Here is a 56,917-nt window from a genome sequence, read left to right on the forward strand (position 1 = left end):
CCAGGTCGAACGCGGGCGTGACCAGAACCAGGCCTGCAGTCACCAGGCCCAGCAGCAACCATTCGGTCGGGCGGATGCGTTCCCGGAAGAGCAACCCCTCGAACAAGGTGATGAAAGCGGGGAAGCTGGCGAAACCCAGCGTGGCGATGGCGATGCCGCCGACTTTCACGGCGATGAAGAAGGTGACCCAGTGACCCGCCAGCAGGGCGCCGGATACCACCAGCACGAACAGCTGCGCGGGCGTCAGGGCGCCCAGCAGCGGCTTGCGGCGCATGCGCGCGAACAGCCCCAGCGCGAGCACCGCGAAGACGGCCCGGCCCAGCGTGATCACGGCGGCGCTGGCCTGGATCAATTCGCCGAACACGCCGGTCAGGCCGAAAAGCACGGCGGCAACGTGGATGTAGGTGAGGGCGCGGTGTCGGGTCATGCGTGAGGCAGGCGTATGGCGAAGAAAGCGTGGGTAAAGGCGTGCGGCGTTTTGGCGCTGAATCTAAAATCATCGCATGAATCGCCTTGCCAAGCTTTCGCCGCCCTTCCGCCTTTCCAACCGCGCTGCCGGCTTTTTCCTGGCAACCCTGGGCGCAGTCCTGTTCTCGGCCAAGGCCATCGTGGTGAAGTTCACCTACCGCTATGGCATCGACGCGGTCACCCTCATTGCTTTCCGCATGCTGTTCGCCATGCCGTTCTTCGCGGCGGTGGCCTGGTATCAGTCGCGCCGCGCGGCGCGCGGCGAAATCCCCGTGATGACCTGGAGGGAGCGCGCGCAGGTCTGCGTGCTGGGCCTGCTGGGCTATTACCTGTCCAGCTTCCTGGACTTTCTGGGGCTGCGCTACATCACCGCCAGCCTGGAGCGCCTGATCCTGTTCCTGTCGCCCTCGCTGGTGGTGCTGTTGTCGGCGTTCTGGTTCAAACGCCCGGTCGAGCGCCGCCAGTGGATGGCCATGGCGCTGTCCTATGCCGGGGTGGTGCTGGTGTTCGCCCACGACCTGTCCTTCGGCGGTAGCGAGGTGCTGTTAGGGTCTTTGTTCGTTTTCGGGTCGGCCGCAAGCTATTCTGTGTACCTGATCTGTTCGGGGGAACTGGTCAAGCGCTTGGGCGCGACGCGCCTGGTGGCGTATGCCATGCTGGTGTCCTGCGTGGCCTGCATCATCCAGTTCTTTGCCGTGCATCCCCCGTCCATGCTGATCCAGCCTGCCGGGGTCTACGGGTATTCGGTGATCCACGCCACGCTGAATACCGTGGTGCCGGTGTTCATGCTGATGTGGGCGGTGGCGCTGATCGGCGCGCCCACCGCGTCGCTGCTGGGCATGATCGGGCCGGTATCGGTGCTGTTTCTGGCGTCGTGGTTCCTGCAAGAGCCCATCACGGTGTGGCAGATGGCGGGGACCGCGTTGGTGCTGGCAGGGGTATTCGTGCTGATGGGGGGCGGGGCCGGCAGGCTGGCGTCCGTCAGGCAGGACGAGGCCCGGCCATCGCGTTGAATCTGGTTTTTCTCGTTCAGGGGCCGCAGACAGGCTCTCGTTAGCATTTTTTCCAATGAAAGGAGGCCAGCATGGCCAGCAATCTCGTCAAGGCAATTCGTATCGAGCAGCACGGTGGTCCTGAAGTCCTGAAGCTGGTCGAGGTGGAAGTGCCTCCGCCCGCCGCCAATGAAGTCACGATCGAGCAGCACGCCGCCGGCCTGAACTTCATCGATATCTATTACCGCACGGGTTTGTATCCCCACGCGCTGCCGCATGGCCTGGGCTTCGAGGGCGCGGGCGTCGTGACCGCCGTCGGCGCCGACGTCACGCATCTGAAAAAGGGCGACCGCGTCGCCTACGGCCAGAGCCCCATCGGCGCCTACGCCAAGGCGCGCAATGTGCCGGCGGCGCAGGTCGTCAAGGTGCCCAAGGGCATCGGCTTTGACGAAGCCGCAGCCCTGATGCTCAAGGGCCTGACGGTGCAATACCTGTTCCGCCAGACCTACCGCCTGCAAGGCGGCGAGACCATCCTGTTCCACGCGGCTGCGGGCGGCGTGGGCCTGATCGCATGCCAATGGGCCAAGGCCCTGGGCGTGAAGCTGATCGGCACCGTCTCCAGCCCCGAGAAGGCCGAGCTGGCCCGCGCCAACGGCGCCTGGGAAACCATCGACTACTCGCGCGAGAACGTGGCCGAACGCGTGCTCGAACTGACCGACGGCAAGAAGGTGCCGGTGGTGTACGACGGCGTCGGCAAGGACACCTGGGAAACCTCGCTGGACTGCATCGAGCCGCGCGGCCTGATGGTGAGCTTCGGCAACGCGTCCGGCCCCGTGTCGGGCGTCAACCTGGCGACGCTGAACCAGAAGGGCTGCCTGTACGTGACGCGCCCGTCGCTGGGCCTGCACGTGAACACGCTGGCCAAGCTGCAGGCCGCCTCCGAGGAGCTGTTCGACCAGGTCCTGAAGAAGAAGATCAAGGTCCGCATCGACCAGCGCTACTCGCTGGAGCAGGCCGGCGAGGCCCAGACCGCGCTGGCCGCGCGCAAGACCACCGGCGCCACGGTGCTGATGCTGGACTGATCCGACGTCCGCGGTGCGCGGGCCCCAAAGGGGCGCCGCGCCAGGCCCGGCACCGCGCGGCGCGCATTGCCGGGCTTTTTTTGCGCCGTGCGCAGAATGACAAATCGCCATGCACGGTCCGACAAGCCTTCCGGGAAGGCCGTTGCTATCCTGGCTTCAACCATTTCGTTGGAGCTTCGAATGTCTTCAGCAAGCGCAAGCGCCGCCGGCCACGCCGGATCTGACCGCCCGGAACTGGCCGCCATCCGGGAAGCCATGCTCATCGATGGCAAGCCGGTGCGCGAAGGACAAGGCGCGCCCATCGCCGTGCATGATCCGGCCACGGGCGCGGTCATCGCCCATCAGCCCGACGCCGGGCCGCGGCAGGTGGACCTGGCGGTGCAGGCCGCCAGGCGCGCCTTCGAATCCGGTCCCTGGCGCGACATGCTGCCCGCCGGGCGCGAACGCCTGTTGCTGAAACTGGCCGATCTGATCGAGCAGCACGGCACCGAACTGGCCCGCCTGGAAACCCTGAACAACGGCAAGCTGCTGGGCGTGGCGCAGGGCCTGGAAGTCGGCTCGGGCGCACAGTGGCTGCGCTACATGGCGGGGTGGGCGACCAAGATCACGGGCGACACCTTGTCGCTGTCCATACCGTTTCCTCCGGGCGTGCGGTACAGCGCCTATACCTTGCCGCAGGCGGTGGGCGTGGTGGCCGCGATCATTCCGTGGAATTTTCCGCTGTTGATGGCGATCTGGAAGATCGCGCCCGCCTTGGCCGCGGGCTGCACCGTCGTGCTCAAGCCCGCCGAGGAAACGCCGCTGACGTCGCTGCGCCTGGCCGAGCTGGTGCTGGAGGCGGGCTTCCCGTCCGGCGTCGTCAACGTCGTGACCGGCCGGGGCGAGACTGCCGGCGCCGCGCTGGTCGCGCATCCTGGCGTGGACAAGATCGCGTTCACCGGTTCGACCGAAGTCGGCAAGCTGATCGGGCGCGCCGCGATGGACGACATGAAGCGGGTCTCGCTGGAGCTGGGCGGCAAGTCCCCCGTGATCGTGCTGGACGACTGCGACGTCGACCGCGCGGTGCAGGGGGCCGCCGCCGCCATTTTCTTCAACCAGGGGCAGGTCTGCACGGCGGGCTCGCGCCTGTATGTGCAGAAGGGCCTGTATCCCAAGGTCGTCCAGGGGCTGGCGGATCTGGCCGCCGGCATGAAGCTGGGTTCCGGATTCGATCCGGCCACGCAGGTCGGCCCGCTGGTGTCGGCCCGCCACCAGAAGCGCGTCATGGATTACATCGGCCTCGGACGCAGCGAAGGCGGACGGGTGCTGGCGGGCGGGGGGAGCGGCAGCGGTTCGGGCTACTTCGTGCAGCCCACCGTTTTTGCGGACGTGCCGCCGGGGGCGCGCATCGTCCGCGAGGAGATCTTCGGACCCGTGGTGGTGGCGCAGCCCTTCGACACATTGGACGATGCGGTGCGGCTGGCCAATGACAGCGCCTACGGCCTGGGCGCCAGCCTCTGGAGCAACGATCTCTCCCGCGTGCAAAGCCTGATCCCGCACATCGACGCCGGCACCGTCTGGGTGAACACGCACAACATGCTGGATCCCAACATGCCTTTCGGCGGATTCAAGCAGTCCGGCATCGGCCGCGAGCACGGCCGCGCCGTGCTGGAAATGTACCTGGAACGGAAGTCCGTTTGCATCGCTTACTAGAACGATGAGCGCTCGGCCCAAGCCGGGAAATACCGGTGGCCGCGCCTTCATGACACCAAGGGGAAGACATGGCAGGGACAGGTAGCCTGGCCCGCAGGCGGGCCGTGCTGTTGCTCGCGTGCGCGGCAGCGTCGCAGACGGCATGGGCGGGAGACCCCAGCGCGCGGGATTGGATACCCGCGCCGGTGGGCACCAATATCATCGCCGGGTATCTGGCGGGACTGCGATCCTCGGGCTTGTACTCCGAGGGGCAGCGGGTGGACGGCGCGTCCGTCGACGTGAATGCGCTGGTGTATCGCCAGATGCACTATCGCGACTTCTACGGCAAGACGATGCAGCTCGAATTCATCGTGCCAATGTATCGGACCTCGCTGGACCTGCCGGGCGCGCCCGGCGACCACCAGACGGGTATCGGCGACCTGACGCTCGGGTCGGCCATCTGGCTGTACAACAATGAGCAGACCAAGACCTGGTTCGCCTGGGAACCCTTTGTGGTGGCGCCGGTGGGCCGATACGACGGTTCGCGTCCCGACGTGTCTCCAGGCAAGAACCGCTGGTCCACCATCCAGGATTTCGCTTTCGTGCAGGGCTTCGGCGAATCCACCTATCTCGAAGCCATCGCCGAAGTGGAGATCTACGGCCGCAATACGGACTGGTATGGGCAGACGCTGAAGAAGGACCCCTCGTTCCGCTTCTTCGCGCTAGCCTCGACCAACCTGACGCCGGACACCTACACCGGCATCCGTTACCGCTACGAGACAGGCGGCAAGGAAACCTCGTCCGGCGAGACCGTCGCCACGCGGGCGCGCAATCATCAGCTGGCCGTCGAACTGACGCATCAGATCAACGACGCCAACCAGATTCAGATGCAGTACATCCACGACCTGAAGGTCGAGAACGGACCGCGGATGCGTGGCGTGCAGTTGCGCTACGTCTATGCGTTCTAGGAGAACCGGACCATGAGACCAGGAGAATATCGATGAACGCGCCTAGCGCCAGATCATGCGCATCGCGGGCCGGACGGTGGGCGCTGTGCGCCGCCCTGGCGGCGTCGGCGGGCCTAGCCCGGGCGGACCTGCCCGTGGAAGAGCTCAAGGGCGGCACCCGCCTGCCGCCGGCCACGCCGCACAGGCTGTACGTGATGGATGCCGTCTTCAACCACCTGGTCGACAGCCGGGTCAACATCTACGACGGCGACTCCATGAAGTTCCTGGGCATGGTGCCCGCGTCGTTCAACGGCCACATGACCGTGTCCGCGGACGGCAAGGACATCTACGTCATGACGACCTACTACGAGCGCTTGAACCGCGGCAAGCGCACCGACGTGGTGGAGGCTTGGGACGCCGAAACGCTCACACCCAAGTACGAGGTGCCGATCCCACAGAAGCGCGCGCAGGCGCTGAACTACCGCAACTATCTGCAGCAGAGCACGGACGGGGCGCTGCTGTTCGTGCAGAACGCCACGCCCGCGTCCTCGGTCACGGTGGTGAACCTGCAGACGCGCCAGTTCGCGGATGAGGTCACCGCGGCCGCAGGCTGCTGGAGCATCATCGTGCTGCCTTCGCGCCCGCGCAGCTTCGCCAGCATCTGCGGCGACGGCGCGCTGCTTACCGTGGACCTGGACCCGGCCGGCAAGCCAGCCGGGCAGCAGCGCAGCCAGCCCATGTTCGACCCCGAGAAGGATCCCATCTTCACGCACACCGAGAACCTGGGCGATACCTACTACTTCGTGTCCTACAACGGCAATGTCTACAGCGCCGATTTCAGCGGCAAGGAAGCCGCGTTCGGCAAGCCCTGGTCCCTGCTGGACGCTGCGGGCAAGGACCAGGGCTGGCGCCCTGGCGGCTACAACCTGCTGGCCATCAACAAGGCCGCCAAGCGGCTGTATGTGGGCATGCATCCCAACGGGGCCGAAGGTTCGCACAAGACGCCGGCCGCCGAGATCTGGGTCTACGACCTGGCCACGCACCAGCGGGTGGCGCGGGTGCCGGGCCAGAATGCCTTGTCGATGTCGGTTTCGCAGGACGACCAGCCGCGTCTGTACACGATCGACGGCGGCAACGTGAACGTCTACGACGCCGCGCCGGCCGCGCCGGTCCTCAAGGGCACGATCCAGGCGGCCGGCGAAACCGCGCTGCAGGTCGAACCGCAACCGCGAGGTGCGCGATGAACGATCCCGTGCTGCTGTATGCCGCGAGCGCGGCGCTGGCTTGCGTGCTGCTCCTGGGGGCGCTGGAAAAGCTGAAGGACATTGCAGGCTTCACCGCCATCGTGTCGGCCTACCGCATCCTGCCGGCGGGGTGGAGCGGCGCGTTCGCGTGGCTCTTCGTGCTGAGCGAAGCGCTGGCCGGCGCCTTGCTGCTGGCCCCGGCGCGACAGGCGGCGGGCGCGCAACTGGCGCTGCTGGTGTTGGCGGCTGCGACGCTGGCGCTGGCCTTCAACCTGCTGCGCGGCCATCGCGACATCGACTGCGGTTGCGGCGGTCCCGCCGCCAGCGGGCCGGGACGCGGCGCGCAACGTGGCGGGCTGTCGTGGTGGCTGGTGCTGCGCAACGCGTTGCTGGCGCTGTGGGCTGCGCCCGCGCTGATCGCCGCGGCGGGCCAATCGCGTGGCCTGCAGTGGGCCGACTCCGCCGCCGTCTTCGGCCTGGCCATGGCTGCCGTGGGCCTGTACTTCACCGCCAATCACCTGTTGGCCTCCCATCTCAAGTTGCGCAATCTCTGAAGGAAACTCACATGGATGCCTTGATCATTTCCAATTTCCTGCTGTGGGGCGTGGTGCTCTGCCTGGTGCTGGTCATCCTGGCGCTGTCGCGGCAGATCGGCGTGCTGTACGAGCGCGTGGCGCCGATGGGGGCGCTGACGATGGACAAGGGCCCTAGCGTGGGCGAGCCTGCGCCGCGCTTCGAGCTGCCGGATCTGCTGGGCCGCCGTATCGTCGTGGGCGAACGCGGCCAGCACAGCCAGCTGCTGTTCTTTCTTTCCCCGACCTGCCCGGTTTGCAAGAAGCTGCTGCCGATCCTCAAGTCGGTGGCCAGCACGGAAAGCGCCTGGCTGCGCATCGTGCTGGCCAGCGACGGCGAAATGCCCGAGCACCTGGCGTTCTACAAGCAGGCGGGCCTGGAGCGTTTCCCGTATTTGCTGTCGACCGAGCTGGGCATGAAGTTCCAGATCAGCAAGCTGCCCTATGCCGTGTTGATCGATGAAACCGGAACCCTGCGCGCCAAGGGCCTGATCAACTCGCGCGAACAGCTCGAAAGCCTGTTCACCGCGAAGGAGCTGGGCGTGGCTTCGGTGCAGGAGTTCCTGGCCGCCGGCACGCTGGAAGAAACCCGGATTTCCCGCAAGGAGAGCGGCAATGCAATGGCTGGATAAACTCGCGGAGCGCGCCGCGCGCTCGGTTGCGCACACCACTTCCCGGCGCAGCGTGCTCAACCGCATCGGCCGGGCGCTGGTCGGAACGGCATTCCTCATGCCGGTGCTGCCGGTGGCGCGGTCCGCGCCCACGGACCCCAAGAAGCCGCAGATGGACGACACGGCGTGCGACTACTGGCGCTATTGCGCGGTGGACGGCTTTCTGTGTTCATGCTGCGGGGGCAGCATGACGTCCTGCCCGCCAGGCACCTCGCCTTCGGCCGTGTCGTGGGTCGGCACCTGCCACAATCCCTTGGACGGCAAGGACTACCTGATCAGCTATAACGATTGCTGCGGCAAGGCTGCTTGCGGCAAATGCATGTGCGCGTCCGCCGAGCGCGAGCGGCCGGGCTATCAGATGTTCCTGCATAACGATGTGAACTGGTGCATGTCCAACGAGTCCTCCATCTTCCACTGCACGACTTCGGTGATCGTGGGCCTGGCCAAGCCGAAGCCAAAATCATGAGGCCGGAAAGGCGACCGCCGCGGCATGGGTGGCGCGGGTTGTGCGCCGCCGTCCTGCTTTGCGTGGGCGGGGCGGCGGCCGCAGAGCAGGCGGCCGCTGACGGCGCCGCGGCCGACAGGCTGCGCGCGGCTGTCCGCGCCGACTACGTGCTGCAATGCGCGGGCTGCCATCGCGTGGACGGCCGCGGCAGCGGCCGCCATGGCATTCCTGATTTCCGCAATTCCGTGGGCGCGTTCGTGCATCTGCCGCAGGGCCGCGACTACCTGGTCCGCGTGCCGGGCGCCGCGCAATCGCAGCTCAGCAACGCCGAGCTCGCGGCCGTGCTGAACTGGGTGGTGCAGGAATTCAGCGCGGCGCAGTTGCCGCCGGATTTCCGGCCGTACACGGAACAGGAAGTCGCGCAGGTCCGGCCGCGCCGCTACGAGGACGTGGTGCCGGTGCGTCATGGCCTGGCTCAGGCGCTGTCGCAACTCGGTTTCCAATTGGCCGACTATTCCTATGGCAGCGACAGAAAACCTTAGAGGAACAGGCACTTAGGGGTTGTCACCGATACTCCCTGGCGCCGACCGATGCTAGAAAGAGGCAGCATTCCATTCAACGCTGTAGCTGTGTCGCCAGGCAGGCCGTCCCAGGCAAACAGGCACGCCGTTTCGAGACGCCGGAGTCGCCATGTCCCCATCCCTTCTGCGCAGCGAGCCCAGGCACTTCCTGGACTGCGCAAGCTGGCAGGAAAATGTCAGCGATACCTTCGTTCCCCTGGAAGTGTCCGCGGTGTTTCCGGCCCGTTTCCGCAACAGCGTGGCGGTGGATTCGCTGGGCTGGATGCAGGTCTGCGAGTTGCGCAGCAGCGCCCAGCGCGTGCGTCGCAGCAAGCTGCTGGCCAACCGTTCCGAGTCGTCCGGCTACAAGGTGACGCTGCAGCTCGCGGGCCGCAGCGAGATCCGCCAGTCGGGGCGCAGCGCCTTGCTGGTGCCGGGCGAATGGAGCATCTACGACACTACCCGGCCGTACGAAGTCGACGTCGACGATGGCGCGCACTTCCTGGTCATGCAGGTGCCCGGCAAGCATTTCGAGGCCTGGCAGTCTTTCATGCAGAATGCCGTGGCGCGCAGCTTCAGCGCGCGCCAGGGTTGCGGGCGCATGGCGATGGACCTGTTGCGCGTGGCGCTGACCGAGCACGCGCATCTGTCTGAAAGCGCCTCGCGCGATGCCGCCAATGCGGTGCTGCAGATGATGGGGCTGGATATCAGCGAGCGGGCAGGGGGGCAGGCCGAACACGACCAGGCCGAACTGCGCCAGGCGCAATTGCGCCGGGTGCAGCAGCACATGCTTGAAAACCTGCATGATCCGGCGCTGTCGCCGGCGACAGCCGCCGCGGCCTTCCGGATGTCGCGCCGCTATCTCTACAACCTGTTCGCGCAGGCTTCCACGACCCCGGCCGACTTCATCCTCAGCGCGCGGCTCGAGCGTTGCTGCGATACGCTGTGCGACCCCGTTCAGGCCGCGCGGCCGATCGGCGACATCGCCTACAGATTCGGGTTCTCAGATGCGGCGCGTTTCAGCCACGCGTTCCGCAAGCGTTTCGGCGTGTCGCCGTCGGAGTACCGGCGCCATGGGCGCCCGTCCTGATCAGAGCTGTTCCTCGTTGATCAGGTCTTCCTTGCCGTAGAACTTCACGCCGATGTGGATGCGTTCGCGGCCCTGCGAGCGGCGATGGCGGTTGGTGTCGCGCAGCGAATAGACGCAGCCGCAATACTCCTGCTGGTAGAAGTTTTCGCGCTTGCTGATTTCGATCATGCGGGCCGAGCCGCCGCCCTTGCGCCAGTTGTAGGTCCAGTAGATCAGATCGTCGTAGCGCGCCGCGGCGCGTTCGCCGCAACCGTTGATCTGGTTCATGTCCTTCCAGCGCGAAATGCCCAGCGAACTGGTGATGGTGTCAAAGCCATGCTCGTGCGCGTAGAGCGCCGTGCGTTCGAAGCGCATGTCGAAGCAGGCCGTGCAGCGTTCGCCGCGTTCGGGCGCGTTTTCCATGCCCTTGACGCGGTCGAACCAGTTGTCCATGTCGTAGTCGGCGTCGATGAATTCAATGCCGTGCTGCTCGGCGAAGCGGATGTTCTCCTGCTTGCGGATTTCGTACTCTTTGACCGGGTGGATGTTCGGGTTGTAGAAGTAGATGGCGTAATCGATGCCTGAGGCGGTCATCGCTTCCATGACTTCGCCGGAACAGGGCGCGCAGCACGAGTGCATCAGCACCTTGCGGCGGCCGGCGGGCAGGTCGAGTTTGGGGCGCACGAGTTCGGACATGGCTTGCAGGAAACAAATAAGGCGGAAAACCCCTTATTTTACGCTGAGTTGCCGCTGAAGGGGGCGCCCCGTCCCCCCATGCCTTCAGCCCAGCACCGCGTCCCAGAGTTCGCGCACGGCAGCGCGCTCCTCCAGCAGCTGGTCCTGCGGCACGCGCGCCTTTTCCACGCCTTGCAGGCGCATCTGGTGCTGGACGCGGCGCAGGGTGCGGTAGGCGTCGCCGGCGCGCGCGGCCAGCTCGGGAGCAATCAGGCCGGCCTCGCCGGACAGGCGCAGCAGGGCGATATTGCCCAGGTTGCGCACCAGCACCGGATGCGTGCCCGAGTGGCAGAGCACCAGGTATTGCGTGACGAACTCCACGTCGACCATGCCGCCGCGATCGTGCTTCAGGTCGAACAGCGGGCTGCTGTTGGGGTGGCCTGCGTTGATTTTTTCGCGCATCGCCAGCACTTCCTCGCGCAGCTTGGCGGCGTCGCGCGGCAGCACCAGGATGTCCTCGCGGATCTGCTCGAAGCGCGCGCCGACGCTGGCGTCGCCCGAGGCGTAGCGCGCGCGGGTCAGCGCCTGGTGCTCCCAGGCCCAGGCGTGCTTGTGCTGGTACTGCTCGAAAGCTTCCACGGACACCGCCAGCAGGCCGGCGTCGCCGTCCGGCCGCAGGCGCAGGTCGACTTCGTACAGGCGGCCGGACGAGGTCATGGTCGAGAGCCACGACGTCATGCGCCGGCCCAGCTTGGCGTAGACCTCGGCGGCGTCGTCGCGCGGGTCGTCGAACAGGAACACCAGGTCCAGGTCCGAGGCATAGCCCAGTTCCTTGCCGCCCAGCTTGCCGTAGGCGATGACGGCGAAGCGTGGTTCGGCGCCCTCGGCCTTGTTGACCAGCGGCCAGGTGCGGCGGATGGTTTCGGTCAGCAGCAGGTCGGCCAGCGCGGACAGCTGGTCGGCCAGCTTTTCCACGGTGAGTTCGCCTTCCAGGTCCTGCGCCAGCAATTGGAAGCTGGCCTGGCGCTGCATGTCGCGCATCAGGTTCATCTGGCGCTCGATGTCCGGGTCGCCGTCGGGCAGCCGGCAGGCGTCCAGGTCGGCGGTCAGCTGGCGCGCGATCTGGCCGAAGTCGAGCGGTTCGAACAGGGTGCGCCAGTCGATCAGGCTGTCCAGCAGCAGGGGGTGCTGGGTCAGGTATTGCGCGGCCCAGGGGCTGGCGGCGACCATGCGCGCCACGCGCGCCAGAGTGTCGGGGTATTCGGCCAGCAGGGCCAGGTAGGCGCTGCGCTGGGCGATTTTCTCGATCAGGTCGAACAGCCGCACCGTGGCTTGCAGCGGCGCAGGGGTCTGCAGGGCCGCTCGCAGGGCGGCCGGCAGCAGCGCGTCCATGCGCTTGCGGCTGCTCTCGGGCAGGCTGCGCACGCGGTGGCTGCCCAGCAGGGTTTCGGTACGGCGCAACAGGTCCTGCGCGTCGTCGCCGAAGGCCTGGCTGATCTGTTCAGCCAGTTCGCAACTGCTGTCTGGCTCGTCCGGGCCGGACCCGGGGTCGGCAACGCCGGGCGCGGGCGCCGGCACTTCGGCGTCGCCCATGCCGACCAGCCGGAATACGTTGCGGAAGGTCTGCGAGACGAATTGGCGGTGCGCGGTGAGCGTGCTTTCGAAGTCCGCGGGACTCATGCCCAGCGCCGCGGCCAGGGCGGCGCGCTGTTCGGGGTCGCCCGGCAGCAGATGGGTCTGGGCGTCCTCGCGGTATTGCAGGGCGTGCTCGGTGCGGCGCAGGTAGCGGTAGGCCTCTTCGAGCCGGCGCGCGTCTTCCTCGGGCACCAGGCCGGCGGCGCTTTCCGCGTGCAGCGCTTCCAGCAGGCCGCGCTTTTGCAGCGCGGGCATGCGGCCGCCGCGGATCAGCTGGGCAAGCTGCACCACGAATTCGATTTCGCGGATGCCGCCGTCGCCCAGCTTGATATTGTTGGCGCTGTCGATGCCGTTGCGCGCGCTGGCGCGCCGCTGCCAGTCCTGGCGGATGCGTTCCCGCAGCGCGCGCAGGGCCGAGAGCGCATCGAAGTCGAAATACTTGCGGTAGACGAAGGGCACGCGCAGGCTTTCCAGCTGGCGAGCCTGGGCGGCGCTGTCGCTGCCTTCGAAGGCCTGGGCCGGGATCAGCCGGGCCTTGAGCCAAGCGTAGCGTTCCCACTCGCGGCCCTGGCCGATCAGGTAGTGCTCCAACGCGTCCAGGCTCCAGGCCAGGGGACCGGCGTCGCCGTCGGGGCGCAGGCGCAGGTCGGTGCGGAACACCTGGCCGTTGGCGTCGACTTCGGACAGTACCGGCATCATGCGCCGCGTCAGGCGGCCGTAGAACTCGTGATGGCTGATGCGGCGCGGGCCGTCGGTTTCGCCTTCTTCGCCGTACAGCATGATCAGGTCGATGTCGGACGAGACATTCAGTTCGCAGCCGCCCAGCTTGCCCATGCCCACGATCAGCATTTCCTGGGGCAGGCCGGTGGCCGGGTCGCGCGGCACGCCATGCACGGCGGCGAGGTCCGCCGCCACACTGCGATAAGCCGAGGCCACCGCGGTGTCGGCCAGCGTGGTCATGGCGCCCACGACTTCTTCCAGATCGGCCTGGCCGGTCAGGTCGCGCACGATGAGCGTGTTGAAGACCCGTTCGCGCAGCTTGCGCAGCACCATGCGGCAGGCGTCCACCGGCAGCGTGTCGCCTGCCTGGGGTCCGGCCAGCTCTGCCTGCCAGCGCGCGATCTGCGCGGGCGTGACGGGTTCGCGCACGGCATCGTTCAGCCAGGCGGCCAGATCCGGGTGGGCATCCAGGCGGCGGCGCAGATGGCCGGACCAGGCAAGGGCGGGGGCAAGCGTAGAGGGCGTGGACATGGCGAAAGGGGCGGCGCAATGGGCGCGTTTCAGGTATAAGTGGGGACGATACTGCAAGACCTCTTCTCCTGCCCACCGATCCGTGTCTGTTTCAAAAAAAGTGCTCTGTTGGGTGTTCTGGGCCGTACTGACCGTCTATGGCGTCGTGGCTCTCGGACTGTTGGGCGTGCGCTATTGGGTCCTGCCCCGCGTGGACCAATGGCGTCCCCAGATCGAAGCCTACGCCAGCAAGGCGTTGGGCTCCCGAGTGACCATCGGCTCCATCCAGGCGAACTGGCACGGCCTGAACCCCAAACTCGATCTCACCTCCGTCCAAGTCTACGACGACGAGGTGGACCCCGTGCTGTCCTTGCCTTCCGTTTCGGCGGTGCTGGCCTGGCGCAGCATCCTGGTCCTGTCACCCAAGCTGCTGCGGCTGCAGCTCGACCGGCCCGAACTCCTTTTGCGGCGCGATCCCGCCAATCACCTGTGGGTCGCGGGCCAGGACATCGATCTCAATAGCGGCGATCAGCGTTCCGACCTGGACCATCCGGCCCTGCGCTGGCTGGGCGCGCAGCGCGAGCTGCGCATCCGCGGCGCAACCATACGCTGGCAGGATGAGTTGCGCCGCGCGCCGGAGCTGACCCTGACGGGCGTCGACTTCCTGGCGCGCAACGGCAGCTTGTCGCATCGCTTCGTGCTCAAGGCCGCAGCGGGCGACGCGTTGGCGCGCAATGTCGAGCTGCGCGGCGAATTCAACCGCAGCCTGTTTTCGGTGAACGCGGCGAATCCCGGTAATTGGGGCGGCCAGCTGTATCTCCAGCTGGACGACGCCGAACCGCTGGCGTGGCAGCCGTGGTTCGAGGTCCCGGCGGTAGCGGGCCGTCTGAGCGGGCGGGCATGGCTGCAGCTGGAGCGTGGCAAGTTCACGGACCTGACCGCGGACACTGCCGTGCGCGGCCTGCAATGGACCGAGACGGCGCAAGGGGCCGCGGCGCCCGGTTTCAAGGCCGGCTATGTCCAGGCCCGCGTCCAGGGCTTGCCGGGCGACTTCATGCAACTGGAGAGCGTGCCGCTGGCGCGCAGCCCCGGCGCCCCGGCGGTGTCGGTCAGCGGCAAGGCCGAGCACTTGACGCTGTCCTTGCCCGGCGTCTTCGAGCAACCCACGCTGGCGGTGCGCGACGTGGCGCTGGATGCCTCCGTCAAGGGGCCGGACGCCAAGCATTGGTTCGTGGACATAGGCCAGCTGCAACTGGTCAACGACGACCTCGACGTGCGCGTGCAGGGACAGTGGCGCCCCGAGGGCAAGACCGCGGCGGGCAGCGTCGACATGCACGGCGTGATGGCGCGCGGCTCCATGTCCGCCATCCATCGCTATCTGCCCCTGGAGGTCAACGCCGATGCGCGCGAATGGCTGGCTATCGGCTTGCCCGCGGGCGAAATGCAATCCGCCTCCATCACGCTCAAGGGCGATCTCGACGAGTTTCCTTTTGGCGCGCCTGGGGCTCAGGGCGAATTCGTGATCGCCGGCGCATTCAGCGGCGCCAAGGTCGATTACGCGCCTGCGCGCGAACGGCGCAAGGGCTGGCCGATGCTGGAGAACCTGTCCGGCAATTTCCGCATCGACAAGGTCAGCCTGGCGCTGGACAGCGCGGGCGGCGCGGTCGCGCATACCGGGCCGGGGCATACCGTAACGCTCGGGGCGGTTTCCGCAACCATTCCCAACATGGAAGAGAACTCCGAACTGCTGCTGACCGGCGAGACGTCCGGCGCCGTGCCGGCCTATCTGGCGCTGGCCGCCAACTCGCCCTTGGGCGAGCTGCTGGATGGCGCGCTGGACGAGGCACGCGGCACCGGCGACTGGCGGGTGGGGCTCAAGCTCAAGGTGCCGCTGTTGAACACCGATGACACCCAGGTCCAGGGGAACATCCTGTTCGCGGGCAACTCCTTCACCTTCATGCCGGAGATGCCGCTGCTCAGCCAGATGCACGGCGACCTGGCGTTCTCTGAGACGGGTGTCGAGGCCAAGGATCTGAGGGCCCAGTTCCTGGGCGGCCCGGCGCGGATATACGGACGCCTGGCGCAGAGCACGGACGCCCTGCGCTTCGAGGGCACGCTGGCCGGGCCGGCGCTGACCCAATTGAGCAACACGCCGTCCATGTCGCGCCTTTCGGGCAAGGCGGCCTACAAGGGCAAGGTGGGCTATCAGCGCGGCGGCGCGGTGGACATCTCCGTCGAATCCGATCTGGTGGGCATGGCGATCGACATGCCCGCTCCGGTGGGCAAGGCCGCCCAGGCCTCGCAGTTGCTCAAAGTGCAATGGTCGCCCGCGCAGGACCGTGGGGCGCAGAACCGGCGCTGGCTCACCGCCAGCCTGGGCGATGGCGTCAACGCGTTGTTCGAACGGGCGCCGTCCGAAGGGGCTCAATCCTATTTCGCGCGCGGCGCGCTGGGCATCAATCGTCCGGCAAGCCTGCCGGAACGCGGATTCAGCCTGAACGCGAGCCTGCCCGAACTGGACATGGACGCCTGGGAAAAAGTGTCCGACGGCTTCAGTGCGCCTGCGGCCAAGGGCCGTGCCGCGCCCAAGCCCATGCTGCCTGCGGCCGAACGCATCAGCCTGGCGGCCGGCGTCTTGCGGACCGGCGGCTTTACCCTGAACGACCTGACGCTGTACGCGACCCGGCCGGGACCCGCGCAATGGCGCGTGGATCTGCAATCCAAACAGGCCACGGGTTCGCTTGAATGGCGCGAGGCTTCGGGCGCCATCGCCGGCCAGATCACCGCGCGCCTGAAGCACCTGTCGCTGGGCGGCGAGGGCGACACCAACAAAGCCGACGAGGCGCTGTCCTCTGGCAACGACCTGTCCGACATCCCGGCGATCGACCTGCAGGCCAAGGAATTCCTGCTGTACGGCAAGAATGTGGGCGAACTCCAGGTGCAGGGCACGAACCTGCAGCGCGGCCGCCAATGGCGCCTGGACAAGCTGTCCATCGTCAACGACGCGGCCTCGCTCAACGCTACCGGCAACTGGAACCTGGAAGGCCAGGGCCGCGGCCTGACCGTGGACGCCTCGGTCAAGTTCGAAGACGTAGGCAAGTTCCTGGATCGCATCGGCCTCGAGAAAGTGGTCTCGGGCGGAAAGGGCACGATGCAGGGCAAGGCCACCTGGCGCAATCTGCCCTGGACCCACAAGGTCGAAGACCTGACGGGCGAGGTCGACGTCAGTCTGGACAAGGGCCGTTTCATGCACGTCAACTCGCGCACCGCGCGACTGTTGGAGCTGCTGTCCCTGCAGTCGCTGCAGCGGCTGGCGCGGCTGGATGTGAACCCCACCAATCTGCTGCGCGACGGCTTCCCCTTTGACACCATCCGCGGCAAGGTCAAGCTGGCCGACGGCACGGCGTCGACCGAGGGCTATAAGATCAACGGGCCGGTGGCGGCCATCGTGCTGGCGGGCGGCGTCAACATCATCCGCGAACGCTGGGACATGAAGGCCGTGGTGATTCCGAACCTGGACGCCAGCGGGGCGGCCATGGTGACGGCGCTGGCGGTCAATCCGCTGATCGGCCTGGGTGCGTTCGTGACGCAGTGGCTGCTGAAGCAGCCGCTGGCGCGGGCCATGACCATGGAATACGCCGTCACCGGCAGCTGGGACGACCCCAAGATCGAGCCGATAGACGCGTCCGGCAAGCCGGCAGGCAACAAGCAGACCCCGCGCCCGGCGCCGCAGCCCGGCACGCTGGAGGAGTTCATGGGCGGGCAGTGAGCCGCGCAGGCAGTCTGTCCGATCCATGAAAGAAAAACGCCCTGGGCGCACAAGCGCTCCAGGGCGTTTTTCATGGCCGGGTCCGCGGCGCAGGCGCCGCGGACCGCGACTGGGCTTACTTCTTCTTCATCATGTCGAAGAATTCGGCGTTGGTCTTGGTGGCGCGCATCTTGTCCAGGATGAATTCCATGGACTGGACTTCGTCCATGTCGTGGATGAACTTGCGCAGCACCCAGACCTTCTGCAGCAGGTCCGGAGCGATCAGCAGCTCTTCGCGGCGAGTGCCGGACTTGTTCAGGTTGATCGACGGGTAGACGCGCTTTTCGGCCAGGCGGCGTTCGAGGTGGACTTCGGAGTTGCCGGTGCCCTTGAATTCTTCATAGATGACTTCATCCATGCGGCTGCCGGTTTCGATCAGCGCCGTACCCAGGATGGTCAGCGAACCGCCTTCTTCCAGGTTGCGGGCCGCGCCGAAGAAGCGCTTGGGGCGTTGCAGGGCGTTGGCGTCCACGCCGCCGGTCAGCACCTTGCCGGAGGCCGGCACCACGGTGTTGTAGGCGCGGGCCAGACGGGTGATCGAGTCCAGCAGGATCACGACGTCCTTCTTCATTTCGACCAGGCGCTTGGCCTTTTCGATGACCATTTCCGCGACCTGCACGTGGCGGGTGGCGGGCTCGTCGAAGGTCGAGGCCACCACTTCGCCGCGCACCGTGCGCTGCATTTCGGTCACTTCCTCGGGGCGTTCGTCCACCAGCAGGACGATCATGACCGCGTCGGGATAGTTGGTGGTGATGGCGTGCGCGATGTGCTGCATCATCACCGTCTTGCCGGACTTGGGGCTGGCGACGATCAGGCCGCGCTGGCCCATGCCGATGGGGGCGAAGACGTCGAGAATGCGGCCGGTGAGGTTTTCCTCGCTCTTGATGTCGCGTTCCAGGCGGATGTTGCGGTTCGGGTGCAGCGGCGTCAGGTTTTCGAACATGATGCGATGCTTGATCGCTTCCGGCGCCACGCCGTTGACCTTGTCCACCTTCACCAGGGCGAAATAGCGCTCGCCGTCCTTGGGCGTACGCACTTCGCCTTCGATCGAGTCGCCGGTGTGCAGGTTGAAGCGGCGGATCTGCGAGGGCGAGATGTAGATGTCGTCCGTGCTGGCCAGATACGAGGTCTCGGGCGAGCGCAGGAAGCCGAAGCCGTCGGGCAGGACTTCCAGGACGCCGTCGCCGAAGATCTGCTCGCCTTGCTTGGCGCGCCGTTTCATGATGGCGAACATCAGTTCCTGCTTGCGCAGGCGGTTGGCGTTCTCGATTTCCAGGCCGGCGGCCATTTCCAGCAGCTGCGAGACGTGCAGCGCCTTCAGTTCGTTGAGGTGCATCGCGGTGGATTTTTGGGGGAAAGTGAAGGAGAGTTCTGGCGGCGCGCCACGGACGGGCACACGCGGTATTGAATGAGCGCCGCCCCGAGGGCGGCGCCTTCGTTCACGGCACGCGGCTTACAGCGCGCCGTCCAGGAATGCGGTCAGTTGCGACTTCGACAGCGCGCCAACTTTGGTGGCGGCGGCTTGGCCGTCTTTAAAGAGCATAAGGGTGGGAATGCCGCGGATGCCGTACTTGGTGGCGGTGCCCTGGTTTTCGTCGACGTTCAGCTTGGCGATCGTCAGGCGGCCAGCGTACTCCGTGGCGACTTCTTCCAGGATCGGGGCAATCATCTTGCAAGGGCCACACCAGGCAGCCCAGTAGTCCACCAGCACCGGCTGGCCGGATTTCAACACATCGGCATCGAAGCTGGCGTCACTGACGTTCTTGATTTGGTCGCTCATGATGGTGATTCTCGGTTCGGCAGCAAAAGGCGCGTAAAAAGGGACGCGCCCCGCCGTTGTTCTTGTTTGTGGATGGACTCAAGCATACCACTGTCAATATCAACAGGCATACCACTGTTAATAACAACAGGAGTTGCTGGATTTGTGTAGGATGTTGCGGCGCAGTTATCGCGATCCGGGGCGTATCGACCCGATGCGCTGGCTGTGACTGTCATCATCCTACCGAATTCGGAGCTGCTCAGGTCGTGCTCATCCCACTGGGAGCCGCGCAGAATCTAGACTTATCCGTAAAATGTCGGTTTTTTTCCACAGATGTTGGGGATAACTTGGCCACTCCACGTTACACCGAGGCGTCCATTCGCGTCCTGAAGGGACTGGAGCCCGTGCGGCAGCGCCCGGGCATGTACACCCGAACCGAAAACCCCCTGCACGTCGTGCAGGAGGTCATTGATAACGCCGCAGACGAGGCATTGGCCGGCTACGGCAAGCAGATCCAGGTCACGCTGCACGTCGACGGCAGCGTTTCCGTCGAGGACGACGGGCGCGGCATTCCCGTCGGCCTGCACCCTGAAGAGAACGCTCCCGTGGTGGAGCTGGTGTTCACGCGCCTGCACGCGGGCGGCAAGTTCGACAAGGCGGGCGGCGGCGCCTACGCCTTCTCCGGCGGCCTGCACGGCGTGGGCGTGTCCGTCACCAATGCCCTGGCCACGCGCCTGGAAGTGGTGGTGTGGCGCGATGGCGCCGTCAACCGCCTGGTCTTCAAGGGCGGCGACGTGGCCGAGCCCCTGGCGCCCTACGACCAGGGCGGCCGCAAGAAGTCCGGCACCCGCGTGCGCGTGTGGCCGGATGCCAAGTATTTCGACAGCCCCAACATTCCGCTGGGCGAGCTGACGCACCTCTTGCGCAGCAAGGCCGTGCTGCTGCCGGGCGTCAAGGTATCCCTGGTCAACGAGAAGACCGGCGACACCAAGACCTGGCAGTACCAGGACGGCCTGCGCGGCTATCTGTCCGAGGCGCTGGCCGGGGCGGAGCTGATGGTGCCGTTCTTTGAAGGCGAACAGTACGCCGGGGCCGACCATGAGAACTTCGCCGAAGGCGAGGGCGCCCAGTGGGTAGTGGCCTGGACCGAGGACGGCAACGCAGTGCGCGAGTCGTACGTGAACCTGATTCCGACGCCGGCCGGCGGCACCCATGAATCGGGCTTGCGCGAAGGCCTGTTCGGGGCGGTCAAGGGTTTCGCCGAACTGCACAGCCTGCTGCCCAAGGGCGTCAAGCTGCTGCCGGAAGACGTGTTCGCCCGCGCCAGCTTCGTGCTGTCGGCCAAGGTGCTGGACCCGCAGTTCCAGGGGCAGATCAAGGAACGCCTGAACAGCCGCGACGCGGTGCGCCTGGTTGGCGGCTTTTCCAAGAGCGCGCTGGACCTGTGGCTGCACAGCAACGTCGAGTACGGCAAGAAGCTGGCCGAACTCGCCATCCGCCAGGCCCAGGCGCGCCAGCGCTCGGCGCAGAAGGTCGAAAAGCGCAAGAGCTCGGGCGTGGCCGTGCTGCCGGGCAAGCTGACCGATTGCGAGTCCAGCGACGCGACCCGCACCGAAGTCTTCCTGGTCGAGGGCGACTCCGCCGGCGGTTCGGCCAAGATGGGCCGCGACAAGGAATTCCAGGCCATCCTGCCGCTGCGCGGCAAGGTGCTCAATTCCTGGGAAGTGGACCGCGACCGGCTCTTTGCCAACAACGAAATCCATGACATTTCCGTCGCCATCGGCGTGGACCCGCACGGCCCCGGCGACACGCCGGACCTGTCGGGCCTGCGCTACGGCCGCATCTGCATCCTGTCCGATGCGGATGTCGACGGCTCGCACATCCAGGTGCTGCTGCTGACGCTGTTCTACAAGCACTTCCCCAAGCTGGTCGAGGCCGGCAACGTGTTCGTGGCCAAGCCGCCGCTGTTCCGCCTGGACGTGCCGGCGCAGGGCAAGCGTCCGGCGCGCAAGATCTACTGCCTGGACGAAGGCGAACTTGAAGCCGCGCAGGACAAGCTGCGCAAGGAAGGCGTGCGTGAAGGCGCCTGGGCCGTCAGCCGCTTCAAGGGCCTGGGCGAAATGAACCCCGAGCAGCTGTGGGAAACCACCATGAATCCGGACACGCGCCGCCTGCTGCCCGTGGGCTACGGCGACCAGACTCCCGAGGACACCACCCGCATGTTCGACATGCTGATGGGCAAGGGCGAGTCCTCGCAGCGCCGCGCCTGGATCGAAGAGAAGGGCAACCTGGCGGAGCTGGACATCTGATGGCCGGGTCCGCGCCCGGCTCGGCCCGCATGGACGTCCAGATGACGGCCGACGACTACGCCGACTTCGCCGCTTACGTGTACAAGCGGCCGGAGCTGCGCCGCCGCCGCTACCGGTCCCATCTGCGTTTCGCGGTCCTGATGATCGTGGCCCTGCTGGCCTACCTGATCTGGCAGACCTGGGACGGCAATACGCCGAACTGGGGGCGGATCCTGCCCGTGTATTTCCAGGGCTTGGCGGTGGGCCTGGGCATACTTGCGCTCCTGGCGCTGGCCTACGAGTACGTCCTGCCCTCGCTGGTCAGGATGAACACGCGCCGCATGTTGAAGCGACAGCCCGACGAATTGTTCCTGGGCCGCCATCAGCTGGATTTCGGCCCCGATGGCATCACGGATACCACTGCCACCGCCTCCGGACGCATGGACTGGTCCGATGTGCGGCGGGTCGAGGAAACTCCGCAACATCTCTATGTCATTCTCGGCACCTTGCAAGGCGTGATCATCCCCAAGCGCGGGCAGGATGCCGCCACGTTGGATGCGGTGCGGACCCAGTTGCGCGCGCATGTCGCCGATACGCAGCTGATGTCGTCCGCGCAGGCGCTTTGACGCCGTTTCGATGAAATTGTCTACCTGAATACATCATGACCGACAGCAATCAACCCGGCTTGTTCGATTCCAACCCGCCCGGCGGCGATGGCGGCGGCGATGGCGATGCCGCCATCACCCTGGCGCGCTACGCCGAGCAAGCCTATCTGGACTACGCGGTGTCCGTGGTGCGGGGCCGCGCCCTGCCGGACGTGGGCGACGGGCAGAAACCCGTGCAGCGGCGCATCCTGTTCGCCATGCAGGCGATGGGGCTGGCGGCTGGCGCCAAGCCCGTCAAATCCGCGCGCGTCGTGGGCGACGTGCTGGGCAAGTATCACCCGCATGGCGACCAGGCCGCCTATGACGCCATGGTGCGCATGGCGCAGGATTTCTCGCTGCGCTATCCGTTGATCGACGGCCAGGGCAACTTCGGTTCGCGCGACGGCGACAACGCCGCCGCCATGCGCTACACGGAAGCCCGCCTTACCCCCATCGCCAAGCTGCTGCTGGACGAGCTGGACGAAGGCACCGTGGACTTCGTGCCCAACTATGACGGCAGCCAGCAAGAGCCGCAGATGCTGCCGGCGCGCCTGCCCGTGATGCTGCTCAACGGCGCCTCGGGTATCGCGGTCGGCATGGCGACCGAGATCCCGCCGCACAACCTGCGCGAAGTGGCGCAGGCTTGCGTGGCGCTGCTGAAGCATCCGCAGATGCCGGACGCCGAGCTGCACGCCCTGATCCCGGGGCCGGACTTCGCGGGCGGCGGGCAGATCATCACGCCGGCCGAGGACATCGCCCAGATCTACGCGGGCGGCCGCGGTTCGCTCAAGGTGCGTGCGCGCTGGCAGTTCGAGGAAATGGCGCGCGGCCAATGGCAACTGGTGGTCACCGAGCTGCCGCCGGGCACCTCGGGCCAGAAGGTGCTGGAAGAGATCGAGGAAATCACCAACCCCAAGGTCAAGACCGGCAAGAAGAGCCTGACGCCCGAGCAGACGCAGGCCAAGGCCGTGATGCTGAACCTGCTGGACGCCGTGCGCGACGAGTCGGGCAAGGATGCCGCCGTGCGCCTGGTCTTCGAACCCAAGACCTCGCGCGTGGACCGCGACGAATTCGTCAACACGCTGTTGGCGCAGACCAGCATGGAAAGCAGCTCGTCCATCAACCTGGTGTGCATCGGCACCGACGGCCGGCCGCGCCAGAAGGGACTGCGCGACATCCTGGTCGAATGGCTGGCGTTCCGCACCAATACCGTGGTGCGCCGCACGCGTTTCCGCCTGGACAAGGTCATCGACCGCATCCACGTGCTGGAAGGCCGCATGGTCGTCTACCTGAACGTGGACGAAGTCATCCAGACCATCCGCGAATCCGATGAGCCGCGCGCCGCGCTGATGGAACGCTTCAAGCTGTCCGAACGCCAGGCCGAGGACATCCTGGAAATGCGCCTGCGCCAGCTGGCGCGCCTGGAAGGCTTCAAGATCGAACAGGAACTGGCCGACAAGCGCGACGAGCAGGTGCGCCTGCAGGAACTGCTGGACAACCCCGCCTCGCTCAAGCGCCTGCTGATCAAGGAAATCGAAGCCGACGCCAAGCAATACGGCGACGACCGCCGTACGCTGATCGAGACCGCCGAACGCGCCGTGCTCGAAACCAAGGTGCTGGACGAACCCGTCACCGTGATCGTGTCGCAAAAGGGCTGGCTGCGCGCCCGCCAGGGCCACGGCCATGATGCGTCGCAATTCGGCTTCAAGCAGGGCGACGATCTGTACGGCGCCTTCGAGTGCCGGACCACCGACACGCTGATCGCCGTGGGCGACAACGGCCGCGTCTATTCGGTGCCGGTCGCCGGGCTGCCTTCGGCGCGCGGCGACGGCCAGCCGGTCACCACCATGATCGACCTGGGCAGCGGCACGCGCATCGTCCACACCATCGCTGCCGCGCCCGACAGCCGCTGGCTGCTGGCCACGCGCGGCGGCTACGGCTTTGCCGCCAAGCTGTCCGACATGGTCAGCCGCCAGCGCGCCGGCAAGCAGTTCATCACCCTGGAAGAGGGCGACGAACTGCTGCGTCCGGTGCCGCTGTTCGACGGCGCCAAGCAATTGGCGCTGCTGTCGCACAAGGGCAAGTTCCTGGTGTTCGGCCTGGACGAGGTCAAGACGCTGTCCGGCGGCGGCCGCGGCACCATCCTGATGGGGCTGGACGGCAGCGACAAGCTGGACCAGACCGTGCCCATCGGCGCGGGCGGCCTGCGTGCCGCCGGCATCTACCGCAACAAGCACACCGAGGACATCCTGGCGGGCGACGCGCTGGCGCCTTACATCGGCAAGCGCGCCCGCAAGGGCCGGGCGCTGGATGTGCGGCCCAAGCAGCCGGTGCTGTCGCCGGTGCTGGGCTAGGCGTCGGGCAGGCAAGAGAATGGCGGGCTGCGGCCCGCCATTTTTTTCGTCTGTTGACTGGCTGCACGATTCCGGCATTTAATAGATAGATCATTCAGTCTATTAATAAGATGCGCAAGATCGACCCCATCAAACAGCAGGAACGGCGCAACCAGATATTGGCCGCCGCGGCGGATTGCTTTGCCGAGCACGGCTTCCACTCGACCTCGACGGCGCAGATCTGCGCCCGCGCCGGCATGAGTCCCGGCAACCTGTTCCACTACTACGGCAGCAAGGCCGAAATCATCGAAGCGATGATCGCGTCGGATACGGAGTCCGCGCGCGACCGCATGCGGCAAGCGTGCGCCGCGCCCGACGCGAGGCGGGCGCTGGCGGACTGGGTCGCGGCGCAGTTGGCGCAGCATCAAGATCCGGCCTACGTCAGGCTGGGCATGGAGATCCTGGCCGAGGCCGTGCGCAACCCGCGCGTGCACGCCCTGGTGATGGAGAACGAGGCGGCGCGCAAGGCCGGCCTGGTGGCCTTGCTGGAAACGGTTTGGGCGCAACGCATGCCGCCGCAGCCCGTAGCCGAGATGGCCGATACGCTATTGCTGCTGCTGGACGGCGTCTACAGCCGGTCGGTGGTGGACCCCGCCTTTGGCGCGGCGGCGGGCAGCCGTCTCCTGGAGCAGGCCCTGTCGCGGTGCCTGCCTGATGGCGCGCAACAAGGCTCAGCCGCAGGGAGGCGGGCATGAACGCGCCGGCAACCCACGCGCGTCTGGCGCAGGTCGATGCGCTGCGCGGTTTCGCGCTCTTCGGCATACTGGTGGTCAATATCGGCGTGTTCTCTTCGCCGTTCTATGGCGCCGGCGTGGCCGACCCGGCGTACTCGCAGCCCTTGGATCTGACCGTGCGCTGGCTGATCGCCTGGCTGTTCGAGACCAAGTTCTATCTGCTGTTCTCTTTCCTGTTCGGCTACAGCTTCACCTTGCAGATGAGCGCCGCCGAACGCGGCCAGGCGGCTTTCGCGCCGCGCTTCCTGCGCCGCTTGGCGGGCCTGGCTTTGCTGGGGCTGGCGCACGCGGTGCTGTTCTACCAGGGCGACATACTCCTGACCTACGCGCTGCTGGGCCTGGCGTTGCTGCTGTGCCGGCGGATGGAGCCGCGGCGGGCGCTGCGCATTTCGCTGTGGCTCATCGTGCTGACGGCATCGTTGTGGGCCATTCTGGGCGCGTTGAGCTACCTGGACCCGGTGGCGCCCGGGTACGAGGCGCAGTATCAAGCGGACGCCCTGGCGGCGATCGATGCATACCGGGGCACCATCGGCACGACCATTGCGCAGCATTGGAATGAGCTGACCGGGGGCGTGTGGTTCACGGTGCTGTTCGTGCAGGGGCCGTTCGCGTTCGCCATGTTCCTGGCGGGCTACGCGCTGGGCCGCCGCAACGCGCTGGCCGATCCCTGGCGTCAGCCGCGGGCGCTGTGGCTGCTGTGCGCGCTGGGACTGGCGCCAGGCCTGGCCGGTTCCGCGGCCTATGCCTTCAGCACGCTGCCGTCGGCGGGGGCAGCCTGGGAATTGCCGGGCCTGGCGGTGGACCTGCTGACCGCGCCGCTGCTCAGCATGTCGTACGCGGCAGCCTTGCTGCTGGCCATGCGCACGCAGCCGGGGGCGCGGCTGGCGGGCTGGCTCGCGCCCGCCGGGCGGATGGCATTGAGCAATTACCTGATGCAATCCGTGGTCTGCGCTTTTCTCTTCACCGCCTGGGGCCTGCGCCTGTTCGGCTCGGTGTCGCCGCTGGCGACGTTCTGCATTGCCGTGGCGATATTCGCGGCGCAGTTGCCGCTGTCCGCCTGGTGGCTGCGGCGCCACGCCTACGGCCCGGTCGAGTGGTTCCTGCGCGCGCTCACCATCGGCGCCTGGCCGGCCTGGCGGCGCGCGCGGACAGACTGATCAGACCGGCTTGGCGCGCAGCCGGCCGACGGGGGCGCCGCCGTCGCGCCGGCCCTGGCGTGCCCACATTCCCGCCAGCAGCAGCAATGCGGGCACATAGACCCAGAAGTCGGACCAGCGCTGCGGGTTGGGCGCTTTCACTTCCAGCACGTCCCAGCCTTGTTCCCAGCCGGCGCGCTGGGCGCGGCTGCCGAAGCGCACGCCGCCGATCTGCGTCTGGTCGCCCAGGCTCATCAGCGTCAGTCCGGCTTCGGCCAGGCGCTTGCGGCCCGCGTCCTGCCCGGCAGCGTCGCCGGTCAATTCGGGCAGGGCAACGGCCACGGTCTTGGTCAGTTCATCGCCTTCCAGGTTGATGCCGCGCAGCACCACCGTCAGCCGTCCGTTGTCGGGCAGCGCGCCCGCGATGGCTTGCATTTCGGACGCCGGACGGCTTTCATGGCGCGGCGCGAAATGGTCCATGAACCAGTCCGGACGGAACAGCATGAACGTGATCAGCAGCAGTACCCCGACCTCGGCCAGCGTGCAGCGCACGCGGAACCAGCGCATGGTGGCGGCGGCGAAGGTCAGCGAGGCGATCGTGGCGCCCGTCACGACCAGCGCCAGTTCCCAACCGTAGGTGACGTCGATCAGCAGCAACATGGGGTTGAACACGAACATGAACGGCAGGATGGCCGTGCGCGCCGCGTAGGTCACGCCCTGGATGCCGGTCTTGATCGGGTCCTCGCCCGAGATGGCGGCGGCCGCGAAGGTCGCCAGGCCGACGGGCGGCGTGATGTCGGCCATGATGCCGTAATAGAAGACGAACATGTGCACCGCGATCAGCGGAATCACCAGGCCGCTCTGCGCGCCCAGCTCCACCACCACGGGCGCCATCAGCGTCGCCATCAGGATGTAGTTGGCCGTGGTCGGCATGCCCAGGCCCAGGATCAGGCACACCACCGCCGTGAAGATCAGCATCAGCAGCACGTTGCCCATCGACACCAGCTCGACGAAGGCCGTCATGCGCAGGCCCAGGCCGGTCAGTGTGATGGCGCCGACGATCAGTCCGGCGGTGCCGCAGGCGATGGCGATGCCTATCATGTTGCGGGCGCCGTCCTCAAGGCCGCCGATGGCGTCGCGCCAGCCATGGCGCCAGGCCGCGGACACCGGCTGCTTGCGGAACCAGGCGATCAGCGGACGCTGCGTCACCATCTGGAACAGCATCGCCATCGCCGCCCAGAACGCCGACAGTCCGGCCGACAGCTCTTCCACGCTCAGGCACCAGACCAGGATGCCGATGGGAATCAGGAAGTAGAGTCCGGCGCGCACCGTGGGCCAGGGCTGCGGGCGCACGGGGTGGTTGATGTCGATGTCCTGCGGCAGATCGGGGTGGCGCGCCGCCACGCGCAGCAGCCACAGATAGAGCACGGCCAGGATGGCCAGCAGCACCCAGATGGCCGCGGCGCCCGCCACGGCCTGCACGCCCGTGCCTATCCAGTAGACCGCGCCCATCACCAGCAAGGTGCCGCTGATGCCCATGCCCCATCCGGCCAGCTTCTGCAGCGGCGTGCGGGCCGGGCCCGAGGCCATCATGGGCTGGATGCCCAGTTTCAGGGCTTCCAGGTGGACGATGTAGAACAGCGCGATGTAGGAGATCGCGGCCGGCAGGATCGCGTGGCGGATGATGTCGGTATAGGGGATGCCTACGTACTCGATCATCAGGAAGGCGGCCGCGCCCATCACGGGCGGCATGATCTGGCCGTTGACGGACGAGGCGGTCTCGATGGCCCCGGCGCGCACGCCGCCGTATCCGGCCTTCTTCATGAGCGGAATCGTGAAGATGCCGCCGGTCACCACATTGGCCACCGACGACGCCGACACCAGGCCGTTGACGGCGGAGGACACCACCGCCACCTTGGCCGGTCCGCCGCGCAGGTGCCCCAGCAGCGCGAACGACACCTGCATCATGTAGTTGCCGGCGCCGCACTTGTCCAGCATCGAGCCCAGCAGCACGAAGATGAAGATGTACGACACCGATACGCCCAGCGCCACGCCATAGACGCCTTCCGTCGTCAGCCACATGTGCGACATCAGGCGCTCCAGTGACGCGCCGCGGTGCGCCAGCACGTCGGGCAGCCAGGGCCCGGCCAAGGCATAGGCCACGAACACCAGGCCCAGCACCGTCATGGGCAGGCCGAGCGCGCGGCGCGTCACCTCCAGCAGCAGGGCCAGGCCGATCGCGGCCGTGGCCACGTCCATGGTCGTGGGCTGGCCGGGGCGGCCCGCCAGCTCGTTGTAGAACAGGTACAGATAGCTGCCGCAGAAGCCCGCCATCAGCGCCAGCGCCCAGTCGTACCAGGGCATGCGGTCGCGCGCCGAGCGCTTGCTGGCCGGGTAGGCCAGATAGCCCAGGAACATGGCGATGCCCAGGTGCAGGGCACGCGCCTCGGTGTCGTTGAAGATGCCCCAATTCAGGGAGAACGGCAACGGCGACGCGTACCAGAGCTGGAAGAGGGACCAGATCAGCGCGCCCGCCGCCAACGTGGCGCCCGCCAGGCCGCGCACATTGCGGCCTCCGCGGTCGGCGTCGGCGACCAGCTGTTCCAGGTCCGGGGCCGGCGTATGCGGCTCTTTATTCATGAAATTCCCCTACGTGTCATGGCGCGCGCCGGCGGCGCGGCGCGCGTTGAGTCCCCGCGCTTGCTGTGCGTCAGGGACGGCAGCCTGCGTGGCCGGGCTGGACCGGGCTCCGCTGGCGTGCCGTTTCAGCGGCCCTTGGGCCCGGGCCTCAGAGCAGGCCCTTTTCCTTGAAGTACTTCTCGGCGCCCGGATGCAGCGGCGCCGACAGCCCGTTCTTCACCATGTCCGCCGCCTTCAGGTTGGCGAACGCGGGATGCAGCTTCTTGAAGTCGTCGAAGTTGTCGAACACCGCCTTGACCACGGTGTAGACAGTGGCTTCGGGCACGTCGGCCGAGGTGACGAAGGTGGCCGTCACGCCGTAGGTCTTGGTTTCCGTCGGGTTGTTCGGATACAGCCCGGCCGGAATCGAGGCGTGGGCGTAGTACGGGTACTTCTCGACCAGCTTGTCCACGGCCGGGCCGGTCAGCGACACGAGCTTGGCGCCGCAGCTGGTGGTGGGGTCCTGGATGTTGGCCGAGGGGTGGCCCACGCCATAGAAGAAGCCGTCGATCTTGCCGTCGCACAGCGCCGAGCCGTGCTCGTCGGGACGCAGTTCGGACGCCAGCGAGAAGTCCTTCAGGGTCCAGCCCATGGTGCTCAGCAACTCCTCCATCGAGGCGCGCGTGCCCGAGCCAGGGTTGCCGACGTTGAAGCGCTTGCCCTTGAGGTCTTCGAAGCTCTTGACGTTCGCTTCCTTGCGCGTCACGACGGTGAAGGGCTCGGGGTGGATGGAGAACACCGAGCGCAGCTTGGTGTACGGCCCGGCCTGCTTGAACTGGCCTTCGCCCTTGTAGGCGTTGAAGCCCACGTCGGATTGCACCACGCCCAGGTCCAGTTCGCCGGCCTTGATGGTGTTGGCGTTGAAGACCGAGCCGCCGGTCGATTCGACCGAGCAGCGGATGCCGTGGCTGGAGCGGTCTTTATTGACCAGGCGGCAGATGGCGCCGCCGGCGGCATAGTAGACGCCGGTGACGCCGCCCGTGCCGATGCTGACGAACTTCTGTTGAGCGGCGGCGGGCGCCGGCGCCGTGGACAGCAAGGCCGTGGCGAGGCCCGCGGCTGCGAGCGTCCAGGCGTTGCGATGGCCCAAGGGGTGTTTGACGGACGTGGTCATGCAAACTCCTTTTGGGGTTTTTCCCCGTGATATTGCCGGTCTTGGCCGGCGGTTGGTGCGCCCCGCGAGCCGCGGAGCACCCTGTGCGTATCATCACGAGCCCGCGCCAGGCGGGCGGCGCGGCGCAATCCCTTGCGCCGCGCTTGCAGCAGGCGGCTAGGCGCGCGCCTGCGCGATAGCGGCGTCGATGGCGCCGCTCAGACGTTCGGTCAACTGGTCCAGCTCATCGTCGGAGATGATGAAGGGCGGGGCGAGCAACACGTGGTCGCCGTGGCGGCCGTCGATGGTGCCGCCCATCGGGTAGACCATCAGGCCGCGCGCCATGGCCTCGCGCTTGATGCGGGCGTGCAGCGACAGCGCGGGGTCGAAGGTCTGCTTGCTGGCGCGGTCCTGCACCAGCTCGATGCCCATGAAGAGGCCGCGGCCGCGGATGTCGCCGACGTGCGGATGCGCGCCCAGCGCGCTGTCCAGCCGCTGGCGCAAGCCTGCGCCCTGCGCTTGCACGCGCGCCAGCAGGCCGTCGCGCCGGATCACTTCCTGCACGGCGAGCGACGCGGCGCAGGCGATCGCATGGCCCAGGTAGGTATGGCCATGCTGGAAGAAGCCGCTGCCTTGCTGCATGGCCTCCACGATGCGCTGCTGCACCATCACCGCGCCGATCGGCTGATAGCCGCCGCCCAGGCCCTTGGCGATGGTGATCAGGTCAGGCGTGACGCCTTCCTGTTCCACCGCGTACAGCGTGCCGGTGCGGCCCATGCCGCACATGACCTCGTCGGCGATCAGCAGCACGCCGTGACGGTCGCAGACTTCGCGGATACGGCGGAAATAGCCCGGCACCGCCGTGACGGCGCCGGCGGTGGCGCCGACCACGGGCTCGGCCACGAAAGCCATCACCGTGCCCGGACCCAGGCGCTCAAAGGTCTGTTCCAGTTCCTGCGCCAGGCGCTCGCCGTATTGCTCGGGGCTTTCGTCCTCGCGCTGGTCGCGGTAGGCGTAGCAGGGTGACACGTGCTCGACCTCGATCAACAGCGGTGCGAACTGCGCGCGGCGCCAGGCATTGCCGCCCACCGCCAGCGCGCCCAGCGTGTTGCCGTGATAGCTCTGGCGCCGCGCGACGATGTGGCGGCGTTCCGGCTGGCCGATTTCCACGAAATACTGCCGCGCCATTTTCAGCGCGGCTTCGACGGCTTCCGAGCCGCCCGAGACGAAGTAGGCGTGGGAAATGCCCGGCGGCGCATCGGCTACCAGGCGCTCGGCCAGTTGTTCCGCGACCTCGGTCGTGAAAAAGCTGGTGTGGGCATAGGCCAGCGCATCGATCTGCGCGTGCATGGCGGCCTGGATGTCGGGATGGTTGTGTCCCAGGCAGGAGACCGCCGCGCCGCCCGAACCGTCGAGGTAGGAGCGGCCGGAGCTGTCATAGACCCACACGCCCTGGCCGCGGACTGCGACGGGAGGCGTCTGGCGCAATGAACGATGCATGACATGGGTGTGGCTCATGGGGCGATTCCGCAATGCAGGAGGTTGAAGGCGAATCCGGACGGGATGTCAGGCGGGGCGGCGCGGCGGCGCGCTGCTCCAGTAAACGTTGTCGTTGAGCAGGCGCTGCTCCACTTCGGTCAGGCGGTTCAGCACTTCCTCGCCGCCGCGCGCGGTCAGGCGGGCGATCAGGTGCTCGGCCAGGCCGAGCAGGCCGGCGGTGGTGTGGAAGAACGACCCGGGGCCCTGGCGCGCCGGGCGCGCCCGCACGCCTTCGCGATCCGGGGGCGCGAAGCGCAAGGTGTGGCGGGCGTCGACCGCCAGCGGCGACAAGGGGTCATCGGTCAGCGCGATCAGCGCCACGCCGCGCTGCACGGCCTGGCGGGCCAGCTGCACGGTGGCGGTGGGATAGGGCGCCTGCGAGATCACGATGAGCGCATCGCCGGTTCCCAGGTTGTCGGCCTGTTCGGCGGGGGCGCCGCCCAGACCGTCGATGAGCACGCTGTTGCGCCGCACCAGCTGGTACGCATAGCGCATCTGGAATGCGATGCCGAAAGCCGAGCGGGTACCCAGGAAGCCGACCTGCCTGGCTTCCAGCAGGGTCTGCACCGCAGCGTCGAAGGCGGAGGGCGGGTTCAGCGCGCAGACTGAGCTCATGGCCTGGACCTGATAGTCGGTGAGCACGTCGTGCCCGGCCGCCGCGGGTTCGCCCGCCGCCGCCTGCAGCGCGGCGGCGCGGTCACGCAGTCCTGGCGTGGCTTGTCCGGCCAGGGCCTGCTGGAAGGGCTGGCGGAAATCCTCATAGCTGGAAAAGCCGACGGCCCGCGCCAGCCGCAGCATGGTTGCCGGCGCCACGCCCAGGGTCTGGGCCTGGCGCCGCATGGACCACAGGCCGACCTCGGCGGGGTGTGCCACGACCCAGTGCGCCGCCCGCTGCAGTTCCGGAGGCAGTTGTTCCAGTTTTTCCTGGAGGGTCAGGAGGAGGTCGGACGGCAAGGACATGTACGGCGGCTGGGGTGCGTAAAAAACAGATGATAAATCCGTGTTCGATAAAAAAACATATGTTTTTATAAGGATTTCCACCTAGAACGCTTGTCGGCGAAGGCAAGGCTATTCTCAGGTAAGTCCTTGAAATTCGCTGCCAATTCCAGCAAATAGGCGCTTATTTACTTACATCATGCAACGGGATTTTTGTTTGACGGGAATGAATCGTGCGCATATCATTTGTGTAGAAATGAATTTGACCGAACACGCTTTTTCCCATGACTGACGCCGCGAAATCCGATCCCTCACAGCAATACGATTTGCGCATCTTGCGGGCGCTGCGCCGCATCACGCGTTCCATCGCCTTGCATTCGCGCCAGCTATCCGCGGTCAGCCACATTACGGCGCCGCAGCTGATGTGCCTGCGCACCGTGATCGCCAACGGCCCGATGACGGCCACCGCGATCAGCCGCGAAATGCACGTCAGTCCCAGCACCGTGGTCGGGATCCTGGATCGCCTGGAAGACAAGGGCTTGATCCGCCGCGAACGCGGCCGCGAAGACCGCCGCATCGTATTCGTCACGGCCACCGACGCGGGCCGCGAGTTGGCGCAAGGCGCGCCGTCGCCGCTGCAAAAGCATCTGGCCGACGCGCTCAATGCCTTGCCCGAACTGGAACAGGCCACCATCACGCTGTCCCTGGAGCGCATCGTGGCGCTCATGGAACAGGACGGCCAGGCCGCCGCCGACACGCATGGCGACGTGTCGTCGCCCATCCTTGAAGTGCCCACGGGCGGGGCACCCCCTGAATCGGGAATCGTTGCATGAAGAAAACCGAACTGGATACCCCAACCCTCTCAAGTGCCGTGGCGCCGGCGGTCAGCGCGCAGACCCATACCATGCGTCTGCCCGACCGCAAAGACGGCGCCGCCATCCACCGCCTCATTTCCGAGTGCCCGCCGCTCGACCTGAATTCCCTCTACGCGTACCTGCTCCTCGCTGAGCATTTTCGCGACACCTGCGTCCTGGCCGAAAGCGCCGGCGGACGCATCGACGGTTTTATCTCCGCATATGTGATCCCGGACCGGCCCGACACCTTGTTTGTCTGGCAGGTCGCGGTGCACACCCGCGCACGCGGCCATCGACTGGGCCGCGCCATGCTTCGCGAGCTCTTGCGCCGCAAGGGTCTCGAGCATGTCCGCTATCTCGAAACCACGGTGGGGCCTGACAACCAGGCATCGCGCCGCAGCTTTGCCGGCCTGGCCGGCGAACTTGGCGCCCACGTCTCCGAGCAGCCGTTCTTCGACCGGCAACTGTTCGGCGGCGCGGACCACGACGACGAGATGTTGTTGAGGATAGGTCCGTTCGCCTTGCCGGCCCCCTAGGGGCGGCGCAAGCCCAGCGGTCTTATCGAATACCGGGATGGTTGGCAGATCCGGATGCGCAAGCGCACCCGGAGGGGTTCTGGCCGTCCGTCCACTTATGAGATGAAAAAGGGAGGATTAATCATGGACTTGAAGATCTTTGACCGGATGGAGTCGGAGGTACGGGGCTACATCCGGTCGTTCCCCGTGATATTCAGCCAGGCCAGGGGCTCGACCCTGATCGATGAAGACGGCACCGAATACATCGATTTCTTCAGCGGCGCCGGCACGCTGAACTATGGCCACAACAATCCTGTTCTCAAGGAAAAGCTGCTGGAGTACGTCCAGTCGGACGGCGTGGTGCACGGCCTGGACATGGCCACCAGCGCGAAGAAGCGTTTCCTGGAGACGGTGGACCGCGTGCTGCTCAAGCCGCGCAACTGGCAGTACACCTTGCAGTTCACCGGTCCCACCGGCACCAACGCGGTGGAAGCCGCGCTGAAGATCGCGCGCCAGGTCAAGGGGCGTCCCAACGTCATCTCGTTCACTCACGGGTTTCATGGCGTGAGCGGCGGTTCGCTGGCCGTGACGGCCAACATGAAGTTCCGCGACGCGTCCGGCTATGCGCTGGGCAACACCACCTTCATGCCCTATGACGGATACTTCGGTCCGGACGTGGACACCATGGCCTATCTGGAGCGCATGCTGGAGGACCCCAGCAGCGGCATGGACAAGCCGGCGGCCGTCATCGTGGAAACGGTGCAGGGCGAAGGCGGCGTCAACGTGGCAACGCTGCGCTGGCTGAAGGAACTGGAAAAGCTGTGCAAGCGCCACGACATGTTGCTGATCGTGGACGACATCCAGGTCGGCTGCGGCCGCACCGGCACCTTCTTCAGCTTCGAGGCCGCCGGCATCCGCCCCGACATCATCACCCTGTCGAAATCGCTGTCCGGCTTCGGCCTGCCGATGTCGCTGGTGCTGATGAAGCCCGAGCTGGACATCTGGAAACCCGGCGCCCACAGCGGCACCTTCCGCGGCAACAACCTGGCTTTCGTCACGGCGGCCCAGGCCTTGGAAACCTATTGGGCCAACACGGCCTTCACCGCCGAGATCCAGCGCAAGGAGCGCCAGGTGCGCGACTGGCTGGAGAACCTGGTGCATAGCTATCCCAATGCCGGCCTGTCGGTGCGCGGCCGCGGCCTGATCCAGGGGCTGGTCTGCAACGCCACGCCGGCGCTGGCCAACCGCATCGCGCAAAGCGCCTTCAAGAAGGGCGTGGTGATCGAGACGTCCGGCGCGCACGATGAGGTGCTGAAGCTATTGCCCGCCCTGACCATCGAGGAAGAACTGCTGGGCAAGGGCCTGGACGTGATCGAAGCCAGCGTCGCGGAAGCGCTCGCCGAAGAAGGGCAGTCCGCCCGCATCCTGAAATTTGGAGGAAAACGTCAATGATCGTACGCAATGTCAAAGATGTGATCGGCACCGCCGACGAAGTCCGCACGGATACCTGGGTCAGCCGCCGCGTGCTGCTGAAGAAGGACGGCATGGGCTTCTCCTTTCACGAGACCACCATCTTTCCGGGCGGCCGCACCCACATCCACTACAAGAACCATCTTGAAGCGGTGTGGTGCATCGAAGGCGACGGTTCCATCGAGACCATCGCCGACGGCAAGAAGTACGAACTGGGACCCGGCGTGGTCTACGCCCTGAACGAACACGATGAGCACTGGCTGTGCGGCGGCAAGGAGCCGCTGCGCGTCATCTGCGTCTTCAACCCGCCGCTGACCGGCCAGGAAGTGCACGATAAAGAAGGCGTCTACGCCTTGCCTGAAGCCGAAGCCCAAGCGGCCTGAAATACAAGGAGGTTCGCATGATCTCACCTGCACAGGATCCGTACGCCTCCCGTACGGATCGAAGTTCCGCCATCATCGCCCGCCAGGATCCGGTGGTCTATGAAAACGGCCAGTACGCCAGCGCGTTGAACGCCGGCCAGGTCGAGCAATACGAGCGCGACGGCTTCATCCTGCTGGAGAACCTGTTTTCCGACGATGAAATCCGCGCGCTGTCCACCGAGGTCGAGCGCATGACGCGCGACCCCTCGATCGTGCGCCGCGAAGAGTCCATCACCGAGCCGGGCAGCAATGCGGTGCGCTCGATCTTCATGGTGCACGTGCTCAACCCCATCCTGTCGCGCCTGGTGCGCGATCCGCGCCTGGTCAACGTGGCGCGGCAGATCCTGGGGTCAGAGGTGTACATCCACCAGTCGCGCGCCAACATGAAGCCCGGTTTCAAGGGCAAGGAGTTCTACTGGCACTCCGACTTCGAAACCTGGCACGTCGAAGACGGCATGCCGGCGATGCGTGCGCTGAGCTGCTCGGTGCTGCTGACCGACAACAACGAATGCAACGGCCCCCTGATGCTGGTGCCCGGATCGCATCGTCAGTTCATATCGTGCGTGGGCGAAACGCCCAACGAACACTACAAGCAGTCGCTGAAGAAACAGGAGTACGGCGTGCCGGACCCCGTCAGCCTGCAACTGCTGGTGGAGCAGGGCGGCATCCGCTCCATGACGGCCAAGGCCGGTTCGGTGGTGTTCTTCGACTGCAACACGATGCACGGCTCCAACAGCAACATCTCGCCGTGGCCGCGCGCCAACGTCTTCATGGTCTACAACAGCATGGAGAACACCTTGAATCCGCCCAAGTATGGGCTCACGCCGCGTCCCGAGCACATCGCGACGCGCAAGGGATTCAAGGCGGTCACCCCGCTGGATACCTTGAAGCTGGTGGGAGGCTGAGGCCCCTGTGAAAATGCCCAGGCGCTGCCTGGGCATTTTTTCTTCCGGGCGTCTGCTATTCTCTGCGCACTTCGCCTCATCGAGACTCCGCACGCCATGTCCGCCCGCATCCTCAGCCTGCACATCTACCCGGTCAAGTCCTGCGCAGGCATTGCCTTGAACGAATCGCCCATCGACCGCGCGGGCCTGGCCCATGACCGCCGCTGGATGCTGATCGGCGCCGACGGCCAGTTCATGACGCAACGGCAATGGCCCGCGATGGCGCTGATCCGCACGGCGCTCACGGCCGATACGCTGCGTTTGTCCGCGCCGGGCATGCCTGATCTGGACGTAGCCCTGGACGGCTCGGGACTGGAACAAGAGGCGCAGTCCGTGGCCGTGTGGAGCGATACCACTTCCGGCCGGCGCGAAAGCGCGGCGGCGGGGCAGTGGTTTTCCGATTTTCTCAAGACGCCGTGCCGCCTGTACAAGGTGGACGCGGCCGCGCAACGCAACGCCAAGCCGGACTGGGTGTCGCGCTGGCTGGATGCTCATCCCGACCTGGCCGAACCGTTCGCGGGCCAGCACTGTTTCGGCTTTGCCGACGGCTTCCCGCTGCTGGTGGCCAACCAGGCCTCGCTGGACGACCTGAACGCCCGCCTGCAGGCCAAGGGCGTGGCGCCGGTGCCGATGGACCGCTTCCGGCCCAACATCGTGGTCCAGGGCGAATGGGAGGCCTTCGAGGAAGACCACACCGCCATGATCGAGGCCGCGGGCGTGAAGATGGCTTTCGTCAAGCCTTGCACCCGTTGCTCGATTCCCGATATCGACCAGAACACCGCCCAACAGTATGAAGAGCCTGGCCGTACGCTGGCCGGCTACCGCAATCTGGAAATCGGCGTGGTGTTCGGCCAGAACGCGATCCTGGACGCGCCCGCAGGCGCGCGCCTGAAAGTCGGCGACGAGGTCGGGATCGAATTGGATTTTTGATCCCGGCCCAGGCGCCGGGGCGGCTACACGCCCATTTGCTTGGCGATGATGCTGCGCATGATCTCGCTCGTGCCGCCGCCTATCGGGCCTACCCGGGCATCGCGGAAGTACATCTGCATTTCATTCTCCATCATGTAGCCCGCGCCGCCCATGATCTGGATGCCCATGTCGGCGCACTTGCAGTTGTTTTCGGTCGCGACGACCTTGGCGATCGCGGTCTCGGAGGTAGGCTGCAGGCCGGCGTCGAGCATATCGGCCACCCGGTAGGTCAGTACCCGCGTGGTCTCGGCCATGATCTGCATGTCGGAGAACTTGTGCGCTACCGCCTGGTATTGGCCTATCGGCTTGCCGAACTGCATCCGGCTGTCCGCGTATTCCTTGGCGGAGTCGATGATGCGCTGGATGTTGCCGCTGGCGGCGGCCGACAGGCAGAGTCGTTCCAGATTCAGTCCACGCATCAGGCCGTTCCAGCCGCCATTCAGGGTCCCGAGCATGTGCGCGGCGGGCACCCGGACATTGTCGAAAAACACCTCGTTGGTATGGATCATCCGCCGGCCCAGGGCCTTGAGCGGCCGGATCGTTACCCCCGGCGCGTCGGCGTCGACCATGAACAGGGTGATGCCATGGCGCCCCGCGTCGCGGTCTGTCTTGGTTGCAACCACCAATTGGTGGGCGACATGCGCGCAGGTGATGAATACCTTCTGGCCGTCGATGACGTAGTCGTCTGCGTCCTGCACCGCTCTCGTGCGGATGGCGCTGACATCGGATCCCGCCTCGGGTTCCGTCAGGCATAGGGCCATGCGCGTTTTGCCGCTGATGATGCGGGGCAGGATCCTGTTTTTTACCGCTACCGATGCGCTATGGCTGATCTGCATGCCGCCGTAGACCACGGTGGCCAGGTATGCCGACGCCATCTGTGCATTGTGGTAGGCCACCGCCTCGATGAAGATCGCAAGGTCCTTGAAGGAGCCGCCGCTGCCGCCAAAGTCCGCGCCATAGGGCAGGCCCATCCAGCCGGCCCGCGCCAACTCGTCGTAGGCTTCGAAAGGGAATTCGCTCGCATCGTCGAGTTCGCGGATCTTCTCCCGGGGCAGCGCCTGTTCAAGCAGGGGCAGCACGCTGGCGCGGATCATGCGCTGAAACTCCGTCAGTTGGTAATCGTCGGGCAGGCTCACGTTTCTTACTCCCATTGATGTGGTGCCGATCTGGTATGCAAGTACCGTGCCACCCGCGTCCTTCTGCCAGGGAAGGGGCGGTTCAACGAGGGGACGGGGGGAGATCCGCGGCGACATGTGCGTCGTGCGCACATTCGTGTCGCCGGGAAGAAACGGGGTTGGCAGGCGGCCGAGATCGCGCCGCCCGCCGCCGGGGCCTTAGGCCGAGGACAGCTTCAGGCCCACCAGGCCCAGCACGATGAGGGCCACGCTGGCGATGCGCATCCAGCTGGTGGATTCGCCGAACAGCACGATGCCGGCCACGAAGGCGCCGATCGTGCCGATGCCCACCCATACCGCATAGGCCGTGCCCAGGGGCAGGGATTTCATGGCTACCGCCAGCAGCCAGACGCTGATGGCCATGCCTCCCGCGGTGATGGCCGAGGGCCAGAAACGGGTGAATCCGTGGGTGTATTTCAGGCCTACGGCCCAGACGATTTCAAACAGGCCTGCGAGTACCAGGATGATCCAGGTCATTACGACTCCTACCTTGTGCTGCCGGCGTGCCGCCGGCGCGAGGGGCCGTCCCCAGAATCAAACGCACCAGCCTTGCGGCCGCGCGCGGCAGCGGGCCGTCCCGCTGCGGCAAAAATTATAGAATACCGGGTTACTACGGCAAAACCGGGTGCCGGGCATCACTCTTGCAACACTTCGCGGTTCCGGGCCGCGAAACCAGGATATTTATCATGCAACGCATCATGCTGCGGGCAAAACTGCACCGCGTCACGGTCACCGAAGCCGACCTCCACTACGAGGGGTCTTGCGGCATCGACGAAGACTTGCTGGACGCTGCCGGCATGCGCGAGTTCGAACGTATCGAGCTCTACAACGTCACCAACGGCGAACGTTTCGACACCTACATCATCAAGGCGGCCCGCGGCAGCGGCGCCATCTCCCTGAACGGCGCCGCCGCGCGCCGCGCCCAGGTCGGCGATCTGATGATCATCTGCACCTACGGCCCGATGTCCGAGGCCGATTCGGCCACGCACAAGCCGCTGGTGGTGCTGGTCGACGACGCCAACCGCGTCAAGGAAATCCGCAAGTTCCCGGCCTGAGGCCGGGCCGGGCGGAGCGCTTCGCGAGCGAGGCGCTCCGCTAAAACCCTGAACCGTTTCATCATGAGCTTCCAGGTCATCATCCAACCCAGCCAGCACCAATTCCCGGTCGAACCCGGCCAGACCGTGCTCGATGCCGCGCTGGCCGCCGGCATCGTCCTGCCGTACAGCTGTCGCAACGGCGCCTGCTCCACCTGCAAGGGCCGCGTGGTGTCCGGGGAGTTCGACGCGGGACAGTATCCCGCACAGATTCTTTCACCCGAGGAACTGGCCGGCGGCTACACGCTGTTCTGCCAGGCCCGGCCTGAATCCGACATGGTGGTCGAATCCACCGAAGTCCGCCTGGCCAGCGACATCCAGATCCGCAAGCTGCCTTCGCGCGTGCAGGCGCTGGAACGCGTGGCCCCGGACGTCACCGTGATCAAGCTGCAACTGCCCGCCTCCGAGCAGTTCCGCTACTACGCCGGCCAGTACATCGAAGTCATCCTGAAGGACGGCCGCCGGCGCAGCTATTCGATGGCCGGCGCGCCCCACACCGGCAGCCCCCTCGAACTGCACATCCGGCACATGCCCGGCGGCGTGTTCACCGACCACGTGTTCGGCGCCGGCGACACGCAGATGAAAGAGCGCGAGATCCTGCGCCTGGAAGGGCCGTTCGGCTCGTTCTTCCTGCGTGAAGACAGCGACAAGCCCGTCGTGCTCCTGGCCAGCGGCACGGGCTTCGCCCCGGTCAAGGCCATCGTCGAGCACATGATCCACAACAACATCAAGCGCCCCGTGGCGCTGTATTGGGGCGGACGCCGTCCGCGCGACCTCTACATGGACGCGCTGGCGCAATCGTGGACCGGCATGCTGCCCGATTTCCGCTATGTGCCGGTCGTCTCCAATGCCTTGCAGGAAGACGGTTGGACCGGACGCACCGGCTTCGTCCACGAAGCCGTCATGCAGGACATCGCCGACCTCTCGGGCCATCAGGTCTACGCCTGCGGCACGCCGCTGATGGTGGACGCCGCAAGGCGCGAATTCAGCGCCCAGAATGGCTTGCCGCCCGAGGAGTTCTACGCCGACGCCTTCACGTCCGAAGCGGACCTGGCCCGGGCTGCAACCCAGTCTTGAGTAACAGGGCATGAGCGAATCGGGGTGGAACGAGCGGGCCTGGAAAGGTTTGTGACTTCCGCCCCTTTTTATTCCATAGGCGCGGGCAAAGCGCCGGGGTAAACTGCCGTGGCAGCAGCTTGCCATGGGGCGCGGACATAGGGTCGGCGAACCGAGCTGGCACGCAAGGAGCAATGCGGGCATGAAAGTAGCGGTATTGGGTGGCGGCATCATCGGAATCTCCAGCGCCTGGTGGCTGAACCAGGCCGGCCATGACGTCGTCGTCATAGATCGCTGCACCGGTCCCGCCCAGGAAACCAGTCTGGCCAATGGCGCCCAGATCTCGGTCTCCTACGCCGAACCCTGGGCCAATCCGCAGGCCCCGCTCAAGCTGCTCAAATGGATGTTCCAGGACGACGCCCCGCTGCTGTTCCGTCCGCAGCTGGACTGGCGGCAATGGATGTGGGGGCTGGCGTTCCTGCGCGAGTGCCTGCCCAGCCGCCTCGCTCCCAATATCCGTGCCATGGTCCGCATGGCGGAATACAGCCGCGCGACCCTGCGCAGCATGCGCGCTGAACTGGGCATCCAGTACGACCACCTGGAACGCGGCATCCTCAATTTCTACCGCGATCCGCACGAATTCGAAAACTCGCAGCGCGCTGCGGGCCTGATGCGCGACTTCGGCGTGGAACGCCGCGTGGTCTCGACCGACGAGGTCATCGCCATCGAGCCCGCGCTGGCGCCGCACCGCCAGACCATCGTCGGCGGCGATTACACGCCCGAGGACGAGAGCGGCGACGTGCACCTGTTCACCGTGGCCCTGGCCGAGCGTTGCGCCCGGGCCGGCGTCGAATTCCGCTACAGCACGCGCGCCACGCGCCTGCTGACCAACGGCGGCACGGTGCAAAGCGTCGAGATCATCGAACCCGACGGCCGTTACGGCGTCTTGTCGGCCGATGCCTACGTCGTGGCGATGGGCAGTTTCAGCCCCTACCTGCTGCGGCCGCTGGGCGTGCCCTGCAATGTCTATCCGGCCAAGGGCTATTCCGCGACCTTCCCGGTGATCAAGCCGGACGCCACGCCCACGGTCAGCCTGACGGACAGCAGCCACAAGGTGGTTTTCTCGCGTCTGGGCGACCGCCTGCGCATGGCCGGAACCGCCGAGCTGTCGGGCTATTCCCGCAGCCTGAACACCGGACGCTGCGAAGCCATGACCCGCCTGGCGCGCGAACTTTTTCCCGACGCGCTCGATTTCGAGCGCGTCAGTTATTGGTCGGGCTTGCGCCCGTCCACTCCCTCGAACGTGCCCATCATCGGCCGCAGCCGTATCCCCAACCTGTACGTCAACACAGGACACGGTACGCTCGGTTGGACCATGGGCGTTGGCTCGGGCCGGGCCTTGGCCGATCTGCTCAGCGGAAGGCGGCCGGAACCGGAGTTTCCTTTTCTTGGTCTGTGAACCTATGAAGAATCTGCAATTGGCGGGCGTTGCCCGCGCGATGTTCGCCAGCCGGCGTGCATGGTTGTTCGGCGCCGCCATGGCGATGGCCGGGGCGGCGAATGCCGCCGCGGTCGAGATCCAGGTCTGGCACACGCTGACCGACGCAAACAAGGCCGAGTTCGAAAAGCTCGCCAAGCAATACAACAAGGAGCAGGACCAGGTCCGCGTGACGCTGCGCGGCTTCGCCTCGCCCAGCGCGCTGGAACAGGAAGCCGTCACGGCGGTCAAGGCCAAGAAGGGCCCGAACCTGCTGCAGCTGACCGACAACCATTCGCCTGAAGTCGTCGCCCAGCACAAGGCCGTGCTGCCGCTGTACGAACTGCTGGCCAAGTACCCGATCAAGGACCTGAACTGGTTCGTGCCGGCCACCAGCAGCTTCACGCGCGACAGCAAGGGCCGCCTGCTGGCCTTCCCCTGGATGGCCGAAGTGCCGGTGATGTTCTACAACACCGCCGCCTACAAGAAGGCGGGCCTGGATCCCAACAAGCCCGCGCGCACCTGGGCCGGCCTGCAAGGCGAATTGCTGAAGCTGCGCGACGTGGCCGACATCGACTGCCCTTACGCCTCCAGCGACCAGGTCACGGTCCACCTGGAGAACCTGGCGCCGATCAACAACCAGCAGTTCACCAGCAACAACAACGGCCTCGACGCTGTCACCAAGAAGTCGGCGGCGCCGGCCATGCAGTTCGACACGCTGTACATGCGCCACATCTCGCTCATGGTGAGCTGGAAGCGTTCGCTGCTGTTCACGGCGCATTCCGCCGACAACGCCAGCGACAAGCTGTTCGCCAAGGGCGAATGCGCCGTGCTGACGGCCAACACCGGCGCGTTCGGCCAGTTCATCAACACCAAGTCGCTGTCCTTCGGCGTGGCGCCCCTGCCTTACTACGACCAGGTCACCAAGGACGGCGGCAAGCCGTTCGTGAGCGGTTCGGCGCTGTGGGCGCTGGAAGGCCATCCCCAGGCCGAGGAAAAGGCCACCGCGCAGTTCCTGGCCTGGCTGTCCAAGCCCGTCGTCGCCGCGGAATGGCACCAGCGCACCGGCTTCCTGCCGCTGACGGAAGCCGCTTTCCGCGCTTCGGACGTGTCGTTCTATGACCGCATTCCGGGCGCTCAGGCGCTGATCGCGTCCATGCGCACCCCGCCCACGGCCAACAGCCGCGGTTTCCGCATGGCCAACTACACGCGCATCGAGCCGGTGCTGAACCAGCAGCTGGATGACGCCTTCGAAGGCAAGGTGCCGCCGGTTGCGGCGCTGAACAACGCCGCCACGCAGGCGCGCAGCATCGCAGCGCAACGCTGATTCAGGCGGGCGGCGCAAACGCCGCCACGCCCTGACGCAAACCCGGTCCCTGGACCGGGTTTTTTTTCGTCCGTCCGCCGCGCGACCAAACCATCCATGCGTACATGCCAGTCTGGCGACGCGGAGGGCGCTCATCCACCATGCCTCTCATGCGTATCGATTCCGGTGCGCCTTTTGCTCGCGGTGAGGCATGGTTCGTTTCTTCTTCCTGGCGGCAGGGCTGTCCTGCCTGGGGGCCTGCGCAGGGTCCGGCAAGAGTCCGGCCGCAACTTCATGGGAAGCCTCGCGGCAGGCTGCTCAAGGCTTCCGCTTCGACTGGCAATTGTCCGGCGATCCCTCGGTCGCGCCCATGCAGGTATTCGACGACGGCAAGGAAACCTGGCTGCAGTTCGCGCCGGGCCAGCCGCTGCCGGCGATTTTCGGCGTAGGCAGCGACGGCGAGCGCGCCTTGCCCTATTTGCGGCGCGACCCCTATGTCGTGCTGGCGGGAGGGTGGAGCGGGCTGCTGTTTCGCGGCGGGCGTCTGAGCGCCCGCGCGCAGCGCCTGCAGGCGGTCGCCGACGCCCGGGCGGGGGGCAGGCCGCAGGATGAACCCGCAGCCCAGGCGCCGGCGGTCCTGGCTGAGCGCATCGGGGCGGCGCGGCCTGCCGAAACGGCGGCGTCCGCCATCGGTGCGTTGCAAGCCGCCGGGCCTTTGGCGGGCGCGGCTTCCGCCGCGGGCGTTGCGCTGGCCCCGGCTGCTGGCGTCGCGTCGGCACCGGTCTCGGCGCCGCAGCCCGTCTACCGCGCGGCGCCGCCGGACGCCACGCTGCGAGCCGTGCTGGCGCGCTGGGCGGACCTGGCGGGCTGGACCTTCCAGCCGCAGCACTGGGCCGTGGACGTGGACATCCCCTTGTCGGCGACGGCCGAATTCTCAGGCGACTTCAAGTCGGCCGTGCGCGAACTGCTGGGCGCCACAGAACTCGCCGAAAGGCCTCTGCAGCCATGCTTCTACGGCAACCGGGTGCTGCGCGTTGTGCCATTGGCGCAGTCCTGCACGCGCATGGCCACGCCAGGAGGGGCCGCGGCATGATGCGCATATTGTTTTTGAGTGTGGCGGCGTGCGGCGTTCTGGGCGGTTGCGCGGTGTCGCAACAGGTCGCGGATCAGCGCCGTGCGGCAAACGCGCGTCAGGCTCAGGTGGCCGCCAGTCATAGGGCTTTCACCGAAGGGTTGTCGGACCGGGCCGCGCGCGTCGCGGCCCAGGATGTCGCCATGCCCTGGCTTGCCGGCAAGCCCCAGCCGTTGGCGCGGGAAGTGGCGCTGCCGCCCGCATTGCGCGAGAACGTGCGGACCACCTTGATACTGGCCGACGACGCCGATCTGCCGACCCTGGCCCAGCGCCTGAGCGCCATCACCGGCATCGCGGTGCGAGTGCGTCCGGACGCCTTGCTGCCGCTGGAACTGTTCCTGCCCCGGCTGGCCGTCAATGGCGCCTTGTCCGTGCCGGCGCCGGCCAGCCTGGAGATCCGCGCGGGCGCGCAGCCGCTGGCCGACTTGCTCGACACGCTGGCGGCGCGCTTCTCGGTGCATTGGCGCTATGAGCACAACGCGCTCGAGTTCTACCGCACCGAGACCCGCGTGTTCGATTTGCGCGCACTGTCGCTGAGCAGCAAGGTGGACGTGCGCCTGGGCCGCGAAGGCAGCCCGGAGGGCGAAGGCTTTGAAAGCACCTCCAACACTTCCCTGTCGGCGGGGCAGCACGACGCGTTGGCCATCCTGCGCGCCAACGTCATGCCGTTCCTGACGCGTTCCGGCGTGGTCGCCGAAGCGGTGGAGGGCTCCACCTCGATCGTCGTCACGGATACGCCCGAGGCGCTGGAGCGTGTCGCCCGTTACCTCGAACGTGAAAACAAGGCCTTGACCCGTCGGGTGCGGCTGGTGTTCGAGGAAATCACGGTCGTTGCCAACGACGCCGTTTCGGGGGGGCATCGACTGGAACATCGTCTACGCCGCGGCGGGAGCGGCGGCGCGGCTGGCGCTGCCCGGGGCCGGATCGGGCGGGGGCAGCCTGGATGCTTCCACGGCCAGGGGGCCATTCGAAGGCTCGCAGGCCATCATCTCCGCGCTCAGCACGATGGGCGCTGTCGTGCGGCACAACAAGGTTCCCATCCTGACCTTGAACCGTCGCCCGGTTACCCATGCGGTCAGAACGACGTTCAGCTACATCGACCGGGTGCAGAGCACTGCTGTCCCAGGCACCACGGCAGGAGGCGCCAACGGTTCGCTGCCCGCGGTGTCCATCAGCCAGAAGGAAGAAACGGTAGGTTCCTTCCTGACGCTGTTGCCGGACATCCAGGAGGACGGCCAGATCCTGTTGTCGCTGGCCTATGACAACGCGGTCGCCCAACCCCTGAAGACCATCACGTTCGGCGAGCGCGGCAACCAGGTGCAGGTCCAGCAGGTCACGATCGACGGCAACGGCACGGTGCAGCAGGTCGAGCTGCGGCCCGGCCAGCCCATCATCGTCTCTGGCTTCGATCGCGGCCAGGAACAGCATGACCGCCAACGGCTTGCGCCGGGGCTGCCGCTCATCGCCGGTGGCCTGGATAGTGCCGCCTCGGAACGCACGACGACCCTGGTGCTGGTAACCGCCCAGGTCGAGGAAGGGTACTAGGCATGGAACGCGTCCCTCCCACCTTGTTGTTCGACGTTCCAGGCACCGGCCGTACGCTGGCATTCGGCTTGCGCTGGTTCGCCCTGATCGGTTCCAACATTCCCGCGCTGGCCCGTTCGCGCGGACGCCGCTTGCGGGCCAGCCATTATGTCGTGGGCGGGGCGCCGGCCATGGTGGCCGGCTATGGCCGCATGCGCTCGCCGTGGCGCGGCGGTGCGCGGGCGGGGCGGCGCAGGCAGGGACACATCCAGGCTGCCGCGCAGTTGTACGCGTTGTTGTATCCGGACGGGGGCCATAGCCTGATCAGCCTGCCCAGCGGCGGGCATTGGCTGGTGGCGGCGCAGCGCGGCACCGTGTTGTCGCAGGCGGACCGGGTATACGCCACGCTCGACGAAGCCTTGCGTGAACAGGCGCTGTTGCGCGCCCGGCGCCCCGCCTTGCCGGCGCGGGAAGCCGACGAGGCCTGGGCCTTGCTGATGCAGGCGGCGGACCCGGCCGCGCAGCTGCTCGCCTTGTCCTCGCGTTGGGCCGAGCTGCCGCTCGCGTTCCGCCTGTTCCTGGGCTGCGTGGCGCTTGCCGCCATTGCGCCGCCAATGTGGGACGGTTTGCTCGGATTGCGGCCGGACCGCGCATCGCCCGATCAGCCCGCTGCGCAGGATATCCCGCCGCAACGGGATCCGTATCTGACCCTGCTGCAAAACACCGTGGCTCATGCTCCCGCCGAGGTCACCCGCTTGCTGGACGGCTTCGGCAGGCTCCCCATGCAGGTGCGCGGCTGGGCATTGAGCCGCGCACGCTGTCTGGCCGGGGATCAGTCGTGGAACTGCTCCGCGGTCTATGTCAGGGCGCATCCGCAGGCTGCCAACGATGTGTTGCATGCGCTGCGGCCCGCGGGCTGGCAAGTGACATTCCAGCCGCTGGAGGAAGCCACGCTGTCATGGCGCATGGCGTCCTCGCCGGTGGAGCTGGCGGACCTGGTCCTGCCCACGGCGCTGCAGGTCGATACCGGGTTGATCGCGGCGTTGCAACGCATGCGGGCGGCGTTTACTTCCGTGATCCTTGCGGCCGCATTGCCGCTGCCTTTGCCGGTGCAGTCCCAACCCGCTGGTCAACGCGTCGCCGGCCTACCCGATGCAGGTCAACCCGGCGCAGGTCAACCCGGCGTCGCCATCCCGCTGCAGCCTGCCATCCGCAGCCGCGCCATCACCTTGCGGGGACCTCTGCGTTCCTTCGCGCTGCTCGACGGCGCTGTCGCGGCGGCCCGATGGTCCCGCCTGTCGCTGGACATCCAGGCGCAACCCAGGCCCACCTTGGTTTCCAGCACGCTGGTGGCCGAATTACAGGGAGAACTTTATGAACAGGAATAGGGGCGCCGTCACGCGCTCGAATCCCGTGGCAGGATTCATCGGGCGTCTGCTCTTGTCGGCCGCCTTGGTGCCGGCCGCTCACGGCCAACCGTCACCGCAAGGCGCCGACGAACCGCGGCCATGGCCAGAGACGGAAACCGTGCGCGCCTTGCTGCGCGCGGATGCCGCGGCCGCATTGGCGGACTGCCGGGTCCCCGGCCTGTGCCGTCCTGGACCCGAGTCCGTGGGGCAGGCGCCGCCGCCCGCCAGGGCATCCGACGATATCCGGGTGATGGCGATTTTCGGCCTTGCGCGACGCTTGAGCGCCGACGTCGCGGTCAATGGCGCCGTGCTCCGCTACCAGACCGGCAGGGGCGAACCCGTCGCGGGAGCCGTCGACGGCCGCGCCTACCAGCTGCTGGCGATCGACGACAGCTGCGTGAGGCTGCGCCGCGGCGATACGGAACGCACTGCCTGCGTCGATGCGGGCAGGGGGCGGCCATGACTGTGCATGCCTTGCAGCCCGTCGCGGCGCATCCGGCTGTGGTGCTTCCCATGGCGGCGGCTTGGGAGCCGCCCCAGCTGCAAACGGCCGAAGACATCGCCCGCTTGCAGCCCGCATTCGCGCGTGCGCTCGGACGCGATTTCGATCTTGCGGCGCTCGCCGGCAGGCTGTGTCCCGTGTTGCTCGAGAGCGGCGAGGCCGCCGTGTTCGCCGTAAAGGACTACACGGTGGGTGACCAGATCGACGAGGTCGAGCGCATGGTGCAGGCACGCGGTTACCGGTTGGCGCAAGTGTCCCGTTATCAGTTGCCCGCGCCGCTGCTGCTGATGATCGCGCGCGGTCAATTGGCCGCGCCAGCGCTGGCCGGGCGCGGCAGGGAGCGGCGGGAAGAGCGCGCCTCGGCCTTGGCCGCCCTGTTCCAGGACATCGTGCGTTGGGGCGTGGCGCAGGGAGCGAGCGACGTGCACATCAACGTGAACCGGCGACGCGCTGCCTGCGATATCCGCTACACCATCGGCGGGGAATACGTCGGCACGGAACGCTTTGCGGGCCTGTCCAATGCGACGCTGCTGGAGGTTCTGGCGGTGGCCTGGATGGATGTCAGGGGGGGAAATGGCGCGGTGTTCGACCCCGCGCTGGAGCAGCAGGGGCGCATCGGGCTGGACATCGATGGCGTACCTATCGTGCTGCGCTGGGCCTCGCTGGCCGCCGATGCGGGGCCGTCGGTGTGCTTGCGCATATTGCGGCTGGACGCAACCGCCAATGCCGATCTGCTCGCGCTGGGCTATCTGCCCGCGCAGGTCGAAACGCTGGCGCGGGCGCGCGAGCGCGAGGGCGGGGCCATCGTGCTGGCGGGCGTGGTCGGTTCCGGCAAATCCACCACCATCGCGACGCTGATGCGCGGCATCGCGCCCACGCGCAAGGCCATCACGCTGGAAGATCCGGTCGAGTACATCATTGAGAACGCCTTGCAGAACACCCTGGGAGGCGCTCTGGCCGAATCCGCCTGGCCGGCGTTCGATGCCAAGCTCAAGACCATCAAGCGCTCGGCAATGAACGATCTGCTGATCGGCGAGATCCGGGACGTCGACACCGGTCGCGCGTTCATGGATCTCGCCGGTTCGGGCGTCAGCCTGTACACCACCACCCACGCCGCTGGCGCCGTGCTGATACCCGAACGCCTGGCGTCGGATTCGATCGGCGTGTCGCGCGATTTTCTGGCGACGCCAGGCATCCTCAAGTTGTTGGTCTACCAGACCTTGCTGCCGCGTTTGTGCAGCCGCTGCTCACTGCCCGTGGACAGTCTGTGGTCCAGATCCGCCGGGGGCGGCAAGCGTCTCGAATGGCAGGCATGGTTGAAGCGGATGCGGCATGAGTTCCTGCTGGAGCCTGACACGCTCAGGGTCAGGAATGCCGCAGGCTGCAGTGCTTGCAGGCGTGCGCAATTGCCTGAGTTGAACGGCATCGCAGGCCGCAGCGTGGCGGCGGAAATGCTTGAGCCCGAGCGCGTCGACGGCTTTCTTGAACGGGTGCGCACGCGCGACAACGTGGGGCTCAAGCGTCAGGCCGAGGCTGCCGGGCCCACTGCCTGGCGCAACGAGGCCGCGCGCGGCGCGTTGGCGCGGGACTGCGCCCTGTACAAGGTCAGCCGCGGAGAAGTCGATCCCCGCGCGCTGCTGCGCCGCTTCGACTTTCCTGCGGTCTTGCCTGCGCAGGGCCCAGGATCCGGCGGGGGCGGCCATGGCTGAACCGCTGTCGCCGCGTTCTTTCATCAGCCTGCCCTCCGGCCGCACCCTGTCGCTGCGCCTGGACGCGCTGCGCTTTCGTGCAGGGCGAGCGGACTATTACGAATATCTGGCCGACCTGGTCGAAGGAACACAGGGCCGCAAGAACCTGCGCGATGTCTTCGAGGATGACGCACGCCGTCATGGCGAGGATACCGTGCGGGGCCGGCTGTCGAGGCATTGGGCGGGCATGTATCTGGAGGCCGGCGGCGATCTGGGCGCCGCCTGGACGGACACGCTGCCGTCCAGCGAATGCGTGCTGCTCAGCTGCGTGCAGGAAGAGGGCGGCGATCTGTCCGCCGCGTTGCGGGACGTGGCGCGGGCCGTACGGCTGGCGTCGGATGCGTGGCTGGCGCTGGTCTCGGCCGCGGCGGCTGGCTTCGCGGCGGCAGCCGTCGCATTCGCCTTGCTGTGCGCCATTCCCTTCTTCAGCGTGCCGCGCTTGCAGCAGGTGTTCCAGGCCGTGCCGGCGGAGGAGTACGGTCGCCTGACCCGCGCGCTGTTCGCGCTGTCGCAAGGCCTGAGGCAATGGTTGGCCCTGTGGCTGGTGCTGTTGCTGGGCCTGGTCTTGCTGTGCCTGTGGTCGTTGCCGCGTTACACCGGCGCCGCGCGGCCGCGGCTGGATCGCTGGCTGTTGTGGCGGCTCTACCGGGATTTCCACGCCATCCGCTTTCTTGCGTTGCTGGGCGTGCTGGTCAGGCAGCACGGCGCGGCCGACACTCGCCTCAGACGAGCCCTGGCCGTGCAGGCCCGGGATACGGCTCCCTGGATGCATGCGCATCTGCTGGACATGCTGGGGCGGATAGACGGTGGTCAGACGGGGCCGGAGATCTTCGGCACTGGGCTGCTGGACGCGGATACCTGGTGGTACATGGCCGACATGATGGACTGCCTGGGCATGGAGGCTGGGCTTGCGCAAGTACGGCTGCGCGTCGAGTCGCGCCTGCTGGCGCGGGTGCGCCGGCAGGCATCGGTGTTGCGCTGGACGTTGCTGCTCTCGTCCGTGGCCGCCGTGCTGGGTATCACGCTCTGGCATTACGCCGTGATCGACGAACTGCGCCAGGCGCTGACCAATTTTTACGCCAGCCAATAGGGGCTGCATCAGGCATGCGGCGCTTGTCCGCCTGCATGCTTTTTTTCACAAGGAGAGCAAGCATGCATCATGTCCACGCAGTCCTGCTACGCGCCAACCGGCAGCGGGGCTTTTCCCTGATGGAGGTGTCCATCGTCACCGCCATCGTCCTGCTGATCGCGATCGTCGGCATTCCGGCCATTGGCGCCTATGTCGTCGAGAACAAGGTTCCCAAGGTGGGCGAGGAACTGCAGCGCTTCATCGCCAGCATGAAGACCAATGCGCAAGGCGGCGGGGTCACGCCCTATGCCGGTCTCGACACCGGCGCCATGGCCAATGCGCTGCGGGAATCCAGCGTTTTGGCCGTCGACGGGACAGGGGGCGCGGCGCGCATCGCCCATGGCCTGGGCGGCAGCGGCGTTGGCGGCAATGGGGTGGTCGAGGTCGCCGCCGCCTCGTTCGGCAGCGCGGGGCAGGGTTCGGCGTTCTCCATCAAGCTGACCAATGTCAGCCAGGCCGCATGTCCGTCGCTGGCCTCGGTGCTGCAACGGATGTCCGAGACCATCTCGATAGGCGGCGGGGGAGGCGGCCTCAGAGTCGTGAAGGATGCGTTCGCAACGCCCAGCGTGCCCTACCGCGCGGCTTTGGCTCAGGCCCAATGCAGTCCGGGCGATGTCAACACCTTCTTGTTCGTCGCAAAATGAACCGGTGCGCGAGCTTCTTGATGGCCCGATCGCATGCTGCGGCGATGTGGCCGAGGCAGCGTGGATTCTCGCTGGCGGGCCTGGTGCTGGTGTTGGCCTTGAGCGCCATGGCGGCTATCTGGGCGTCCGGCCAGGTGGTGCAGCGGATCGAAGACGCCGCGGCCCGTGCCGCTGGCGTCTGGTTGACGCAGATCCGCCTGGCGGTGACGGAGATGCTGGCACGGCACTCCGCCACCCTTGCCAAGGGAGGCGTGCCGCGCAGCGAACAGGGGAACCCGCTGTTCGCGGATCCGCTGGCGCCCACTCTGGGCGAATTACGCGGACTGGGGCTGTTGCCCGCCGATTTTCCCGACCGTTCCGCCCTGGGCTTCTCCGCGCAGATCAGGATCGCCAGGTCGCAGGCATGCCCGGGCGAACGCTGCCGCATGGACGGACTGGTCTACAGCGCCACGCCTTTGATGAAAACGGGGACGCAAACGCCGGACCTGACCGGCATCGCCGCCGTGATCGATGCCGCCGGCGGCTACGGCGGGGCGGTGTGGCCGGCGGCGCCGGGACTGGTGCGCGGCGCGGCATTCAGTTTCGCCAATCCCCTGGCGCCCGGGGCGTCGGCGTACGCGCCCGGCACGCTCGCCCTGTGGGCGGGAGCCGGAACGGGCGCGCCGGATCTGGAGCGCTATGTCCGGATACGGGACACGCGCGATCCGCAGCTGCAGGGGGAATTGAGCGTCGCGGCCTCGGCGCAGGTCGGCTCGTATCTGAAGGTCGGCGCGCGCGCCAGCGCGGGGCAGCCATGCAGCGTCGCGAACGGCACCGTGGCCACCTCGGAACAGGGGGAACTGCTGACATGCCAGTCCCGAGTCTGGGCGCCGGCCAGCGGCGGCTTTGGCGGCGCATTCAGCATTAATAGCCGGTATGGTTGTTACGATACCCGCGGCACATGGAGACCGAATCCCCGCTCCGGCGCTTGCTCCTGCCCTGCTGGCTATACGCCCATGGTCGTTTCCGAGCGGGGCGATTCGTTTGAATCCGGTGGCGTTACCACCGGCTACGTCTGCGTGCGCTAAGACTGCCGCGCCGCCTCTTTTCCTGGGATGCCCGCCAACCCTCTATAATCAAAAATTCGCCTAAATTCTGCTTCGCCCACGATGAAATCCTCCGAGATTCGCCAGCAGTTTCTGCAATTCTTCAAGTCCAAGGGACACACCATTGTTCCCTCGTCGTCGCTCGTCCCCGGCAACGACCCGACCCTGCTCTTCACCAATTCGGGCATGGTCCAGTTCAAGGACGTCTTCACGGGCAAGGAATCGCGGTCCTATACGCGTGCCACCTCGTCGCAGCGCAGCGTGCGCGCCGGCGGCAAGCACAATGACCTGGAGAACGTGGGCTATACCGCCCGTCACCATACGTTCTTCGAAATGCTGGGCAATTTCAGCTTCGGCGACTACTTCAAGCGCGACGCCATCCAGTACGCCTGGGAGCTGCTGACGCAGGTCTACAAGCTGCCCGCCGAGAAGCTCTGGGTCACGGTCTACCAGGAAGACGACGAGGCCTACGACATCTGGGCCAAGGAAGTCGGCGTGCCGGCCGAGCGCATCATCCGCATCGGCGACAACAAGGGCGCGCGCTACGCCTCGGACAACTTCTGGCAGATGGCGGACACCGGTCCTTGCGGCCCGTGCTCGGAAATCTTCTATGACCACGGTCCCGAAATCTGGGGCGGCCCCCCGGGATCGCCCGAGGAAGACGGCGACCGCTACATCGAGATCTGGAACCTGGTGTTCATGCAGTTCGAGCGCGACGCCGCCGGCAACATGCCGCGCCTGCCGCGTCCCTGTGTCGATACCGGCATGGGCCTGGAGCGCATCGCCGCCGTGCTGCAAGGCGTGCATTCCAACTACGAAATCGACCTGTTCCAGCACCTGATCGCCGCCGCCGCGCGCGAGACCGGCATCAAGAACCTGGAAGACAACTCGCTCAAGGTCATCGCCGACCACATCCGCGCCTGCTCATTCCTGATCGTCGACGGCGTGATCCCCAGCAACGAAGGCCGCGGCTACGTGCTGCGCCGCATCGTCCGCCGCGCGCTGCGCCACGGCTACAAGCTGGGCCAGACCAAGCCGTTCTTCCATCGCCTGGTGCCGGACCTGGTCGCCGAAATGGGCGAGGCCTATCCGGAACTGGCCGCCACGGCCGACCGCGTCGCCCAGGTGCTCAAGCAGGAAGAAGAACGCTTCGGCGAAACGCTGGAACACGGCATGCGCATTCTGGATTCCGCCCTGGCCAACGTGCCCAAGGGCGGCCAACTGGACGGCACGACCCTGTTCACGCTGTACGACACCTATGGGTTCCCGGTGGACCTGACGGCCGACATCTGCCGCGAACGCGAAGTGGACGTGGACATGGCCGGCTTCGAAACCGCCATGGAGCGCCAGCGCGACCAGGCGCGCGCCGCCGGCAAGTTCAAGATGGCCGAAGGCCTGAGCTACGAAGGCGCGGACACGCGTTTCGAAGGCTACGAAAAGCTGGAACTGGATGGCGTCAAGGTCACGGCCCTGTACGTCGACGGCACGCAGGTGCAGCAGGTCAAGGCGGGCCAGAGCGCGGTCGTCGTGCTGGACGCCACGCCGTTCTACGCGGAGTCGGGCGGCCAGGTTGGCGATACCGGCCTGCTGGAAGCCGACGGCGTGCGTTTCGCCGTGGCCGACACCCTGAAGATCCAGGCTGGCGTCTTCGGCCACCACGGCGAGCTGGAGTCCGGCACGCTGTCGGTGGGCGATACGCTGCTTGCGCGCGTGGACGCGGTCCGCCGCGCCCGCACGGTGCGCAACCACTCGGCCACCCACCTGATGCACAAGGCGCTGCGCCAGGTGCTGGGCGCGCACGTGCAGCAGCGCGGCTCGCTGGTGGATCCCGACAAGACCCGCTTCGACTTCGCCCAGGACGCCCCGTTGACGGCCGAGCAGATCGCGCGCGTCGAAGCCATCGTCAACGCCGAGATCCTGGCCAACCAGCCCACCGTGGCGCAGGTCATGGGCTATGACGATGCCGTCAAGGGCGGCGCCATGGCGCTGTTCGGCGAAAAATACGGCGACACCGTCCGCGTGCTCGATATCGGCTTCTCGCGCGAACTCTGCGGCGGCACGCACGTCAGCCGCACGGGCGACATCGGCCTGTTCAAGATCGTGTCCGAAGGCGGCGTGGCCGCGGGCGTGCGCCGCGTCGAAGCCATCACTGGCGACAACGCGCTGGCCTGGGTGCAAAACCAGAATGCCTTGCTGACCCAGGTTGCCGGCATGTTACGCAGCACGCCGGCGGATCTGCCGGCGCGCATCGCGCAGGTGCAGGAGCAGGTCAAGAGCCTCGAAAAGGATCTGGAACAGTCGCGCAACAAGCTTGCTGCCAGCGCCGGCAACGACCTGGCAACCAGCGCCGCGGTCGAGGTCAAGGGCATCAAGGTCCTGGCCGCCAGCATCGGCGACGTGGATCCCAAGGCCTTGCGCGGTATGGTCGACAATCTCAAGGACCGCCTGAAGCCCGCAGTCGTGCTGCTGGCCACCGGTTCGGCCGACGGCAAGATCAGCGTGGTGGGCGGCGTCACCGCCGACCTGACCGGCCGCGTCAAGGCGGGCGATCTGGTTGGCTTCGTTGCGGCCCAGGTGGGCGGCAAGGGCGGCGGCCGTCCCGACATGGCCATGGGCGGCGGCACCGACCTGGCTGCCTTGCCCGCGGCGATCGCCAGCGTGCAGAAATGGGTGGATGAGCGTCTGTGATGAGCGGGGCGGATACCAGTCTTGATGGCGGCGCGCAGGCGCCGTCCTTCGAGCAGGAAGTCGATGCCAGCGGCTTGACCTGCCCGCTGCCCATCCTGCGTGCCAAGAAGGCCTTGGCGCAGATGGCCAGCGGCGAAGTGCTGCGCGTCATCACCACGGATCGCAACGCGGTCCGCGACTTCCAGGCTTTCGCCCGTCAGACTGGCAATGCGCTGGTCGCGCAGCAGGAGATCGACGGCCGCGGGGTGCATTTCCTGCGGCGGCGCTGATCCGCTTGCCGGCTGTATTCGCCAAGTAAGAGGGCCCGCCGCAAGGCGGGCCCTCTTACTTGGGGCGAGCCCGAGGTTACTTGCGGATGGCGGCGGCCACTGCCCGGGTGATCGTGAAGTCAACCAGATCGCCTTCCTTCAATTGCTGCAGGCGCGCCTGCAGGGCGGGATCCTGGACCTGGATGGTGCGCATGCCGCCTTGCGGCCCCTTCAGTGTCACCAGATTGGCGCTCTTGTTGATGTGCCAGATCTCGGCGGTGATGGTGGTCTGGCTTCCGGCCGCGCCGCCAGGCATGGCTCCCTTGGCGCTGCGGGTTGCCGCAGTTTCGGTTTTCACTTCCGGAATGCCGGAGCCGGCCGGGCGTACGTCGACCGCCACTGACTCGTAGTAGTCGAGCGTCAGCGTGTCGCCAGGCTTGATCTGCTGGAAGTTGCGGACATTGGGACCCGCCTGGATGTCCACGCTATTGCCGTTTTCGCCTTGCAGCGTGATGGTCCGGGTGGCCGGATCCACTGCAGTGACCTTGCCGGAGGCGGTCGTCAGGGCAGCGCCCACGACTCGGGCCGAGGCGGCCAGCGGCATGGCCAACGTACCCGCCAGCAAGCCCGCCAAGGCCAGGCGCGCAACAGGGGTGAAGACTGATTTCTGGTTCTTCATGGTGGTGCACCCTCCGGTTAGAGGAAGTTGGGGAAAAAACGCCGAAAAAGTGGGGGCAGGCGGCCGAAGGGCCGCTCTCACGGAGATGGCTTGAAGCGGGTGCGGTGGCGGCGCCGTGGACAGGCGGCAGGGAGGATCGAAGCGCGGGGTCTTGCGTAGGTCGACATAAAACCGATCTCCTCAATCGGGTTATTTCTTCACACGCACTGAGTTCTGACGCACTAAGACAAGCACGAGAGGGGCGGGGCGGCTACACTTCGGATTGCGGCGCGGGCCCCGGCCCGTGTTTGTAGAATACCCGGATGTGGTGTTTTAGGATACAAATCGCGCCGCTACGCACAATTCAGCACTGCCATTTGCCAGCAGGCGTGTTTAAGTGCTAGAATTTCCCGTTTTTCACAACTAATTCAAGGGATTACCTATGGTGGTGATTCGCCTGGCCCGCGGTGGGTCCAAGAAGCGTCCGTTTTACAACCTGGTGGCCACCGATTCGCGTAACCGTCGCGACGGCCGTTTCATCGAGCGCGTGGGTTTCTACAACCCCGTAGCCAGCGAAGGCACGGAAGCCCTGCGCATT

At 66.7% G+C, this 56,917-nt stretch carries 48 protein-coding genes and 1 pseudogene (2 of these 49 cut by a window edge); 37 read left to right on the top strand and 12 right to left on the bottom strand.

Annotated elements, in window-relative coordinates; all coding sequences use genetic code 11:
- Positions 1-427, bottom strand: the 5' end (the start) of a protein-coding gene (locus ACZ5YA_RS33470) for a DMT family transporter (protein ID WP_059378881.1). It extends 467 nt beyond the left edge of the window; the window shows 427 of its 894 coding nt (coding positions 1-427); its start codon is at positions 425-427; its stop codon lies off the left edge, out of view.
- Between the two features lie 76 nt (positions 428-503).
- Here ACZ5YA_RS33470 and ACZ5YA_RS33475 point away from each other — a divergent pair, with 76 nt between their 5' ends.
- From ACZ5YA_RS33475 to ACZ5YA_RS33520, 10 genes are all read left to right on the top strand, one after another.
- A complete protein-coding gene (locus ACZ5YA_RS33475; RefSeq protein WP_251877082.1) occupies positions 504-1,481 on the top strand; it encodes a DMT family transporter in 978 nt (325 codons plus the stop codon).
- Between the two features lie 71 nt (positions 1,482-1,552).
- The gene (locus ACZ5YA_RS33480; protein WP_464091832.1) at positions 1,553-2,542 is read left to right on the top strand and encodes a quinone oxidoreductase family protein; all 990 of its coding nucleotides are present in this window, start codon (positions 1,553-1,555) and stop codon (positions 2,540-2,542) included.
- Positions 2,543-2,722: 180 nt separating this feature from the next.
- Positions 2,723-4,234, top strand: a complete 1,512-nt coding sequence (gene styD / locus ACZ5YA_RS33485) for a phenylacetaldehyde dehydrogenase StyD (protein WP_464091833.1) — start codon at positions 2,723-2,725, stop codon at positions 4,232-4,234.
- 68 nt (positions 4,235-4,302) lie between these two features.
- A complete protein-coding gene (locus ACZ5YA_RS33490; RefSeq protein ID WP_059378892.1) occupies positions 4,303-5,181 on the top strand; it encodes a transporter in 879 nt (292 codons plus the stop codon).
- Positions 5,182-5,213: 32 nt separating this feature from the next.
- Entirely contained in the window at positions 5,214-6,404 is a 1,191-nt protein-coding gene (locus ACZ5YA_RS33495) for an amine dehydrogenase large subunit (RefSeq protein ID WP_251877076.1), read from the top strand.
- Complete coding sequence (locus ACZ5YA_RS33500) at positions 6,401-6,958, top strand: MauE/DoxX family redox-associated membrane protein (RefSeq protein ID WP_280016801.1); 558 nt, start codon at positions 6,401-6,403, stop codon at positions 6,956-6,958. The genes ACZ5YA_RS33495 and ACZ5YA_RS33500 overlap by 4 nt, the downstream gene beginning before the upstream one ends.
- An 11-nt stretch (positions 6,959-6,969) precedes the next feature.
- Complete coding sequence (gene mauD / locus ACZ5YA_RS33505; RefSeq protein ID WP_464091834.1) at positions 6,970-7,608, top strand: methylamine dehydrogenase accessory protein MauD; 639 nt, start codon at positions 6,970-6,972, stop codon at positions 7,606-7,608.
- A complete protein-coding gene (locus ACZ5YA_RS33510; RefSeq protein WP_419342685.1) occupies positions 7,592-8,113 on the top strand; it encodes a methylamine dehydrogenase light chain in 522 nt (173 codons plus the stop codon). Before mauD ends, ACZ5YA_RS33510 begins: the two co-directional genes overlap by 17 nt.
- Positions 8,114-8,151: 38 nt before the next feature.
- Positions 8,152-8,634, top strand: a complete 483-nt coding sequence (locus ACZ5YA_RS33515; RefSeq protein WP_223283447.1) for a c-type cytochrome — start codon at positions 8,152-8,154, stop codon at positions 8,632-8,634.
- A gap of 148 nt (positions 8,635-8,782) precedes the next feature.
- Positions 8,783-9,742, top strand: a complete 960-nt coding sequence (locus ACZ5YA_RS33520; protein ID WP_251877070.1) for an AraC-like ligand-binding domain-containing protein — start codon at positions 8,783-8,785, stop codon at positions 9,740-9,742.
- Here the strand turns inward: ACZ5YA_RS33520 and ACZ5YA_RS33525 are convergent, their stop codons facing one another.
- Together ACZ5YA_RS33525 and glnE are read right to left on the bottom strand one after the other, a co-directional pair.
- The gene (locus ACZ5YA_RS33525) at positions 9,743-10,417 is read right to left on the bottom strand and encodes an epoxyqueuosine reductase QueH (RefSeq protein WP_054458727.1); all 675 of its coding nucleotides are present in this window, start codon (positions 10,415-10,417) and stop codon (positions 9,743-9,745) included.
- Between the two features lie 84 nt (positions 10,418-10,501).
- Complete coding sequence (gene glnE, locus ACZ5YA_RS33530) at positions 10,502-13,282, bottom strand: bifunctional [glutamate--ammonia ligase]-adenylyl-L-tyrosine phosphorylase/[glutamate--ammonia-ligase] adenylyltransferase (protein ID WP_251879504.1); 2,781 nt, start codon at positions 13,280-13,282, stop codon at positions 10,502-10,504.
- Positions 13,283-13,394: 112 nt separating this feature from the next.
- Here glnE and ACZ5YA_RS33535 point away from each other — a divergent pair, with 112 nt between their 5' ends.
- Positions 13,395-17,030, top strand: coding sequence for a YhdP family protein (locus ACZ5YA_RS33535; RefSeq protein ID WP_464091835.1), 3,636 nt, complete (start codon positions 13,395-13,397; stop codon positions 17,028-17,030).
- Between the two features lie 115 nt (positions 17,031-17,145).
- On the opposite strand, the gene rho is transcribed toward ACZ5YA_RS33535, so the two are convergent.
- The gene (rho, locus tag ACZ5YA_RS33540) at positions 17,146-18,405 is read right to left on the bottom strand and encodes a transcription termination factor Rho (protein ID WP_054458721.1); all 1,260 of its coding nucleotides are present in this window, start codon (positions 18,403-18,405) and stop codon (positions 17,146-17,148) included.
- A 117-nt stretch (positions 18,406-18,522) separates the two neighbouring features.
- Positions 18,523-18,849, bottom strand: a complete 327-nt coding sequence (gene trxA / locus ACZ5YA_RS33545; protein WP_006218534.1) for a thioredoxin TrxA — start codon at positions 18,847-18,849, stop codon at positions 18,523-18,525.
- Between the two features lie 326 nt (positions 18,850-19,175).
- Here trxA and ACZ5YA_RS33550 point away from each other — a divergent pair, with 326 nt between their 5' ends.
- From ACZ5YA_RS33550 to ACZ5YA_RS33570, 5 genes are all read left to right on the top strand, one after another.
- Positions 19,176-21,137, top strand: coding sequence for a DNA topoisomerase IV subunit B (locus ACZ5YA_RS33550; protein ID WP_054458719.1), 1,962 nt, complete (start codon positions 19,176-19,178; stop codon positions 21,135-21,137).
- Complete coding sequence (locus tag ACZ5YA_RS33555; protein ID WP_054458717.1) at positions 21,137-21,742, top strand: YcxB family protein; 606 nt, start codon at positions 21,137-21,139, stop codon at positions 21,740-21,742. The genes ACZ5YA_RS33550 and ACZ5YA_RS33555 overlap by 1 nt, the downstream gene beginning before the upstream one ends.
- A gap of 35 nt (positions 21,743-21,777) precedes the next feature.
- Entirely contained in the window at positions 21,778-24,114 is a 2,337-nt protein-coding gene (parC, locus tag ACZ5YA_RS33560; RefSeq protein ID WP_464091836.1) for a DNA topoisomerase IV subunit A, read from the top strand.
- Positions 24,115-24,224: 110 nt separating this feature from the next.
- The gene (locus ACZ5YA_RS33565; protein WP_280016177.1) at positions 24,225-24,848 is read left to right on the top strand and encodes a TetR/AcrR family transcriptional regulator; all 624 of its coding nucleotides are present in this window, start codon (positions 24,225-24,227) and stop codon (positions 24,846-24,848) included.
- Entirely contained in the window at positions 24,845-26,044 is a 1,200-nt protein-coding gene (locus ACZ5YA_RS33570) for a DUF418 domain-containing protein (protein WP_118933601.1), read from the top strand. The genes ACZ5YA_RS33565 and ACZ5YA_RS33570 overlap by 4 nt, the downstream gene beginning before the upstream one ends.
- Here the strand turns inward: ACZ5YA_RS33570 and ACZ5YA_RS33575 are convergent, their stop codons facing one another.
- The 4 genes from ACZ5YA_RS33575 to ACZ5YA_RS33590 form a co-directional block, all read right to left on the bottom strand.
- Complete coding sequence (locus ACZ5YA_RS33575; protein WP_059378913.1) at positions 26,045-28,663, bottom strand: TRAP transporter permease; 2,619 nt, start codon at positions 28,661-28,663, stop codon at positions 26,045-26,047.
- Positions 28,664-28,811: 148 nt separating this feature from the next.
- Positions 28,812-29,816 carry a TAXI family TRAP transporter solute-binding subunit gene (locus tag ACZ5YA_RS33580; RefSeq protein ID WP_059378914.1) on the bottom strand — a complete coding sequence of 335 codons (1,005 nt, stop codon included), beginning with the start codon at positions 29,814-29,816 and terminating at the stop codon, positions 28,812-28,814.
- Between the two features lie 156 nt (positions 29,817-29,972).
- Positions 29,973-31,313 (bottom strand): aspartate aminotransferase family protein, encoded by a 1,341-nt coding sequence (locus ACZ5YA_RS33585; RefSeq protein WP_118933600.1) that lies wholly within the window; start codon positions 31,311-31,313, stop codon positions 29,973-29,975.
- Between the two features lie 48 nt (positions 31,314-31,361).
- The gene (locus tag ACZ5YA_RS33590) at positions 31,362-32,294 is read right to left on the bottom strand and encodes a MurR/RpiR family transcriptional regulator (protein WP_059378917.1); all 933 of its coding nucleotides are present in this window, start codon (positions 32,292-32,294) and stop codon (positions 31,362-31,364) included.
- Between the two features lie 260 nt (positions 32,295-32,554).
- Between ACZ5YA_RS33590 and ACZ5YA_RS33595 the strand changes: the two genes are divergently transcribed.
- The 6 genes from ACZ5YA_RS33595 (at position 32,555) to ACZ5YA_RS33620 (ending at position 37,405) form a co-directional block, all read left to right on the top strand.
- On the top strand, positions 32,555-33,103 hold the full coding sequence (locus ACZ5YA_RS33595; protein ID WP_059378921.1) for a MarR family winged helix-turn-helix transcriptional regulator: 549 nt from the start codon (positions 32,555-32,557) through the stop codon (positions 33,101-33,103).
- Entirely contained in the window at positions 33,100-33,660 is a 561-nt protein-coding gene (gene ectA / locus ACZ5YA_RS33600) for a diaminobutyrate acetyltransferase (protein ID WP_059378922.1), read from the top strand. Before ACZ5YA_RS33595 ends, ectA begins: the two co-directional genes overlap by 4 nt.
- Positions 33,661-33,783: 123 nt before the next feature.
- Complete coding sequence (gene ectB / locus ACZ5YA_RS33605) at positions 33,784-35,091, top strand: diaminobutyrate--2-oxoglutarate transaminase (RefSeq protein WP_118933598.1); 1,308 nt, start codon at positions 33,784-33,786, stop codon at positions 35,089-35,091.
- On the top strand, positions 35,088-35,492 hold the full coding sequence (locus tag ACZ5YA_RS33610) for an ectoine synthase (RefSeq protein ID WP_006387829.1): 405 nt from the start codon (positions 35,088-35,090) through the stop codon (positions 35,490-35,492). The genes ectB and ACZ5YA_RS33610 overlap by 4 nt, the downstream gene beginning before the upstream one ends.
- A gap of 17 nt (positions 35,493-35,509) precedes the next feature.
- The gene (thpD, locus tag ACZ5YA_RS33615) at positions 35,510-36,436 is read left to right on the top strand and encodes an ectoine hydroxylase (protein WP_059378925.1); all 927 of its coding nucleotides are present in this window, start codon (positions 35,510-35,512) and stop codon (positions 36,434-36,436) included.
- 96 nt (positions 36,437-36,532) lie between these two features.
- Positions 36,533-37,405, top strand: coding sequence for an MOSC domain-containing protein (locus ACZ5YA_RS33620; protein ID WP_059378926.1), 873 nt, complete (start codon positions 36,533-36,535; stop codon positions 37,403-37,405).
- Between the two features lie 23 nt (positions 37,406-37,428).
- On the opposite strand, the gene ACZ5YA_RS33625 is transcribed toward ACZ5YA_RS33620, so the two are convergent.
- Positions 37,429-38,580 (bottom strand): acyl-CoA dehydrogenase family protein, encoded by a 1,152-nt coding sequence (locus tag ACZ5YA_RS33625; protein WP_464091837.1) that lies wholly within the window; start codon positions 38,578-38,580, stop codon positions 37,429-37,431.
- A 198-nt stretch (positions 38,581-38,778) separates the two neighbouring features.
- Positions 38,779-39,096 carry a quaternary ammonium compound efflux SMR transporter SugE gene (gene sugE / locus ACZ5YA_RS33630; protein WP_013392803.1) on the bottom strand — a complete coding sequence of 106 codons (318 nt, stop codon included), beginning with the start codon at positions 39,094-39,096 and terminating at the stop codon, positions 38,779-38,781.
- 209 nt (positions 39,097-39,305) lie between these two features.
- Between sugE and panD the strand changes: the two genes are divergently transcribed.
- From panD to ACZ5YA_RS33700, 14 genes and pseudogenes are all read left to right on the top strand, one after another.
- Positions 39,306-39,674: an aspartate 1-decarboxylase gene (gene panD, locus ACZ5YA_RS33635; protein ID WP_013392804.1), complete on the top strand. Its 369-nt coding sequence runs from the start codon at positions 39,306-39,308 to the stop codon at positions 39,672-39,674.
- Between the two features lie 63 nt (positions 39,675-39,737).
- Positions 39,738-40,790, top strand: a complete 1,053-nt coding sequence (locus ACZ5YA_RS33640) for a CDP-6-deoxy-delta-3,4-glucoseen reductase (RefSeq protein WP_059378928.1) — start codon at positions 39,738-39,740, stop codon at positions 40,788-40,790.
- A gap of 181 nt (positions 40,791-40,971) precedes the next feature.
- Complete coding sequence (locus ACZ5YA_RS33645) at positions 40,972-42,228, top strand: D-amino acid dehydrogenase (RefSeq protein WP_059378930.1); 1,257 nt, start codon at positions 40,972-40,974, stop codon at positions 42,226-42,228.
- Between the two features lie 4 nt (positions 42,229-42,232).
- Positions 42,233-43,573 carry an extracellular solute-binding protein gene (locus tag ACZ5YA_RS33650; protein ID WP_059378931.1) on the top strand — a complete coding sequence of 447 codons (1,341 nt, stop codon included), beginning with the start codon at positions 42,233-42,235 and terminating at the stop codon, positions 43,571-43,573.
- Between the two features lie 190 nt (positions 43,574-43,763).
- Positions 43,764-44,645, top strand: a complete 882-nt coding sequence (locus tag ACZ5YA_RS33655; protein WP_187774059.1) for a TrbG/VirB9 family P-type conjugative transfer protein — start codon at positions 43,764-43,766, stop codon at positions 44,643-44,645.
- Positions 44,642-46,229 (top strand): annotated as a pseudogene (locus ACZ5YA_RS33660) (hypothetical protein). The gene ACZ5YA_RS33655 and the pseudogene ACZ5YA_RS33660 overlap by 4 nt, the downstream one beginning before the upstream one ends.
- A gap of 2 nt (positions 46,230-46,231) precedes the next feature.
- Positions 46,232-47,596, top strand: coding sequence for a hypothetical protein (locus ACZ5YA_RS33665; RefSeq protein WP_464091838.1), 1,365 nt, complete (start codon positions 46,232-46,234; stop codon positions 47,594-47,596).
- Positions 47,583-48,080 (top strand): hypothetical protein, encoded by a 498-nt coding sequence (locus tag ACZ5YA_RS33670; protein WP_059378935.1) that lies wholly within the window; start codon positions 47,583-47,585, stop codon positions 48,078-48,080. Before ACZ5YA_RS33665 ends, ACZ5YA_RS33670 begins: the two co-directional genes overlap by 14 nt.
- Positions 48,077-49,828, top strand: coding sequence for an ATPase, T2SS/T4P/T4SS family (locus ACZ5YA_RS33675; RefSeq protein WP_464091839.1), 1,752 nt, complete (start codon positions 48,077-48,079; stop codon positions 49,826-49,828). The genes ACZ5YA_RS33670 and ACZ5YA_RS33675 overlap by 4 nt, the downstream gene beginning before the upstream one ends.
- Complete coding sequence (locus tag ACZ5YA_RS33680) at positions 49,821-50,957, top strand: hypothetical protein (RefSeq protein ID WP_464091840.1); 1,137 nt, start codon at positions 49,821-49,823, stop codon at positions 50,955-50,957. The genes ACZ5YA_RS33675 and ACZ5YA_RS33680 overlap by 8 nt, the downstream gene beginning before the upstream one ends.
- A 62-nt stretch (positions 50,958-51,019) precedes the next feature.
- Positions 51,020-51,640, top strand: coding sequence for a type 4 pilus major pilin (locus ACZ5YA_RS33685; RefSeq protein ID WP_059378940.1), 621 nt, complete (start codon positions 51,020-51,022; stop codon positions 51,638-51,640).
- A gap of 20 nt (positions 51,641-51,660) precedes the next feature.
- Positions 51,661-52,707, top strand: coding sequence for a prepilin (locus ACZ5YA_RS33690; protein WP_464091841.1), 1,047 nt, complete (start codon positions 51,661-51,663; stop codon positions 52,705-52,707).
- Between the two features lie 81 nt (positions 52,708-52,788).
- Positions 52,789-55,413, top strand: coding sequence for an alanine--tRNA ligase (gene alaS / locus ACZ5YA_RS33695; protein ID WP_059378942.1), 2,625 nt, complete (start codon positions 52,789-52,791; stop codon positions 55,411-55,413).
- The gene (locus ACZ5YA_RS33700) at positions 55,413-55,682 is read left to right on the top strand and encodes a sulfurtransferase TusA family protein (protein ID WP_059378944.1); all 270 of its coding nucleotides are present in this window, start codon (positions 55,413-55,415) and stop codon (positions 55,680-55,682) included. The genes alaS and ACZ5YA_RS33700 overlap by 1 nt, the downstream gene beginning before the upstream one ends.
- A gap of 76 nt (positions 55,683-55,758) precedes the next feature.
- On the opposite strand, the gene ACZ5YA_RS33705 is transcribed toward ACZ5YA_RS33700, so the two are convergent.
- On the bottom strand, positions 55,759-56,340 hold the full coding sequence (locus tag ACZ5YA_RS33705) for a hypothetical protein (protein WP_059378945.1): 582 nt from the start codon (positions 56,338-56,340) through the stop codon (positions 55,759-55,761).
- A gap of 421 nt (positions 56,341-56,761) precedes the next feature.
- Here ACZ5YA_RS33705 and rpsP point away from each other — a divergent pair, with 421 nt between their 5' ends.
- A protein-coding gene (gene rpsP, locus ACZ5YA_RS33710) for a 30S ribosomal protein S16 (RefSeq protein WP_054458672.1) crosses the window boundary here: on the top strand, positions 56,762-56,917 show its 5' portion. 105 nt of this gene lie beyond the right edge of the window; the window shows 156 of its 261 coding nt (coding positions 1-156); the start codon lies at positions 56,762-56,764; its stop codon lies beyond the right edge, outside the window.

Source organism: Achromobacter sp. JCM 18799 (assembly GCF_055395645.1).

Coding starts and splice junctions, on each gene's coding strand:
- trxA (WP_006218534.1), bottom strand. CDS start 18,849: ATGAGCGACCAAATCAAGAACGTCAGTGACGCCAGCTTCGATGCCGAT.
- ACZ5YA_RS33675 (WP_464091839.1), top strand. CDS start 48,077: ATGACTGTGCATGCCTTGCAGCCCGTCGCGGCGCATCCGGCTGTGGTG.
- ACZ5YA_RS33495 (WP_251877076.1), top strand. CDS start 5,214: ATGAACGCGCCTAGCGCCAGATCATGCGCATCGCGGGCCGGACGGTGG.
- ACZ5YA_RS33700 (WP_059378944.1), top strand. CDS start 55,413: ATGAGCGGGGCGGATACCAGTCTTGATGGCGGCGCGCAGGCGCCGTCC.
- ACZ5YA_RS33585 (WP_118933600.1), bottom strand. CDS start 31,313: ATGAGCCACACCCATGTCATGCATCGTTCATTGCGCCAGACGCCTCCC.
- parC (WP_464091836.1), top strand. CDS start 21,778: ATGACCGACAGCAATCAACCCGGCTTGTTCGATTCCAACCCGCCCGGC.
- ACZ5YA_RS33690 (WP_464091841.1), top strand. CDS start 51,661: ATGGCCCGATCGCATGCTGCGGCGATGTGGCCGAGGCAGCGTGGATTC.
- ACZ5YA_RS33655 (WP_187774059.1), top strand. CDS start 43,764: ATGGTTCGTTTCTTCTTCCTGGCGGCAGGGCTGTCCTGCCTGGGGGCC.
- ectA (WP_059378922.1), top strand. CDS start 33,100: ATGAAGAAAACCGAACTGGATACCCCAACCCTCTCAAGTGCCGTGGCG.
- ACZ5YA_RS33620 (WP_059378926.1), top strand. CDS start 36,533: ATGTCCGCCCGCATCCTCAGCCTGCACATCTACCCGGTCAAGTCCTGC.
- ACZ5YA_RS33500 (WP_280016801.1), top strand. CDS start 6,401: ATGAACGATCCCGTGCTGCTGTATGCCGCGAGCGCGGCGCTGGCTTGC.
- ACZ5YA_RS33575 (WP_059378913.1), bottom strand. CDS start 28,663: ATGAATAAAGAGCCGCATACGCCGGCCCCGGACCTGGAACAGCTGGTC.
- ACZ5YA_RS33565 (WP_280016177.1), top strand. CDS start 24,225: ATGCGCAAGATCGACCCCATCAAACAGCAGGAACGGCGCAACCAGATA.
- mauD (WP_464091834.1), top strand. CDS start 6,970: ATGGATGCCTTGATCATTTCCAATTTCCTGCTGTGGGGCGTGGTGCTC.
- ACZ5YA_RS33680 (WP_464091840.1), top strand. CDS start 49,821: ATGGCTGAACCGCTGTCGCCGCGTTCTTTCATCAGCCTGCCCTCCGGC.
- ectB (WP_118933598.1), top strand. CDS start 33,784: ATGGACTTGAAGATCTTTGACCGGATGGAGTCGGAGGTACGGGGCTAC.
- ACZ5YA_RS33490 (WP_059378892.1), top strand. CDS start 4,303: ATGGCAGGGACAGGTAGCCTGGCCCGCAGGCGGGCCGTGCTGTTGCTC.
- ACZ5YA_RS33525 (WP_054458727.1), bottom strand. CDS start 10,417: ATGTCCGAACTCGTGCGCCCCAAACTCGACCTGCCCGCCGGCCGCCGC.
- ACZ5YA_RS33580 (WP_059378914.1), bottom strand. CDS start 29,816: ATGACCACGTCCGTCAAACACCCCTTGGGCCATCGCAACGCCTGGACG.
- glnE (WP_251879504.1), bottom strand. CDS start 13,282: ATGTCCACGCCCTCTACGCTTGCCCCCGCCCTTGCCTGGTCCGGCCAT.
- ACZ5YA_RS33475 (WP_251877082.1), top strand. CDS start 504: ATGAATCGCCTTGCCAAGCTTTCGCCGCCCTTCCGCCTTTCCAACCGC.
- ACZ5YA_RS33520 (WP_251877070.1), top strand. CDS start 8,783: ATGTCCCCATCCCTTCTGCGCAGCGAGCCCAGGCACTTCCTGGACTGC.
- ACZ5YA_RS33685 (WP_059378940.1), top strand. CDS start 51,020: ATGCATCATGTCCACGCAGTCCTGCTACGCGCCAACCGGCAGCGGGGC.
- ACZ5YA_RS33595 (WP_059378921.1), top strand. CDS start 32,555: ATGACTGACGCCGCGAAATCCGATCCCTCACAGCAATACGATTTGCGC.
- ACZ5YA_RS33665 (WP_464091838.1), top strand. CDS start 46,232: ATGGAACGCGTCCCTCCCACCTTGTTGTTCGACGTTCCAGGCACCGGC.
- ACZ5YA_RS33670 (WP_059378935.1), top strand. CDS start 47,583: ATGAACAGGAATAGGGGCGCCGTCACGCGCTCGAATCCCGTGGCAGGA.
- ACZ5YA_RS33510 (WP_419342685.1), top strand. CDS start 7,592: ATGCAATGGCTGGATAAACTCGCGGAGCGCGCCGCGCGCTCGGTTGCG.
- styD (WP_464091833.1), top strand. CDS start 2,723: ATGTCTTCAGCAAGCGCAAGCGCCGCCGGCCACGCCGGATCTGACCGC.
- ACZ5YA_RS33650 (WP_059378931.1), top strand. CDS start 42,233: ATGAAGAATCTGCAATTGGCGGGCGTTGCCCGCGCGATGTTCGCCAGC.
- alaS (WP_059378942.1), top strand. CDS start 52,789: ATGAAATCCTCCGAGATTCGCCAGCAGTTTCTGCAATTCTTCAAGTCC.
- panD (WP_013392804.1), top strand. CDS start 39,306: ATGCAACGCATCATGCTGCGGGCAAAACTGCACCGCGTCACGGTCACC.
- ACZ5YA_RS33640 (WP_059378928.1), top strand. CDS start 39,738: ATGAGCTTCCAGGTCATCATCCAACCCAGCCAGCACCAATTCCCGGTC.
- ACZ5YA_RS33480 (WP_464091832.1), top strand. CDS start 1,553: ATGGCCAGCAATCTCGTCAAGGCAATTCGTATCGAGCAGCACGGTGGT.
- ACZ5YA_RS33645 (WP_059378930.1), top strand. CDS start 40,972: ATGAAAGTAGCGGTATTGGGTGGCGGCATCATCGGAATCTCCAGCGCC.
- ACZ5YA_RS33555 (WP_054458717.1), top strand. CDS start 21,137: ATGGCCGGGTCCGCGCCCGGCTCGGCCCGCATGGACGTCCAGATGACG.
- sugE (WP_013392803.1), bottom strand. CDS start 39,096: ATGACCTGGATCATCCTGGTACTCGCAGGCCTGTTTGAAATCGTCTGG.
- rho (WP_054458721.1), bottom strand. CDS start 18,405: ATGCACCTCAACGAACTGAAGGCGCTGCACGTCTCGCAGCTGCTGGAA.
- ACZ5YA_RS33570 (WP_118933601.1), top strand. CDS start 24,845: ATGAACGCGCCGGCAACCCACGCGCGTCTGGCGCAGGTCGATGCGCTG.
- thpD (WP_059378925.1), top strand. CDS start 35,510: ATGATCTCACCTGCACAGGATCCGTACGCCTCCCGTACGGATCGAAGT.
- ACZ5YA_RS33705 (WP_059378945.1), bottom strand. CDS start 56,340: ATGAAGAACCAGAAATCAGTCTTCACCCCTGTTGCGCGCCTGGCCTTG.
- ACZ5YA_RS33590 (WP_059378917.1), bottom strand. CDS start 32,294: ATGTCCTTGCCGTCCGACCTCCTCCTGACCCTCCAGGAAAAACTGGAA.
- ACZ5YA_RS33610 (WP_006387829.1), top strand. CDS start 35,088: ATGATCGTACGCAATGTCAAAGATGTGATCGGCACCGCCGACGAAGTC.